We start from the raw sequence: 57,671 nt of genomic DNA, 5'->3' as shown, positions 1-57,671 counted from the left end.
TGCGCAGCTCGGGGCTCGGCGCGACGTCCTTGAACCACTCGTCGTAGGCCAAGTCACTCTTGGCGACGCCCCGGGGCCACATCCGATCCACCAGCACCCCAGTGCCATGGATGGTGTCCTCGCCCTTTACTACGTCGTGAACCTTCGCCGTCTTAAACATTGATGCCCTTCACGCGGCGGCCGAGCTCGCGGGAAATTTCGCGGTCTTGGTCGCGACGCTTAATATCCTCTCGCTTGTCGTAGTCCTGCTTACCTTGGGCCAGCGCGAGCGAAAGCTTCGCGTAGCCATTCTTGAGGTAGACCTTGAGCGGGACCAAGGTCTTATTGCCGTTGCGCACCTGCCCGTAGAGCTTGTCGATCTCGCGGCGGTGCAGCAAAAGCTTGCGGGTGCGCCGCGGGCTGTGGTTCGTCCACGAGCCCATGGAATATTCCGGAATGTGCAGGTTGCGCAGGTATACCTCGCCATCGTCGATGGTGGCGAAGGCATCATTGAGCGAGATTTTTCCCTCCCGCAGGGATTTGATCTCGGTGCCGAGCAGGACGATGCCACACTCGATTTCCTCGAGGATCTTGTAGTCATGCCGGGCCCGGCGGTTGGTAGCGAGCGTTGCTTCGCCGGATGCCGCCTTCTTGTTTTTCTTGCCCTTCTTAGCCATAGTTATGCCAGTGTAGTGCCCTTTTGACTGGCCCGGCAAACAGACTATTTGCGCACATAGGACCGCAGGGTGATATGGGCCGTGATGGCGGTAACCACCAGCGCCAGGAGGCCAACGAGAGGCAGGGCAATCCAGAGGTCGCCGGACTTCATAGGAGCCAGCAGCTGGGATTCATAAAGTCCCTGCAGGGACGGGTCTACCACTTGGGATTTGCCCAGAAAAATCCCGGCGCCACCCAAGACCACGCCGATGAGCGAGGCCAGGACTGCTTCCATGACGAATGGAGCCTGCGTCATCCACCGGCTCGCGCCCACCATGCGCATGATTTCCGTTTCGCGGGTGCGGTGGAACGCGGCGATCTGCACCATATTGGCCACCAAGAAGATGGCCGCCACGGACATCACGATGGCCAGCACGAAGGTGGCATTGCGGATAGAATCCAGGTTGCTTGCGGCATCGCGCACTTCTTGCTGCTGGTCGACGACATCCTCTACCGCCGGATTATCCCGAATCGCATCGATCGCAGAAGCGTCTTCTGGATCCTTCAGGCGCACGTGGAACGCTGCCGGCAGCGCATCAGGCGAGGTTTGTTCCACCATGACGGGATCGGTGTCTTGGAAAAGCTCCTTGAACCGCTCATAGGATTCCGCGCGGTTGCGGTATTCCACGGACTCGACGGAATCATCCGCGTCGAGCTGGCCCTGGAGATCCGCGCAGGCCGGGGTTAAGCAGTCCGGGTCACCAGCGGAAATATCCTCATTGAGCTGCACCATGACCTCGACGCGGTCGAGATAGATTTCCTTGGTGTCCTTGGTCAGGTTGGTCACCATGATGCCGGCGACGACGAGGCCTACCGCAATGGCGGTGGTAATAATCATGGCGATGGTCATGGTCAGGTTGCGGCCAAGACCCTTGGTAGCCTCGCGGAAAATAAAACCTAGCTTCATGCTTCCCCCTCGTACATCGCCTCGTGCTCATCGCGCACGAGGACTCCGTTGCGCAGCTCCAGGACACGCTTGCGGGCCTTGTTGACGGCGCGGGCGTTGTGGGTGGACATGACCACGGTGGTGCCACGGCGGTTGATGCCCAGCAGCAAGTCCATGATCTCGTCGGCGGTGGAGGGATCGAGGTTGCCCGTGGGTTCGTCGGCAAGCAGCAGCTTCGGCCGATTGACCACCGCGCGCGCGATGGCCACGCGCTGCTGCTCGCCACCGGAAAGCTCGTGCGGATACGCATCGCGGCGATCCTCTAGGCCCACCAGATCCAAGACCTGCGGGACCGAGGTGGAGATGCGGTACTTGCTCTTGCCAATAACCTCCAGCGCAAAGGCCACGTTTTGATATACCGTCAACTTGGGAAGCAGGCGGAAGTCCTGGAAGACATAGCCAATGGACTGGCGCAGCGCGTTGATCTGCTTGCCGGAAAGCTCATTGACGTGGAAATCATCGAAATAAATATCACCCTTGGTCACGTTGCTATAGCGCACCATGAGCTCCAGGAAGGTGGACTTACCGGAGCCGGACGGGCCGATGAGGAAGGCGAATTCGCCATCCGCAATCTCGAAGGACACCCCATCGAGCGCTGGGCGAGACTCGGCGGAGTAAGCCTTAGTCACGTTGTCGAATCTAATCACGCGAATCACTGTAGCAACTAAAGTTGACACCACGCTGTGAACTGTATTTAAGTAATGTGGTCTAAGACACTAATTTGTTCCGACCGATCGACAGGAAGTGCCGATACAATGGCCGAAACCGAAACTAAAGAAAAACCACGTTCTGCAAGCGGCTTCCTGGGCACTGTAGAAAAGATTGGCAATAAGCTGCCGGATCCATTCTGGCTCTTCGTCATCCTCGCAGCCATAGTCGCTGTGACCTCGTGGCTGGGGCACCTCATTGGCATGACCGCTGAGGACCCCAAGACCGGCGAGACCATCGAAGTAGAATCCCTGCTGACCACCGAGAATATCTCACGCATGGTTACTGATGCAGTGGAGAACTTCACCAGCTTCCCGCCGCTCGGCGTCATCCTTGCCGTGATGCTCGGCGTGGCCGTGGCGGAGCAGTCTGGCCTGCTTTCCGCGTTGGTGCGCGCGATGGTGACCAAGGTCAGCGCCAAGATGCTGACCTTCGTGGTGGCACTGGCCGGCGTGACCGGCTCCGTGGCCTCTGATGCCATTTACGTCATCCTGATCCCGCTGGGCGCAATGGCCTTCCACGCCGTGGGTCGCTCCCCCATCGTGGGCGCGATGGTGGCCTTTGCGGCATCGTCTGCCGGCTTTAATGCCTCGCTGATTCTGAATATCACCGACCTCCTGCTCGCGGGTATTTCCACCCCGGCCGCGCAGTTTGTGGCCCCAGAATATGAGGTCAGCCCACTGGCCAATATCTTCTTTGTCATCCCTTCTGCCGTGGTGCTCTCCCTCATCATTACCGCGGTCACGGAATTCCTCATGGTGAAAAAGGCTCGCGAATTGGTGGACCATGACCACATCAATTACGAAGAAGTCTCTTTTTCCAAAGCCGCCGGCGGCTCGTCCAACGAGGACGGGGAAGAGGAAGAATACGACTTCACCGATGATGAAGAGGCGATGCGCATCAAGCCCAACGAGCAGCGCGGTCTGATTGCTTCCGGCATCGCGCTCCTGCTCTTCCTTGCCGCCTTCTTTGCCCTGCTCTTTATCCCCGACTCCCCGCTGGCGAGCCAAGGGGATAGCTTCATGGAGTCGCCACTCATTAGCGCGATCGCGGTGCCGATCGCCTTGGCATTTTTGGTATGCGGCATCGTCTACGGCCTAGCAGCAGGCACCGTGAAGTCTTTTGCTGATGTACCGGAGTTTATGGCCAAGGGCATCGAGACCCTCGTTCCGATGCTGGTCCTCTTCTTCGCGGTGGCACAGTTCCTGGCCTGGTTCGAGTGGTCAAACTTGGGCGTGTGGACCGCGATTAAGGGCTCCGAGCTGCTCCAACACTGGTCCCTGCCGCCGCTAGTGATGTTTGCGGCACTGGTGGCCATGGTCGCACTGCTCAACCTCTTCATCACCTCCGGTTCCGCCCAGTGGGCCCTGATGGCCCCGGTCATCGTACCGATGATGATGTACGTGGGCGTCTCGCCTGAGGTCTCCCAGATGCTCTTCCGTATCGGTGACTCCCCGACAAATATCATCACCCCAATGTCGCCTTACTTCGCCTTGGCGTTGACCTTCCTGCAGCGCTATTACAAGCCAGCAGGCGTGGGTACTTTGATGTCACTGGCGCTGCCCTACTCACTGTGCATGCTGGTGGGCTGGTTCGCCTTCTTCGTCATTTGGTACCTCATCGGCATCCCGCTGGGACCGGGCGCGCCGATGGACTACGCGGGTTAGGTCCATAGAGATCAGGCCGAACTGAGGATTTTCTCCCCTCAGTTCGGCCTTTTTGCGTTCAATTCAGCCCGATCAGTATGGACCTAATCTTGGTCTTCTTGTTGCTGCATACGCCAGCGGATGCCGGATTCAAGGAAGCCATCGATATCGCCATCGAGCACCTTGGAGGGATCGCCCACCTCAAAATTGGTGCGTAAGTCTTTGACCATCTGATACGGGTGCAGCACGTAGGAGCGCATCTGATTGCCCCAAGAGGCGTTGCCACCGGCGCCCAACGCATCGAGCTCAGCTTGTTCCTCTTGGCGCTTGCGTTCCAGTAGCTTTGCCTGCAGCACGCGCATGGCCGAGGCCTTATTTTGAATCTGCGACTTTTCGTTCTGGCAGGTCACCACAATGCCGGTGGGAATGTGGGTCAGGCGCACCGCCGAGTCGGTGGTATTGACAGACTGGCCGCCCGGACCAGAAGAACGATAGACATCGACGCGCACCTCTGAATCCGGCACCTCAATCGAGTCAGTCTGCTCCACCACCGGAAGCACCTCTACCTCGGCGAAGGAGGTCTGGCGCCGCCCTTGGTTATCAAAGGGCGAGATGCGCACCAGGCGGTGCGCTCCCTGCTCCACGGAGAGCTGACCGTACATGTATTCACCGTGGACGACAAAGGTCGCGGACTTGATACCGGCCTCCTCCGCATAGGAGATGTCATAGACATCAACCTTGTGGCCGTGCTTTTCCGCCCAGCGCGTGTACATGCGCATGAGCATTTCGGCCCAGTCGGCCGCGTCCACACCGCCGGCACCGGAGCGGATATTGATAACCGCCTCACGCGGGTCATACTCACCAGAAAGCATGGTGGTGACCTCCAGCGATTCGATGGCAGACTCCAAGGAATCGAGCTCATCATCCGCCAGGGAGGTATCGCCCTCTTCTTCCGCGAGTTCGTACATCACGGGCATGTCCTCTAAGCGCCCGCGCAGCGATTCCAACTTGCGGACCTTGGCCTGCGCTGCGGAAAGCTCGGAGGTGATCTGTTGCGCGTGGGCGGGGTCATCCCACAGGGATGGGTCGCCGGCTTGGGCCTCTAGTTCCCGAATGCGGGCAGCCAAAGCCTCCGGGTCCATGACCTTCTCGATGGTGGTCAGGGTGGTTTCCAATTGCTTGAGCCGTGCTGTTACTTCGGGACGCATAGGCCCCAATCCTACCCACCCGGCCGGCATAATTAGCCATCGGCCGCGTTTAGGGTGACAATGGTGGGCATGGATCAAAAGCCGAGCTTGCAGGAGATGATCGACGCGGTCATCAAGACCTTCATTGTCGCGCACGCGGATGACGGGGATGCGCACCTTGCGCAGGCCCTTGTCTATAACGCCGGCCGCCTGGCCTGGCGCTTGCGCGAGATGGGCGTCGACGTAGAGCAAAAGACTTCTATCTCGGACGTTGTTACGGATGCGGACCGGGCGGCCGAGCGCTTCGTTGCGGGCGTGCTCGAGGCCGTGCGTCCGGAAGACGGCATCCTCGGCGAAGAGGGTGCGGCCCGCGAGTCCCAGTCCGGCCGCACCTGGGTCATTGACCCGGTCGATGGCACCTACAATTTCTCTTCCGGCTCCGACTATTGGTGCTCTGCGCTCGCGCTTACCGACGCCACCGGGATCACCCTCGGCGCCGTCCACCGCCCCGCCATGGGCTATACCTGGTTCGGCGGCCGCGACTACCCCACTTCCCTCGACGGGAAAGAGGTGGCTCGTCTAGAGGAGAAGCCGGCCGAGCAGATTTCACTATCCACGTATCTGCACCCAACCTCGCTGGTGGATGCGGATATCCGCGGGGCATGGCAGCGCGTGGCGGAAAACTTTGCTACAGTCCGTATGCTCGGTGCCGGTTCTGTTGACCTGTCCTCCGTGGCCGATGGCACATGGGGCGCATGGATGCAGCATTCGGTGGCGGATTGGGATTGGTTCCCCGGCAAAGCCCTCGTGGAGGCGGCCGGCGGTGCTGCCCGCAAGGTAGAGGCCGGCGGCGTCGAATGGTGCTTGGCCGGCAATAAACAGGTAGTGGATCAGATGGAGGATTGGCTCCGTGGGTAAGTTCAAAGAAGACTTGGGTCTCGCGCTCGAGCTGGCGGGCCATGCCGATGTGGTGACCATGCATCGTTTCGAGGCCGCCGATCTTTCTGTCAAGGAAAAGCCGGATATGTCTCCTGTATCGGATGCAGATCTCACCTGTGAGAAGCAGATCCGCGAATCTCTCAAGCGCTCCCGCCCGCGCGATGAAGTGCTAGGCGAGGAATACGGCGGCGAAGCCTGCTACAAGGGCCGCCAGTGGGTCATCGATCCCATCGATGGCACCAAGAACTTCGTACGGGGCGTGCCTGTCTGGGCCACGCTCATTTCCCTCTTGGAAGACGGCGAGCCGGTAGTATCTGTCGTTTCCGCCCCTGCCCTGCGCCGCCGCTGGTACGCGGCCAAAGGTGCCGGTGCTTTCCGCGTATTCGGCGGTGAGCCGAAGCGCTTGGGCGTTTCCCACGTGGAAAAACTCGCCGATTCTTCTCTGGCAATGAGCTCGCTGACCGGATGGGCCGAACGCGGCCTGCGTGATAAATTCCTCGAGCTGACCGATAAGACGTGGCGCCTGCGCGGCTACGGTGATTTCTGGTCCTATTGCCTTGTGGCCGAAGGCGCAGTAGACATCGCCGCCGAGCCGGAGGTTTCCCTGTGGGACCTCGCCGCGCCCTCCCTCATCGTGACCGAGGCCGGCGGTACTTTCACTGACCTTGAAGGAAACCCCGGACCGCATGGCGGATCCGGCGTAGCCTCCAACGGACTGCTTCATAAACACGCCCTCGCCGCGCTACAGGGCTAGGGTCTTCTCCGCAGCTGGAGCAGCACCGGACCGCGGCGCTTCACCGCTGCTCCAGAACATCCCCCTGCCTGCGCGCAACTGCCGCAGCCGCCGGTGGGGCACATGGTAAGCGATTCCCGCACCAACTCTGCACTGCGCTCAAGGTGGGCAAGGATGATTTCAACGGTCCCCTGCCCTAACCCAGTTGCTTTCGCAATCTCGGCCGGGCTGGAATTTCCCTGTGTAATGGCCTCTTTTACCTGCTCCGTGGGGCTCATAGGAAGACCTTGAGGACTTGAAAGACAGCTACCGCCAAGATCCAGGCGGTGGCGAGCTGTAGGGCGAAGCCGATGAGTGTCCACTTCCAACCTATTTCTCGCCGCTGCGCGGCTACCGTGGCCACGCACGGGGTATAGGCCAACAGGAATACCATGTACGCCCATACTGCCGCGAGCCCGTGCCCGCCAGAGGCCGCATCAAAATCAGCGCGGATATGGCTGGCCAAGGGGGATTCTGCTTGCTCTTCCGGTGCATCGTCAGTGACGTCTTCGACCGCGTAGGTCTGTGCCCACGTAGAAATGAGGGTTTCCTTGGCCACAAATCCGGTAACCAAAGGGCCGGTTAGAGACCAAGAATCAAAGCCTGCCGGGGCAAAGACGGGAGACATTGCCTGAGCAACAGCCCCATAGGCGGAATCCTGTGGCGGCACTGCCTCTTCGTTAAAGGAGTGCCCGCCGGTGACCGAAATGGACATGAGCAGCCAGATGACTACCACCGTGGCCACGATGATGCCGCCTGCGGTATGCAAGAAGCCCTTGAGGCGCACCCACATTACTGAGATGGTGAGTCTAAACGTGGGCAGCTGATAGGCCAGAAGGTCAATAACGAGGGCTTCGGCAGGCATGGCTCGCCACACCTTGCGGCGCAGCGCGAGCCCCACTATCACCACCAGCGCTATGGAGAGCACGTACATGACAAAGACCGCGGAACCGGCATGAGCAGGGAAAAAGACCTGGGCCAGCATCATAAATACGATAAGGCGCGCCGAACAGGAGGTGAAGGGAATAAGCAGGCAGGTGAGAATGCGATGGCGGACGTCGCCAAGCACGCGCGTAGCCGAGATTGCCGGAACATTGCAGCCATAGCCCACCACGATAGGTATAAAGGCCTTGCCTGGCAGGCCAATGGTGCGCATGACGCGGTCCGTAACCACGGCCGCGCGAGCCATATAACCGGAATCCTCCAGCACAGCCAGGCACAGGAACATCAGGGCAAGAAGCGGCGCGAAAGTGAGCACCATGCCCACCCCGCCGATAAGGCCATCGACTACTAAGCCCGAGACCAACCAGTGTTCCGGCAGGACGCTGCGCGCGCCATCGGAGACCGGACCGGTGATAAATGCTTCCAATCCGTCCTGTAGTGGACCCGCGACAGTAGTGGTGATGAAGAAGACGGCCCACATCACCGCTAGAAATAGAATCGGACCGAGCACTGGGTGCAATACCACGCGGTCTATGCGCTGGCTGAGCGGTTCGCCGGCGTCCGTTCGCGAAACGGCAGCCTTTTCCGCCGCATCCAAATCCGCAAAGCGCTGGTCTAAGTCGGCATTGGGCCGGATGGTTCGCGGCTCGGTACGCATTGCGCGGGCAACGGCGCCTTCGAGCGCATCTAAGTTTTCGCGCCGCCGACCGTTCACGCTCACCACTGACATGCCCACCGCGCGTGAAAGCGCGGCCGCATCAATGCTTACGCCCTGCTGCTTGGCGATGTCTTCCTTGGTCACCCCAATCACTACCCGGTACGGGTGCTCCGCGATCTGGAAGGCCAGGTTCAGTCCGCGCGCCGGCGCAGTGGCATCCACGAGCACTACCACCACATCTGGGCGCTCACACGGCGGGGCCTCCACGAGCATATCCCGGGTAAATTCCTCGTCTGGGCTCATTGGATCCAATGAATACGCACCGGGGAGATCAATGATGTCAAAGGCCTCTGGCTGCGCATCCCACAAGCCACGGCTTATCTCAACGGAAGTGCCCGGCCAATTTCAGGTTTGCACCTTCGCTCCAGTGAGCGCATTGAACAAGGTTGATTTACCGGAATTTGGAGCCCCAACCAATGCGAGGACCGGCGTTCCTTCCTTCGCAATACGCATGGAGGAGGTGGAGTGACAGCTCGGCGCAGCGGTTTTCCGTGCCATTATGCTGCCACCGGGATGACTTCGAGCTGACGTAGTGTAGCCGCATCCACTGCATAGCGGGCGGTGCCTACGGTAACTAAGCGGGCGCCGCCGGCTACCTTGCGGCCAATCTGTACGCGCGCACCCGGGCGGAAACCTAATTCCCGCAAACGCAGTGCCAGCGCCGGCTGCTCGTCGATGGCATGCTGCAAGCAGCACTCAGGAAGTTCCACCAAAGCGTCCACCGGCGCCTGATCGGCGCGCAGGCACTCGGATTTTTCACATCTCGGTTGGCGCCGGGTACGGGATAATAGGGACAGCTGCAACATCGCGCGGTTACCTCGGTTCTTTTAGGCCGGCTTCTGCCGTGTGATTAGCCACACCTAAGTAGCTACTAGATAAGGCTAACCTTAGTCCGCGCAAGCATTTCACACAAGAGCCGATTAGTTGTGATTATCAGCACCGGCCAGCGACGCAAAAAGCCCGCTCCCCAAGGCGGGGAGCGGGCGAATGGCTCAGTACAACTAGTCTTCAGGCAGCGTGAAACCGGCACCTACGCCATCGCGGCGGTTTATATCCGCCAAAACCGCATCCATATTGGTGGCAGCGGTCGGGTTATGAACCGGCCCCTGCAATGGGGTACGGCACGGGAAATTCACCGGCAGGAATCCACCGGAAATGGAACCAATGAGTCGGCCATTGACAAGCAACGGCGCACCAGAATCACCCATCATGGCGCAAACTTGGTTTACCTGAATCTTCTTTGCCTGCTGATAGGTAATGCCGCAGGTCTTGCCGGTGGCAACCCCCTGCTTGCACACCTGCTGGCCCGGCTTGACGCCACCGCCTAGTTCATTGACGGTTACGCCATTGTAGGAACGGGACACCGTAGCCTTGGAGCCGAACTCAATGACGGCGTAGTCCAAGTCCTCGTTCTTAGACACCACGGTGCCCGTCGGGCCGATTTGCTCCGAATCAGCGGAGGTAACTGGGTCACCCACATTGCCGCAGTGGCCAGCGGTCAGCCCCACCTTGCGACCGCCACTATCGTTGCCCGCCGCGGTCAGAGTACACATCGTCGTGTCATTGACGTAGAGCGGGGTACCTGGACCATAGAGGGACTCACCCTGATTCATGGCTGCAACAGACTCTTCTGGAATGCGTGGGGCATCAAACATGGAACCCGGCACACGGTGTAGGACGTAATCAGCCTGTGGCTTTCCCGCGGCTACCTTGGAAAATCCATCATTTTTCCACTTATAGTTCGGATTGGTGCCCTTCGGCTTAAACTCCGGCTGGGTAGCCTGCTCCGCTAGGCCGATGGGATTCGGATTAGTCAGCGGCTCCGCGTACTGCGCATGCTGCTGTGCCACGTCCTGTGCATTGCGTACAGAAGCATCTACAGCATCGGTAACATTTTTATCCACCTGCGGGGTCTGGATGCCGATCCCCGCTAGGTCATCGCGGACCTGGTTAATAATCCCTGCGGAGTCAAAATCCGGTTGGGGCATTTCCTGGGCGCCTGCGGCCGGGGAACCCAGGAAAAACGCACCAGCGAAAGCCGAGCCCACCAGGACTTTCTTAAGGTGCGGAATGCGAAGCATCAAGGTACCTACTTTCAGTTGTCAACATCGTGCAAGCTCGATACTGGCACGAAAAGATTGTGGAAACAGCAAACTCTTGTGACTGTGTCCAAGCCGTTATATTTCTTCCAGAATTCGGGGGTGATCACCCCTCCCCTATCATGGAGAACATGCCCACACCGCTTTCTTATACCGATACCTCCGGCTTCCCCCAGCTGCATATGTCGCGGGTAATCGATGCTGACTTTGACACCGCCGCACACCGGCTTTTCCGCTGGTCAATACAACGCAGTGGTCTCTTCCGCGTGCACCCCACCCATGATGTTGTTGAGCCCGGCGCGGAGGTCACCCTCGGCTTGGGGCCATTGAATTTTCGCTGCCGGGTTGTCGATGTCTTCCACGAAGACGGCCGCTGCGGGTTCACCTACGGCACCCTCCCTGGACACCTCGAGCGCGGCGAGGAGACCTTCACCCTTGAGCGTCTGCGCGATGGTCGCACGGTATTGCTTATCGACGCCGCCTCAGAGCCCTTCCTCCCCTTCCTGCGCCCCCTTGTGGACGTGCCGAGGCGCCTGCTTATCAGCAGGCTATATCTCCACGCGCTGGACTAAGCGGTAACAATAGCTGTAGCCACCTTGCCTTTAAGCTGTCCGTTCCACCTTTTTGTGGTGCTCACCAGGAATTGAACATCAGGTCATACTGGGAGCGGCAGCGCCTTAGGACAGCCGTGGGTTCGTTGACAAGCAGCACCTGTGGGTCCCTTAGTAAAGGTGCAGCTTTTCTACCCCATCAAATAAGGAGGACCTCTCTGCCTCTGCGGCATCCACAATGGATCGGACGAATGCCGAGTGTATTCCGATCAAAAAAGCCGCCTCCTCATAAGGAGACGGCCCTTTAATCCGAAGCAAACGTGGATTTAATTCTTGCGTTTATCCTCGATGGATTCGCGAGCATCACGAACGGCGCCCTTGACGCGATCGAAGAAGCCGCCCTTCTTCGTGGTCTCTTCTTGGTATTCGTGAGCCTTGTCTTCCACGAATCCCTTCGCTCGCTGGAAGGCATCACCTACGGCGCTACCTGCCTCCGATGCTTTCCCCTTCAGCTGGTCCAAACGCTCATTGCCAACCTCGCCGGTGACGTCATCTGCTTCGTTGCGGTCATCGCCAGACATCTCTGGATCTACATCCAGATCATTGACGGAGGTAGGGGTCTCGCCCGAGGCTTCCAGATCAATGTTTGGCTGCTGTGGGGCAGAACCAATGTGTTCTTCCTTTGCCTCACCTACGATGTGCTGGCTCGGTGCATAGTCCGCGTTGTTCTCATCCAGCGCTTCCTGCAGGTCCGGCTGCTGTGGGGCGGAACCAATGTGCTCTTCCTTTGCCTCACCTACGATGTGCTGGCTAGGCGCGTAATCCGCGTTATTCTCATCCAGCGCTTCCTGCAGGTCCGGCTGCTCTGCGGCCTTGCCAACATGTTCTTCCTCCGCACCAGCGACAACGTGGTTCTGCGGCTCATACTTGCTTGCGGTGGGCTCATCTTCGTCCGCAGATGGCTTACCGACCGGCTTGGACAGGCCGGCAGCGCCTGCGGCGCCCGCAGCAGCTGCACCAGCAGCGACACCCGCAGCCGCCCCGGAGGACTTGTCAGACTTAGCAGCTGAAGACACAGAATCCTCAGAAGCTAAGTACTTGTATTCGTTACGGTCCAAGTCGACCTCGTGGCCTAGTTCGTTCGCCATTGCTACTTACTCCTTTAAATAGATTTATCTTCTTCCTTCTAGGGTTCCAGAAAATTCAGGAGCGTGCACGGAAATGGGTATGGGAAAGCGTCGACCGGTGGAGGGATCAGTCATCTCTAAACACTCAACATGGAAGGTTTCGCGTACGAGTTCAGCGGTCATCACCTCCTCGGTGGCCCCTTCGGCCACAATGCGCCCCTCACGCATGGCTACGATTCTATCGGCGTAACGCGCGGCATGGACCATATCGTGGACCACCATGACCACTGTGGCCCCGGTGCCATTGAGGTCTCGAATCAGATCCAAGATGGACAATTGGTGCGCGGGGTCGAGGTAAGTAGTCGGCTCATCAAGCAAGGTAATTGGTGTTTCTTGGGCCAAAGTCATAGCGAGGAAGACACGCTGGCGCTGACCGCCGGAAAGGTCTGCCGCGGGGACGTCGAGAAGCTCGCTCACCCCAGCACGCGAGGCAGCTCGCTCAACCGCTGCATGATCTCCTGCCCGCATCGTCGCTAGCGCCCCTGTATAGGGATAGCGGCCGTAGCCGATGACGTCGCGCACTAGTACCCCTTCCGGAGCCGCGGGGTGTTGTGGCAGGAAAGAAACTTCACGGGCAAAGGCACGCGAGGAATACTCACTAATTTTTTGGTCCGCGAGGTACACCACGCCCGCGCTGGGCGTGAGTTGGCGGCCCAAGGTTTTGAGAAGCGTCGACTTGCCGCAGCCATTCGGCCCGATCAGAGCCGTTACTTGACCGCTAGATAAGTGCAGATTTACATCTTTGACCACATCGGGGCCACCGTAGCCCACGGTTAATCCGCTACACGTCAGTGTCATGTCTAGCCTCCGTTTCGCACTCGGGTCAGCCGAGTCAATAGGAAAATGAAATAAGGTGCGCCAATCAGCGCGATGAGCGCGCCAACGGGGATTTCCGTGGGAGCGAAGGCCCAGCGACCGAACGTATCGCATACAGTCAAAAGGACCGCGCCGCCTAGGGCCGCCACGGGCATTTGCCGGCGCAGGTTTGCACCAACAATCAAACGGGCAGCATGTGGGACGATGAGCCCGGCGAAACCCAAGACACCAGCCGCGGCGACTCCCGCGGCGCCGAGGATAACGGCCAGGGCTACTGCTATTAGGCGCCACGCCTTGGTGCTCACTCCGATGCCGGCCATGGTGGAATCATCCAGCGCGAGCATATCCAGGTGTTTTGCTACCACCATCGCGATGGTTAGGGCGAGAAGGATAAAGGGGGCAACAATAGTGGCGTCGCCAAGCGAGCGGGCGTAAAGCGAACCTTTCAGCCATGTCATGGCCGCTCCTGCTTCTGGCGCGGCGCGCACCAAGAGCAGTTCAGTGATGGCACCCAGCCCAAAAGATACCGCCACCCCGGTAAGGGGCAGGCGCACCGGATCGCTTGCCCCGCGTCCGGCGAGAAGGAGAACCAACCCAGTTCCAGCCAATGCACCGATAAAGGCGATCAAGGTCAGCAGGTGGGCCGGCAGGGCGCCTGCTCCCATGAGTACCGAAACGGCCGCGAGTCCGCCGCCGGAGGTAATACCCACCGTATCTGGTGCGGCCAAAGGATTGCGTAGCGCGGACTGCAATAGACAGCCAGAAACGGCCATGGCAATACCCGCGCAGATTCCCACCAAGATCCGCGGGGCGCGGTACTTCCAGATGAGCGGCTCTCCGGTAACGAAGGCGGTTATCACCTCGCCCGGCGGTTTCATCACCGCACCGACGCCCATGCCGATGATTGCGCTCAACGCCAACGCCAGGATGAGTCCTACTAGCACCCCAACAAATCTCTTATGCCGCATGCTTCCTCCTCCCCAGCGCATGGACGGACCACAACACTAATGGCATGCCAGCCAAAGAAGTCACGATGCCCACTGGGGTCTCGGCCGGCACCCAGATTGCCTGGCCAACCGAATCGGCCACCAAAAGCACCGCTGCTCCAATAATTCCAGCCACGCACAGCCCCATGCGGTGGTGGGGGCCGCACACCCGCCACGCTACGGCCGCGGCCATCAACCCCAAGAAGCCAATCGGCCCAGTTGCAGCTACGGCCGGAGCAATAAGCACTACCGCCGCCACAATGGCCGCCAACCGAATGCGCTCCGGCTTCGCGCCTACAGCACCGGCCACGGCATCGCCTGCTACGAGCAAGTCCAGCGTTTTTGCACCGACTAAGGTCAAGGGAACCACGACCAGCACAGCGACCAGCGCGGGCATAATATCGCTTAGGCGTACACCGGCAAGCCGGCCAGAGAGCCATGACATCACCGTCGCCAGTTGAGCTTCATCTATCACCAGAAAAATGGAGGTCAAGGCGCTACACAGCGCGGAAACGGCAACGCCCACGAGTACCATGCGCTGGATCGCACCGCTCTTGCCGACGCCCACCGTCACCCCCACAGCAATCCCCGCACCCAGCAGCGCACCGGGCAGCTGGTCAACGCTCGAGGTTTCGCTCCCAAAAAACATTGCGGTTGCGACTGCGCCGAGCGCCGCACCGGAGTTCACACCAGTGATGGACGGATCGGCGAGCGGATTCGCGGTTGCCGTGCGCAGCAATAACCCACCTACACCTAGTGCAATACCGACCACCGTGGTAGCAAGGAGACGGTCAAAAGCCACGCTATGCAGCTCTTCTTCTAACCACGGGGTATCAACTGGCACCTGAACATGGCGGAGCCGCCACCACCACACAAAGGCAGCGGCAGCGGTTGCAAGGACCAAGCAGACGCTGGCTTTAGTTCGAGGTGCCACTACTTTTCAGCGGCGATAATGTCATCGAGCATATGCTCGGCGGAAAGTGGCCCGCGAGCGCGCGACCAGATATCTTGGTCTACCTCTACGATGTCACCGCTGCCCTTGGCATAGGGCGTCTTTTTAAACGCTTCGACGTCCTTGTACATAAAGACTCGGTCAGCCTTCATTCCAGGGAGCTTATCGCCGGTCAGTTCCGCTACATCAGTCTTAGATTCGATAGAAGACTTCTCGCCTTCGAAGGCATAGTCATAGCCCACTTTACTCAGTAGCGACTGGGGGAAAGAAGGGTTGACCCAGGTATAGAGCATCTCGCTGGACCAGCCAGCCACGACCGCACGACTCCCCGGCTTTACCGTGTCCTTGGTCTGAGCAATCTTGTCCTCGATGCGCTGACGGACATCTTTAGCCTTTTCCTCTTTGCCGAGTTTGGCCGCGATCTCATCCATCGAGTCCAGCACGTCCGAGTAAGTTTCATCTGGGTAGGATTCCGTCTGCGCAATCTCTTCCAGCTGTGGCATGATATCAGCTTGACGGGTAGGGCTAGCCAGGATTAGGTCCGGCTCCAAGGACTGGATCACCTCTAGGTTCGGCTGCTTGGCCTGGCCCACAGAGGTCGCCTGCCCCAGCTGCCCTTTCAAAGTGGTCGGTGCCTCCGACTTACCGATTTCCACGATTCCCACTGGGTCCACATCGAGGGCCTTGAGAATTTCCTCGTAGCGCCAATCAAGCGCCACAACTCGCTCGATCTTCTTTTTTCCGTTTCCTTCAGAAGAAGAATCAGAAGAACACGCGGCAAGGCCCACGCCTAGGGCTAAGGTGGCTACGAGTGCGATAACCGCACGCGTTTTAGTGAAGTCTCTCTTTTGCATAGGCTTACCTTAGCTTTATAAGGGTTTACTGTCTAGAGCCTGATTGCTTCCCTCTCCATGACAGACCATGCAGCCACAGGATGAGTTCCATGAGGGATAGCGGTGAGGAGCGGAAACCGAAATCCGCTCTAGCCACGATCATCTACAGCCTCTGCGAACGAACTCCAAACTGCGGTCTTTGGTGTTCATCTTTCGAATGCTCTAGCCCTTGAGCACAGCGCGGGAAACGATGACGGGGGCGTCGCTGAAAGGATCGTCCCAGATTTCTACATCGATACCGTAGGCTGCGGCTAAAATATCCTTCCGCAGTGCTTCCTTGGGAGTCCCCTGGGCTATGACCTCGCCGTTGTCCATAACCGCCCTGGTGTCGGAGTACTGACCAGCCAACATGTGGTCGTGCAGCACAACAACGACTGCCTTGCCAGCGCGGGCTTGCTTGCGAACGAGCTCCAAAACACTACTCGCGTGGGCGGGTTCGAGGAAGGTCGTAGGCTCGTCGAGCAGCGGCACCGGCGCGCCCTCAGCCAGAGCCAGTGCAAGCCGTGCCCATTGCCGCTGGCCGCCGAAGAAAACGAAAATGGCCCTCATCGGCGAATGGGGAGCAGTTCATCAATCTAGAGGGGCTAACTGTAATTGGCCTTACAGCGGTTCCATATCTATAGGCTATGCGAAGTTTCCATAGCCAGAAATTGTGCTCACCCATAAGAACGCTGATACGACGAAAGCTGCGGCGAATGTGAAGGCAAAAGCACGCCATGATCGGTCGCTAAGCCGATCCTTTTTCAACATGTAGACAAACATGGCTAATACACCCAACGCCACCAATGAAGGTAGAGGTAGCCCATAGAAGACGAAAGGTATTGGAAGCCATGTGGACAGGAGCACTCCGCCATAAAGGGTTCCGACGCCCAAGACAATTCCAAGAAGTATTCCCGGAATGATCGTTCTTTCTTTCACAACAAATTCCTTACCAATCAGTTTATCTTGATCAGGCCACCGTTTTTAGCCTGCGCATGACATTCATGGGCCTGACCCCCGGAAAGTAGACACGCCGGGGGTCAGGCCCCCCAGTTTTCTATCTCCAAAGTAAACAGAACCAAACCGCTTTTGAGTGGCAGCTAGATAATCGGTGATTGTGAATTGTAGAGCCAGGCCACGATGTGGTTTTCGGCTTGTCTCGCGGACGGCAGTTTGTCGAGATGGCGGTCTCCGTTATGGTTCGTGAGAAGAAGCGGGAAGTAGTTTCCCTTGGCATTGAACTTGACCTGGAGGGTCTCGCCGTGCGAATTCTGGTACGTAACGAAGCCAGCGGACGGAGTTTCCGACAAGTGAGTCAGCCACTTGGGTACGGCTTTGGCAGAGGCGTAACGTTGCTCGCCCAATACGGTAGACGAGGTGGAGATGTCAGTGGTTTCGTCGCCTTCCAAGATCGGAATGCCCAAATGCGGGACCGAAATGGCGATGCCCTGGTGGAGGCCGAGCTCTGAAAGTTTTCGGGCGTCGCTCGAGAGATTTTCCGTGGGGATGTCGATTTTGGCTAGGCCGGGAGCTGGTGGTTCAACCTGCGCCAACTGCGCAATTCCGTCGAGTGCCGCCATAGACTGAGGTGTATCTTCGAGGGCGGTGATGGCCAAGTTGAGAGACTCGCGCTGCGACGTACTCGCCGTGTACAACTCGAGCGAGTCGGACTGATTCACTGAATCCAGCAGGATTCCGAGTATTTCGCCTTGGTAGGCGTAGATGGCCTCATCGATGGCGGTGGTGTCATGAATATTGCTCAACAGATGGTGGAGGTGCTCGGCGGCATCCGAGTCCATGGATTGGTCGTAAACTCTCGCATACAGTCGCCCGATGAGCAGCAGTGCGGAATCGCTATGCATAGTCTTTGGCTCCGTAAAAGTCGAAGGGGTACGGATGGCTGGTCTTCCCGGCGAGGGGGTTTCGATCCTTTGGAGCGGAAAGCCATCCGGTGATGGCGCTGAGCACTTCGGCAGGCAGGCGCACTTCTTCCCCTTCTGCTGCAGCGAACCTGTAGCTGAGGGCGCCGGTTTTGTCAGCGTTTCCGTCAAGTCGCTCGGCCAGCTCGAATATTGTCAGCGCAGTGATATCTGCAACGAATCTGATTGCGTCATCAGATGACAGGGGCCCTGTTTCCTGGATTCGCGTGTGAAGCTGTTCAATGGTTGGCGTGACGACGTCTTCGAGGTTCGATTGAAATTGCGTCAGCTGTTCGTTGGTGGGCTGCATTAACACTCTTATAACACTCCAGGGTTCCACGGGATATTTGTAGGTTGAGACAAGCCTTGTTGCTTGAGCTTCTCGATACCATAATCGGTTAGTGCTTCCGCTTCAGATTGGCTGAATCCGACCGAGGTGTGTGCCTCTACCTCGATGGCTCTCACGTCGTTCCAAGTATAGGTATCGACGTCAGGATCGAAATTCTTGGCAAAATCATCATATCCGCGTCATTGTGCTGCAGTGATCTCTTTGTGAAGCGCAGATCCGGTTGCGGGATTGCGCGGTTCAGGATTTTGAGCCTAGTGCACCAAATGGCGCTTTCAGCATAAAACGAGAAAGACCCCTACCAGCGTTTCCACTGGTAGGGGCTTGGAAGTTGGTAGCGGGGGCAGGATTCGAACCTACGACCTCTGGGTTCTCACCCTCAAGTTCGAGCCACCTGCAGTTATTACCCTTTTACCTGCTGATTAGAGAGGTATAAGCATACTGGGCCTTACTGCGCCTTACCGCAGATTACCGACTCTTAAGTCCCGTTTTGAGTCCCACTTTCTTCACCGAGATTCAAGGCTCCCCGCATAGCGTCGACATCAGTCCAATCCGTGTAGTTGCGCGTGTTCACGTCGACGTCATGCCCGAAGTAGGCTGCACGCACCTGGGCGGGCACCCCTCGCGCGATGGCCCGGTTATTGAGCACCGTGCGCCAGTCATGGGATCTCATTAAAGCGATGTGGTCGTCCTGGACCTGCGCGCCGACATCTTTAAACAGAACCGCTGACGCTTTCACGGCGTTGTCGGTGCGCCAGTGCGCCTGCTTGTCTCCTGGCGAAGGGATCAGTGGGTCGGTCGTTCCTAGTCCGTCGAGCCGGTTTAACCAAAACTTTTCGACACGCTTGTCCAGGAACGGGATAGAACGGCCTCTGTGCGTTTTGGATTGATCAGATGTAATGCTGATCGCGATTTGCCCATTAGCGACTTTTACAGATTGTCTCGTCGCCGCCAGCGCCTCTGAGATGCGAAGTCCCGTCCCCGCTTGTAGTAGTGCCAGCGCAACCACGTTGCCATGTTTTGCGATGGAGCTTGCTCGTCTGTCCGTACCCGGTGGTAACGGTCTGGCCGTATCGCGTGCAATGAGATGGTCTACAACGGCGTCGTATTGTGCGTTCGTCAGGGCGTGACCACCTTGCGGTTTATTGCCCTTCTTGACCTCGCCGAGGTCGATACTGATTCCGCGTAACGGGTTGTGGTCGATAACGCCCTCGCGGATGAGTTGATCCAGAATATACTTGCTCACGACAGTACGGGCCTGCCGTGCGGATTCCGACCCGTTTGCGGTGGCGATGGCCTGCAATGCGCGTTCGAGAGTTCGGAATTTCACAGCCTCGCCAATGGCATGTTTTCCAAGCTGTGCTTCGGCCTGTTTCAATGCGAGCTCATACCGGGCGCGCGTGTTCGGCCGCAGCCGTGCCGCCTGGATGGCCGGCTTAGAAACGTCGGTAATGAACGCCGAGAAGTTCTTACTCTTATCCCAATTGGTCGACGTCGAGTTGAGCTTGCTGTCCCGCTTCTCGACGGCAATTCGCCGGAATTCCCCCTTTGTCCTTGCCCGGATTGTCGGGCGGTAAGTCGTTCCGTCCCATAGTCGGACGGTGATTTTCGCTTCGTATGGACCACGCGGCGGCAAAGCATCAACGACGCGATCGATGGAATCTTCCCCAGGGCTTAGTTTCGTTCTGGCGGCACGTATTTGCTTGGACATACACACCACTATAGACCCACTTTTGTAATAGGTACGAATTTGTTATCATTGCTGGTATGGATCCTTCAGAACGTCCTGCAAAATGGTCTACCGACGACGTCGCGCGTAGACGCCAGGAAGTGCTGCGCACGTTGGTTGACGATAACCACACGCTTTATGTTGACGCTCTCGATTTGTTCACTCCCCCACTTTCCCGCGAGGAGGTGACACAGCTCTTGCTTACCGCCCTTGAAACTTACGGTGAAATCCGCGCCGTAGCTCGTGAACTAAGGTATCTGGACGCCATTGTGAAGAACGATACGAAAGGCCGTCAGAAGCGACACCCGCGTCTGCACGATGCGCGCAAACACCTCCTGGCACGACTCGAGCTCCTGGAGAACGAAGCCGATCAAACGTTGCCGTTCACCTTTTACCGGCCTAGCACCGGACGACGCTTCGCCGCAGGTGAAGGACTGACGATGGATCTTATCGACCCTGTACCGGACAGTGTCGTGGCTACGATGTTTCCGCCGATCTTTGATTTGTCCTCACAAGTAGGGTAAAATGTAATCAGCCGTACTTGAGACGGTTGGCCACCGAGGCACCGGGCAGAATAAAAGCCCAAGGTTTGCAACTCGGATATGCAGGCCCCCAAAGCGGATAACCGCTAGGCCGGGGCCCTTTCAGCATGTCTGGAGCAAACCTTGAAAGGTGTTTCTAATTTAAAACTGGTCGATCATGCCGAGCCTATTGCGGTTAAAAGTTCGGTAGCGGCATCCCTGATCGGGATTGCCCCTCAAACTCTCAACAACTGGCGTGTTCAGGGCAAAGGGCCCAGATACGCCAGCGTGGGTGCCAACCTCGTCGTCTACAGAATCGCCGATATTGAGGCGTGGCTAGATGGGCGTGTTGTCGGTGGTGAGAGGCCATGACGACAGCGAACGAGTCGTGGAGCATAGAGATCTCCCCCAAGGACGCGCCCGACACGGTGCGTCATGAGCATGAACTCATCGAGCTTGACGTGAATGGCACCGAGTGGCAATCACGCCTCGTCGACACTGCCGTCGACGTTCCTGGGCGTTCTGACCCGTCGTACTTCACCGTTTTGGTACGTCGTGAACCTCGATCTGTGGCTAAGGTCTCGGAGACCTTGGCCACGATTTCAGGCAGTTCTACGGACGTTCCTGCTGGTCAAGACCCTAAAGTCGTTTCAGGCCAAAATCCCCTAGGGGAGAGACAGAATGGCCGGGCCGGAGCGCCCGGTCGTCGTGGCTCCGCAGCAGCGGTGGATGCCGATGCGGTTGCAGGGGTTAATGATGGCGACTCAGAGTGTGTCGCTGACCCGTCTCGTGCCGGTGACGGTCCTGTGGAGTTTGGAGCGCTTCCGACGGTGCGGTCTATGGGTACTGGTCGCATGGCGCATGTGGTCGGCTTTGATACCGAGTTCACCTACGCCGAAGGCGACGTCACTAAGCGCACCATCGATAGTTACCAGTTCGCGTGCACCGATCCACTCAACGATGACGTTCTTGTGGAGGTTGTCGTGTTGCCGCTGGCAGGTGATCGCATCTATTTGGAGGATGCGCTGTATGTGGTTACCCTTGCTGCGGGTCTACATGTGTTGGCGCGTGGCAAGGGTCCGCAGATTGATCCTCGCGGCGTTCTAGTTCGTGATGTGCGTTGTGATGACGCTGATGACCGGTTTGATTATATCGCCACCCGCGATGCAGTGTTCAAGAGGTCGATCCCTCTGGTGTTGGCGTGCCATTTTGCGAACGCCGATTTGACCGCATTTCGCAGGCCCCCGGTTCAACGTAGTGGTGGTGGGAAGTACAACGACGTGCTGCACCGTGTGACATCGGCTTCGGGCGGTTTGGTTTCTTTGCAGCCTGCCCGGTTCATGCGCAAATCTGGTAAGGGTTCTAATAGCTACCGTTGGCTGCCGTTTTCGTTGCTGGTGCGTGACACGATGTGTCAGTCGGCTCCGGGGCAGAAGAGTCTTGAAGTCCTCGGTGACGTATGTGGTGTGCCGAAGCTCGATGTGGGCGTTGCCATCGAGGACATGACCGCTATGCGCGGTGACGATCTGCTGACGTTCCTCGAATATGGGGTAAACGACGCTGTCATCGTGGTCGAGTATCTGGCAATGTTGTGGGGTCTTAACGTTGTGCCTCCTGTCACTCTGTCTGGTGCCGGTGCGAGCGCTGTTCGTGACGGCATCATGCAGTACATGGGTGCTTCCTCTAAGAGAGACTTCCTCATACAGTTCCGTGGATTGGTGGCTAAGACTGATCCGAGTGCATCCGAGGAGCATGACGACCTGTCGTACTACGCCAGTCGCGAGCTTGTGCCTGTCGATGGAGATGCCAACCAGTCTCACACTGCGTTCAAGATGTCGTTCCACGGCGGTTGGAACAGCTGCTTGTCACCGGGTTATCACCCATATCCAACGTTCGACCATGACATCCAGTCTGCGTACCCGTCCGCAATGGCATCGGTGATCGATGTTGATTACGAGACCGGCTGCATCGAGGAGGTCTTGAAAGACCGGGAACTCACGCTCGATGATTTCCCCCTTGGGCCTATTACACCTGTCGTCGCCTATGTCAGTTGGGACTTTCCACCCGATGTGAAAGTCCCTTGTCTGCCAACGGTTGAGGGTGATTGCGTGTTGTATCCACGTACATCGCACGGTGCAGGTGCCGCGCAGGGTGACGATGTTGGTGAGTACGCGGGCTTTCACGGTGCTTGGTGTGCTGGGCCTGAGCTGTATCTCGCATTGATGTTGGGGGCGGCGGTGCGAGTGCAAATCGGTTATCGCATGAGGTTGCTCAATAATGCTGACGGTTCTCCGTCGATGTCACTGCGCTTCGCCCTTAAGCAGATGGTTGCTGATCGTGCGACTGCGAAGAAGGCGTTCGGCAAAGGGTCTCCTGAGGAGTTGATGGTGAAGGTTGCCACGAATTCCGTGTACGGAAAGTTGGCTCAGGACGTCTCGGAGCGCAACGGCTGGGACGCATGGGCCGAGCAGATGGAGTCCATCGGTGGGTCATCTGTGACTTCTCCCTATCACGCGTCTATGACGACATCGCTTGTCCGCGCGCTTCTTCTGGCGATGGCCAACACGATTCCGATCTTGTCGGTCACGACCGACGGCTTCATCACCTCGGTTGAGGAGATCGAGCACTTCGATTGCTTTGGCATCGCCGACGTGTTTCGGGACGCGCGCCAGGCTCTTGTCGGTGATCCGACTGTCTGGGAAATCAAGCACCACCAAGATGACCTCGTGAATCTTTCTACGCGCGGCAATGTCTCCCTACATGACCACGGAGTTTTAGCTAAGGCCGGGTTGAAGGTGCCAGAGGGGATTGAACGAGGGACTATCGATGAGCGTCGTTGGTTCCGTGACGTGGCTCTGACGCGCGAGGGCAAAATACCGAACCCGTACACGTCTTTCCCTCCCTTCCGTGAATTGTCGAGGTCTGTGAATCGGGTGGACTTCCACCCCGTGGACCTCACGCCTGCGGTGTCCGCCTTGGACTTCGACCTCAAGCGGGAACCGTTACGGGACTCGCTTCGGGTGGACATCATTGACGGTAACGAGATGGCTGGGTTTGAAACTCGTGCCTGGGATTCGATTGATGACTACAAGCGTGCTCGTGGGATTGCTGGTCACATGCAGTTGGTTCGGTATGGGACAACCGGTGATGACCGGCCTACCGGATGTCTGCGCACGGGTCGCGATTGGGATACATGGTTTAGGCGATTTGAGTCTGCTCGGGGTCGTCGTATCCGTACTGCTGACGGTGCCCTACTCACTGAACTCGTTGCCGCGCATAAGGCCGGTCTCGTCGTCGTTGACCGTTTGGCTGTTCGTGTTTCCGTGGCTCAGAAGGTGGATTGGTTGTCCTCTCTGGGGATGGGTGAGTTTACCCGAGCGCAGTGGGATCACATGAGCAAGAAGGATCGGCGTTCGACGGTGCTACGCGATGCCGATATGGATGCTGTTCGTGCCTTTGCCGATGAGCTGAATCGCGGTGATGGCTATGTCTAGCACCCCTCCCCCTGGTCGGTTTGGTATGAAGCTTTCTCGCGGCCCTCCTATAGGCACTTTTATCGTCACAGAGACGCTAACCATGCAAGCAACAGCACCCCAGCTAAGTCTTGAACCATCGGGTGCTTAGACCGAGTTCCCGATGGCACCAATACACCGCAACCCAAGATAAGGAGGAACATATGGAGCCACAATCGCCCCGAGCACCACGGATGCCGAGCGCCCCACGAGCGCCGCGCAGTGGAGCTAAAACAGGCGCGGAAATGGAGGAGAGCAGGTACGCAGCGGAGGAGTCTGCGAAGGGGCTTATCGCCGGTTTGGTTGGTCTAGACCGCGCCGATATTATCCGTCGTTCCAACCGAGTCCAGGAGATTCTGGACGATTTTGCCCAGCACGCCCCAAAAGAAGAAGTGTCTTTGGAGCAGCTTAAAGCGGAGGGAGAAAAGGTTGACGCTGAGCTTGATCAGCTAGAGCAAACCCTCGATGAGCGCGCTCAGTCGCGGCGGAAAAAGCAGAATCAAGGTGGCTACCCACCGCAGCCGCCGCGGGAAAAGAAGCCTCGTGTCCCTCGGGTCAAAAACCCGCGATTCACCCCACTTTTCCAGAATGAACCAGAAGAAAAAGACACCAGTAAAGGATGGGAACCAGAACTATGATTACGAAGTCTCAGACCGCTTCGTCGGTAAAAAAGATTGAAGCTCTCCGCCAGGAGCGGGAGCAAAAAGAAGCCGAAGAAGCCAAGAAGGTTGAGGAGTTTAAGCGTCAATTAGGCGAAGTTCTCTACGCCTGCGCTTATGAGCCTTCAAGCAAGTGGTCCAAATTTCGCGGCGGTTCCGTAAGGGAACTGTTCGCAGAAATCGGTATACGGGAGGCCCCCTCCCGTGAAGCGTCCGAGGGACACGAGGGCGCACCTCGCGGCGGAACGCAGGAGCCGATAAAGGCTCCGCAGTCGATTCCGAGGACTCCACAGAGTCAGCAGAATCCCGCCGCAGGCCCGGAGCACGCGGGCCAGAATGGCCCGCAAGCGTAGGGCCAGAGGGTCGAGGGAGAGAATCTCCCTCGCCAGCGCCACGAGGCACCGGAGGTGCCCGAGTGGCTTGCTGGCCGCCTGTTTGTGAGGGCCGTCTTTGACGGTGGCGAGTACGCCTGAATCTGCGCAGCAGATTCAGGGGGCCGACACCGGAGAAGCGTGACCCTTACAAACAGGCTGTGGCCCCGGCTGCGACAAGCAGTTGGGGCCACCCTGCCACAGTAAGCCTGATAAGTAGGAGGTGGATATGCGAGACAAGTTCTCGACATATTCGCGCACCACCGTGCGCCTCGATAAGGATTTAGACCGATTTGTCGAGGAGGTCGCACGGGTCGTAGGGGTGCAAAAGGCCGTCGTGTTCCGGGAAGCTCTCTATGTCCTCGCAGAGGAGGAGAGTGTGCTGACGCAAAAGCGCTTGGCCCCGGACACGCTGCGCCGCCTTGACGAGATGAACGACCAACTGCGGCGGATTGGCGTCAATCTAAACCAGTTGGCTCGCCGCGCGAATATCGACGGCGTGGCCCCCGTGTCTGAGGCTGTAGAGACGATTGGCTCCGAGGTTTCTTCTCTTCGTAAAGAGGTGAAGGACTTTGTCCACAATCAAGATTAACTACAGCCAGGACATCCGCGCGGCAACGGTCTATGCCGTCTATGGAACGGCAGACAATGCCCGCAAGGGTGAGGTGCGAGCTGATGCTTTATGCACGGTTCAACCTAACGCTGAATCTTTTTCGCCACAGGCTACAGCTGGCCGTTGGTCGGGTGTGGACTTCATGGAAGCCAGTGTGGAAGAAATGGAGCGTTATGCTCCGGCTCAGCGCACTGACGAAGCAATTATTTATATCCAATCGTGGGCTAAAGACGAGCTGGATAAGGATGACCCGGCTGATGTAGCTCGGGCTAATGCGACTGGCTCAGAGCTGGCGATGCGGCTGACGCAGGGCACGGGAGTTCCGTTTACCGTAGCTACGCACACCGACAGTAAAAGCGGCTGTGTCCATAACCATATCGTCTTTGCCAACCACGATACGCAGACGAAGAAGGCTGCGCCTCGGGATATGCGCAACTGGTACAAGCTGCGCAATATCAACGATGAGCTGATGCGCGATTTGGGGATGCGTGTCTTGGAGCGGGAGCCGGAAATATCGCTGCTTCCTGCTGAGCGCAGGGCACGCAAGGAGGGCAAGTCCACAGACTCGACGGGCCTGGGCGTGGATGAGCTGACCGCAGCCACGTGGGCGGATTTCGCCCGCAAGCGCATGGATGAGCTGTGCGCGGATGAACGGGTGGCCGATGCTGACGACCCACTGGTGAAGGCAGTAGAGGTTGCTGGCGAATACAACCTGTCTCTAAAAGTGCAGCCCAACTCAAAAACCGAGGGTGAGTCGCTAACCGTGGCCCTGGTCGACGATGACGGAGAGGATGCCTACTTCACGAACACCACGAAGGCCGGGCGTACTCGAAAGCGTAAGGCAGCTAAAGCTGGCTCAAAATTGGGCCGCAGCTACTCGCTAGAGGGCGTGACCGAGCGCGTTAACGAGGCTCAATCAGCCCATATTGCGCGGCAGCTTGCAGCACTTCAAGCTAATGCAACCGATGATGACGACCTGGAGGCGAAATACGGCTCCAGCCTTCTCGATGACGAGGAGGAAGAAAACTATTACACCCAGGAGGTATTAAATCATGGTCTCAGTGACCGAGATGACGGAGCTAGCCCAAGCAGCGGCGAAAGGCAAGATGGAAAACGTCTTGAAGGTTCTCAGCCCGCGCCTGAACAAGGCGGAGAAGTCTATCAAGACGCTGCAGGAGAAACTGAAGAGTCTGCCGGAGAATACAGGGGATATTCTCAGTTCTCTGCCCAGCGACTTCTCGACGAGGTTGACGCAAGCGGAAAGCGAATTAAGGAACGTAAAAGGCAATCTCGCCGCAAACAAGAACTACGTGAGCAGCAGTCACTTCCAGATAGCGATGGTGGACGTGCAGCAGATGATCCTGGGTCTGATAAAGAACATCGAGGATCTGCCCAACGGCCTGGAGGGGGTAAAAGGGTACCTAATCGAGATAAGCGAGCAGATGTCGCGTCTGACAAGGATGCAACAGCTGGTACTCAAAGCAGCCGAAAGCCCCATCCATCTCGACAAGGATTCCAGCCAAGCAGTAGCCCAGAGCCTGAACGCTCAGATGACTTCCAGCCTGACTTCTAGCCTGGAACCGCTGGTAGAAGTAGCTGTATCTGAGGCAATGTCGAAAGAGTCTAAGAGCCTGCACGAGGCAGCAGAAGCATCTAAGAAGGCTCGCAGTGCCTTGCTCCATGAGAAGGAGTCCAACGAAAAACTGCTGGAGGAGATACGCGCAGAACGCAAGCAGTATAACGACGATATGGAAAAGTCGAACACGAACTTTATTAAGGCTTGCCAGTCTGCCTCGTGGATTGCAGCCAGTGTTCTCTTCGTTGCTATCGCACTCGTTGCTGTCGGAGCCTTGGGGAAGGGGCTGCTAAGTATGCTCGGCATACCCGACGGCGTGTCTGCCTTGTGGGGTCACGTCCAGGAGGCCAACGGCATCGGCCCAACACTGGGCTGGTTGGCGTTAACACTTATCGTCATAGGGGTTCTTATAGCGCTTATGACCTGGATGCTGTCCCAGGCTGCGCCGGGTATTGCTCACTTGGTCGAGGAATATCGTCGCAATCACCCGAGGAAAGAAACGAACCACTAGTGCACCGTAAAAAGTAAAAAGCCCCACAACACAGCGTAGCGGTTAACCGCTACGTTTCTTTTATGCTCTCTCTGGTGCTGTTGCAAAGTTGGGGCAGTAGGAAGGGCGACGTGAAATAGACACAGCCATGGGTGTCTTCTCCGGTTGTCATTTCCCCCGTGGCATCATTCTGTGGGCAGTAGGTGGTATTGCCGCTACGGGGTGAGCTACCGCGCTCTGGAGGAAATGATGACTTCAGCGGGGCGTGCCGGTCGATGACACCACGATCTACCGCTGGGTTCAGAAATACGCCCCTGATCTGGACAAGCAAACACGGTGGTACCGGCAGGTACCTGACTGGCAGGCCAGTTCCTGGCGGGTGGATGAGACCTATATCCGGGTCGGCGGCAGGTGGTGCTACCTCTATCGGGCGATCGCCGCCGGTGGTCAGACCCTGGACTTTTACCTCTCTCCGAACCGAAACGTGGCCGCAGCGAAGCGTTTCCTAGCCAAGGCCGTCAGATCCAATGTGTCAGCCGGGTATCCCAGAGTGATCAACGGCGATAAAGCACCCTCCCTAGCCAGGGCAATCGTCGAGTTGAAGTCAGAGGGAATCTGCCCGCCCACAGTGGAACACCGGGACCTGACCCCTTTTTGGTGGACACCTGATATCTAGCCCAGTCGGGCTGGGAAGAAAGGTAATCTACCATCATGTCCAGGTACTCCGAATAGTCCAGACGCGATGCTGTGGCTGTCTATGAGAACAATGAGGACCTCTCGCTGAACGCAGCATCAGCAGAGCTCGGTATCAACCGTGCCTCGCTGCATTCTTGGGTCAAAAAGTACGGCACCGGAAAGCGTGCGTGCATTAAAGCCGTGCATGATAAAGCCCAGGCGGCGTATGATTCCGAACGGATCCGCCAGTGAGACAAAAGAAAACGCAAAGCTGCGCGAAGAACGCGACATCCTACGCAAGGCCGCGAAATATTTTGCCGAAGAGACACGCTGGTAATCCGCTTCCAGTTTGTCTATGACCACCGAACCGAATACTCGGTCAAGCGGATGTGCCACGTGTTAAAGCTCAATCGCTCCTCGTTTTATAAATGGGTGCAAACCCGCGAAAAACGCAGGTTAAAGATGTGTTCCGATGCTCTTATTGGTGCACGAATCAAGACCACTTTTGATGATGAGCACGGGCTTTATGGTGCAAAACGCATTGCTGCAAGCCTCAACGGCGATACGGATTTCGGCCCGATCAATCACAAGAAGGTCGCACGCATCATAAAAGCCAGGGGGCTTCAAAGGCTTTACCAAGCGCCGCCGATGTGTCACTACCAAGCGTAAGCCTGGTCACCGCGTCATGCCAGATCTAGTAGGCCGCAAATTCACCGCTGACAGGCCAAACCACGTCTATGTTGGCGACATTACATACCTGCCCTGTAAGGGTGGCAAAAACATGTACCTTGCCACGGTCATCGACGTCTACTCTTGCAAACTCGTCGGACATGCACTCGCGGATCACATGCGGGTATCGCTGGTTATCGAGGCTTTGTCTCATGCCAGAAAGGCCCGCGGAAGCCTTAAAGGGGCAATTTTCCATTCCGATCATGGCAGCGTGTACACCTCACAGGCATTTAGGGACCACTGCGCCCAACTTGGTGTGCGCCAGTTAATGGGATCGGTAGGAACGAGTGCGGATAAAGCCCTAGCAGAATCATTTAACGCCACCTTAAAGCGTGAAGTCCTGCGTGATAGGAAAGTCTTCGACAATCCCATTATCTGCCGCCAGGAAATCTTCCGGTGGTGCATGCGCTACAACACGCGCAGACGACACTCTTGGTGCGGCCTTCTAGCCCCCGATGACTTCGAAACACTCACATCAGCTACACTGACCCAAGCAGCATAGCTACCCCCCGACGTGTCCACTTTCCGGGGGCCAGGCCCGCCCACACGGTCCTTGGCATCCTGGTCAAATTTCCTTGGTATGTTCGAAGATTTTCCCATCTACTCAAGCGAAACAAAAACCTGGGACACTTCAATTGATGCTCTTATCCTGAAAGTCGAGGCATGTTTTGAAGAGGGTTTTAGACGTTTTGGTCCTTTTGTCGCAATGACATGACAGTTAAAAGACAAGCCATGATCACAAGAATCACTGAAACGAGACCGGAATACGATGCAACTCCGTTGTTTTTCTCGATGACTAGTGAACTTATTGCGGTGCCTACAGTTACTCCCATGGTGATAACACCTGTGTGCATGCTAGTTACCATGTTTCCTGTGCCACCAACCTCCGCTACTCTCGCTACAAGTGCTGGGTTCATAGTTACGCCAAGAAGGCCGACTGCAAGAACTGCTACTACGGTAGTAAGTTTTACCTCAGACAAGAAGTAAATCGACAGCATTGAAATAAGCACTACCGTATGCCCTACGAAGAGGATAGTTGTAGCAGCCTTTTGAGCTATGGCTCCTACCGCAAAATTGCCAATTAAAGTACACAATCCATAGGCTAGAAGTAGGAGACTCGTTGTATTGGCCGAAAAGCCTGATTCCTCCTGAAGGACAGGCGTGAAAAATGAAAAACCTGCATATACGGCGCCAATTGTGAGTAAGCTAACGCCATACCTAACCCAGAGGGACCGCTTCCTAAGCTGTTTCCTGTCTTCCGCATCTTCTTCGTGGTTTGCTGGGCTTAGGGATGGCAGGGTGACCCAGACTATTCCGCTTACGATTGCAGCTACTATGCCGAGGACTATGAAACTCCACCGCCACCCAACTGACTCGGCGATGGCATGGCTCATTGGCATTCCAATTATTCCCCCAATCATAAGACCATTGAGGACAAAGGCTATATCTTTGGGTATTTCTTCTGCTCGAGAAGCAGTTCTGGCAGCGAAGGACAGGGCGAGACCAAAGACAGCCCCCGATAGCGATCCTGTTAGGAAACGAAAGAGGGTTAGCCACAGTATGGATGAGTGGGCAATTGTCAGCATTTCCAAGAGGCTGTACAACAACATTGCTGACACTAGGGCTATTTTGGGGGGCGTTTTGCGGAGCACAAATACGATCGCAGGACCGCCTAATGCCATTCCTAATGCGTAAAAAGTAACTAAAATGCCCACTTTTCCAACGTTTACATTGATATCTTGGGCAACGTATGGCATCATACCTGCGGTTTGCAGTTCGCTAGTTACAACAACGAGCACGCAGAGCATTAACGTAAATACGTTCTTATTTTTCATAGAATTCCTCTTGGAAGGATCTGAATCGTCTTGGGTTTAGTTCCGTTTCTTTTACTACCCCGTATTGACGGGCTGGGTGCGATGGTACTCGATTTCTACTTTCTGCGCGGTGGCGTAGTCCAATGCTTCGTGAAGACGCTTGGTGTTCTACCAAGGCACCCACTGCAAGGTCGCCAACTCAACTTCCCCCACTGACGTCCACGGGCCTTGGGGGTAGTAAAAGAAGCGGAACTAAACCCAGGACGCTTCATTGAGGAACTACGTCGCTGCCATCGTTAGAGCCATATAGTGGTGTTTTTGAAATAGTAAGAGGCACCAGCGTATCCGCCATATCGCTAACCGTTTTTAACTCTTCCTGGGCAAATGGAGCCTGTTGCATTTCCACCGTCGCGTCATCTATATAGAGAATTCTTCCAGTCAAATACATGGCGAGATCAGGATGCAGGTAAGAGAAAAGAAGCAACTTCGTACAACTCAGCCTACGGTCTAGCGTTTTGTAGATCGAGGATACTTGGCTGTGGCCCATGATTATCGCGGCGATCAACGCGAGAAGTGGTGTGGGAATACAACGATGGTGGGGATGATATGGCGTGGGGGTCTCTAAATCGCGCGATACGTGCGTCTACTCGACTGTCAAAAACTTTGGCTATTGGTGCTTCGCGAAGCGATTTAGTACCAGAAATGAAGCCACCGGATATGTGCACCAGTGATTAGCCTAGTCGCCCAGACTACACACTGACGCCTTAATCAAGAGGTGACGGCATTTATCATATGGATATTCCGTTGAATTTCTGGATGACAATCAAGCACAAATAGATCCCAGAGGGAACCCTCTGCCATCGCTCGACACATTAACGGCTTCTACTTGACTGGTAAATTCCCTAGGGACTGTCTCTTCGCCCAAAGCTAGGTCATACCATAGCCTAGACATGTTAGACCCTTCACTGGCGGGCTCGTCAACGTCTTTAGCTACACATGAAAGGCTATACAAACCCCATTCATCTTCATCAAATGGGTAAGTGCCGAAGTCTCGCATATCCCTACGGAAATCTTGCATCATGACTTCGCGAATTACTTCATCTCCTCCATGTGTAATTTCGTCAGTTACATAGAGTATCTGCGTGATCTCTCGAGCCTTATCCACTCTTTTTAAATACTGTTTATGGAATTGTTCAAGGTCAGACTCTCGAGCGAGGAAGTAAGTTGTAAAAAGAAGAGTTTCGCCCAACATATTAAATCGGATCACCGTCTACAGTGAAAGCTCCAGAATTTGTATACCTAGGCTGAGGGTAGCAGTGCCTTTTATGTCCCACAACCGCGCGAAGGGTAACGCTTAGGGGCGTGTCGGGCGGCATCACTTCCACACCGACTTAAGTGACAAAATGCCATCGCTAAAGTCCCAATTTGAGTCCCAGGACGTGCGCCTTAAGAGAAATAACTAAAGCCCCTACCGGCGTTTCCACTGGTAGGGGCTTGGAAGTTGGTAGCGGGGGCAGGATTCGAACCTACGACCTCTGGGTTATGAGCCCAGCGAGCTACCGAGCTGCTCCACCCCGCGTCGAGATGACTTCCATCATCTGCGCTTGAACAGTGCGTTAACACAAAGTGTATTCGCTCTGTCCCGGCGACTCATGTAACTATACATAGGGAAAGGCACCTACCCAAATCCGCTGGGCAGGTGCCTAATCCATCGCGATTATAAGCCGAAACTACTTGTCCGCCTTCTGATAAGACTCCACAGCCTTATCGAGCTCATCTAGGGCGCGGCCGTATTCCTCGAAGGAGCCATCGCGCGCATCTTCAAGCCCCTTCAGGGCCTTATTGATGTCATCGATGGCACCCGCCTCGTCGGAAGAAGACGGAGCGGAAGCCGGGGCCGAAGGCTTATCGTCCTTAGACTCGTTCTTCTTCTCCTCATCCTTGGCGCCGTCCTTGTCCTCGGAATCGCCGTCAACTTCCTCGATGTTCTGGGCAGACTTGGCGTCGATTCCCACCTGCTCGAGGGCATCGCCGATGGTCGGGGCATAGCCCACGCGGCCCTTATAGGACACGAGCACGCGCAACAGCTTCGGGAAGGCAGAAGCCTGGTCCTTGCGCTGCGAGTAAATCGGCTCGAGGTACAGGATTTCGCCGCCACCTACCGGCAGGGCTAGCAGGTTGCCGTTGTGCAGGTCGTTGGTGCCCTCCCATAGGGTGCGGTCGCGGGCAACCTGGTCGGAGGACATCATCGCATCCTGTGCCTGCTTCGGGCCCTGGGTCTGTGTATTGGTGGGCAGTACGCGCACGGTGATATCGCCGTAGTTTTCCGGGTCGGAGGATACGGCCATGTGCGCAGACAAGAACTCGCGGTTGAGGCCACGGTAAGACGTGGTCAGCTGGAAGGTCGGCTTGCCGGTCTCCGGGTCAGCGGCCATCACGTAGTACGGCGGCTGATTGAGCTGGCGAGATTCCTCCGCGGTGGGATCATTCGGCACGGACCAGAAGGCATCGTTATTGAAGAAGACATTCGGGTCATCCACGTGGTAGCGAGCTAACAGGTCACGCTGCACCTTGAACATATCCTCCGGATAGCGGAAGTGCTCGCGCAGCTCATCGGAGATCTCTGCCTCAGGCTTAACGACGTCCGGGAACACACCCTCCCAAGCCTTGAGCACCGGGTCATTCTTGTCGAACTCGTACAGGTCCACAGTGCCGTCATAGGCATCGACGGTGGCCTTGACCGAGTTGCGGATATAGCCGACCTTGTCATTGACCAAGCGCTGGGTGGTGCCATCAGGGTTGAGGGTGTCCTGGGTGGCGTCGGAAAGCGAGGCACGCTGGGAGTAAGGCAAGGATTCCAGGGTGGTATAGCCATCCACAATCCACTTCAGGCGGCCATCAACCACGGCCGGGTAGGTAGCGGAATCGGTGGTCAACCACGGTGCAACCTTTTCCACGCGCTCGCGCGGATCGCGGTCATACAGTAGCTTCGACTCGCTGCCGACGCGATCCGAGAGCAGGAAGTTCAGCTCGCGGTATTTGGCGGCGTACATGGTGCGGTCAAAGATATTGCCAATGCCAACGCCGCCCTTGCCGTCATAGGTGTAGGTGGAGCTATCGGTGTCATACTCGACCGGGTTATCGCCAGTCTTGCCGGTAATCGCATAATCCATGCCGTCGGCCGCGCCGGCAATAACCGGACCGTAGTAGATGCGCGGCTGGTCTACTTTAATGCCAAGGGACTTCTCTGCGTCCTGGGTCTCGCCTTCGCCCTCGGACTCACCGGCCTGGGTCTGTAGGTCAGACACGGTAAAGATGGGGAAGCCACCGCGGGCAGAACCTGCATCGCGGGCCACCTCGTCGACCTTATTGGCCTGGGCTGCCACGAAGCCGTTGCCGTGGGTGTAGACGGTGTGGCGGTTAATCCAGTCCGACTGGTTCTCCCGCAGCTCATTCGGATCCAACTCACGAGCGGCGACGACGAAGTCGCGCTTCTTGCCGTCGATCTCGTAGCGGTCCATCGACAACGTCTCTGGGAAGCCGTAGAAGTTCTTCAACTGCTGCATCTGAGTGAAGGTAGGAGAAAGGATCTCCGGATCCAGCAGGCGGAGGTTATTGATGGTGGCGTTATCGGAGGCCACCTTGTCATCTGAGACATCATCCCCGCCCCAGTTGTCTTCATAGGTGACGTGTTCCTCCGTGAGCCCATAGGCATAGCGCGTGGCCTCGATATTGCGGGCGATGGATTCTTCTTCCTTTGCCTGGCGGTTGGGCTGTACGGAGAAGCGTTCCATCAGCAGCGGCCATGCCTGGCCAATGACCAGCGAGGACAGCAGCATCAGCACCACGGCCAGGCCGGGGATGCGCAGGTCCTTGATGACAACGGCCATAAACAAGGCCACTGCCACGAAGACGCCAATGATCATCAAGATGATCTTCGCCGGTAGGTAGGCGTGAATATCGGTATAAGAACCACCGGTAAAGAGATCATGCTGGGTATTAAGCAGCTCATAGCGCTCCAACCAGTAGCCAATGACCTGGGCTACCATCCACAAGCCGGCGGTTACCGCCAGCTGCAGGCGGGCTGGGCGGGAAATGGATCCGCGCACACCGGCGGCCTTATTGCCAATCCGGATGCCGCCCAGCACGTAGTGGCCGAAAAGCGCGATGAGGAAGGCCAGGATCAACAAGATGGACAGGGTGCTAACCACCATCTTTAGAACTGGCAACGTGAAGGCATAAAAACCTAGGTCGTGGTGGAACTGGGCGTCTTGTTCGCCGAATTCCTGGCCATTGAGGAAGAGCAGGACCGTGCGCCAATTGGACTGGCCGATGAAACCGGCGATGATGCCCACGATGGCGGGGATGACCTTGAAGAAGACACCCATGGACTTCTCAATGGACTTGCGGTACTGATACACCGGCGAGTTCAGGTCTCCCAAGTCGAGCGAATCCGGGCGCCCGCGCCAGGCAAAGTAGCCGGCGGCCCACACCACTGCAGCGGCCACAAGACCGAAGATGATAAAGAGGACTATCCGCGCAATAATCGCGGTGGTGAAGACGTTCCGGTATTCAATCGCACCAAACCACCTCCAATCCGTGTACATGCCCACGAGCATGGGGCCGAAGAACAAGAGGACGGCAATGATGGCCGCAATGATTGTCGCGACCCGCGGGGGCCGCTTCAACGGGGCGGCTGGTGTGGATGACCCTAAGGACAACGCCAGCTCCAATCAACTAGTGCGAATTTAAAACCTGTAGACTTCTTCCAGCTTAAGGAAGCGATACACAGATAACGAATAAGGATGTTCATGAGTTCCCCCGAATTATCACAGCCAGCTTTAAACCGCGCGATGACCGAAGCCGTGGAATTCGTCCACGCCGAAGGCTGGGACGCTCGGCCCACCATCTTCGCGCTGGTTCCCACCCACTTGGTAGCCGATCAGCTTGCCGCGCTCGATGAAGAGGACGCGGCGCCGCTTACCCTCATCGTGCAGGATAATGTGCCCGAAAACATTGAGCCTGGTTCTGAGCAGCTGGCCGATTATGTCTCCCGCCTAGCCTGGCCGCGGGAGGTTGCCGGCGTCATCTTGGCCCAAGAGATTAAGTTCCGCGATACCTCCAGCGAGGACCCCTCCCCTCGCCCGGCGCGCCTTTATTCCGGTGCGCTGCGAGAGGAAGGCATCGAAACCACGTTGCTGCAGCTGCGCCCCACCGAGGAGGAGTTGGAAGCGGCCGGACCGTTCGCGGAAGATGACATCCAGCTGCGCGGCGGCCCCCAGGTAGCTCCGGGGGTCATTGCGGCCTTGCGCTATGGGCTGAACCAAGACCCGGATGAGCTAGATTAGACTGAAGTGACAATTCTCGCCTGCGACTAAGGAGCATTTTCCTACCGTGCGACGCATTACTCTCACTCGCCTGACCGCCACCCGCGCCACCGCAGCAGCACTACTGCTGGGAGTAGGCGTGGGCACTGCCGGTTGTTCCGCGGATGATGCCGCGCCTGCGGATGCCCCCGTAGAAACCACCACTGCCGGCGCCGAATCCGCTACCTCCGAAGCGGATGTCACTGCGGAAACCAGCACCGCATCTAGCTCTAAGTCCGCCGCTGAGTCCAGCGTCGAGTCGAGTGCGGCGGCAAGTTCGGAGGCGGCGTCAGAAAGCAAGGAGCCTGGTAGCCAAAAGATGGAAAAGTCTGTGTCCAAGGCCTATGACATCTTCGCACCCGTGGCACCACAGGAGCTCTTCGCGCAGTTCGACCGCTGCGATTCCACGGGCGGGGATGACTCTTATAACTGCTCTGGGCCGAAGGTAGGCCAGTTCCAGTTCTTCCGCTCGCACTCCAAGGCAAAGCAGACCACGCAGGTGCTTACCGAGCTGCGCAGCTCGCAGGTCATTGAAGATAGCGGTGACCGCGTTGTGGGCTGGTCCACGCTGGGCACCACCGCTGTTATTACCGTGGTGGACAATAAAGAAGGCATGGTTATGCAGCAGATGATCTCCTCCGACCAGGAAGACCCGGAAGAGAAGATCAAGGAGCTGGGCCTAGCTAAGTAGGCCGACTACTGGCAGGTTTTAATATCCTTGCCGTCCGCGAAGTTCTTCATCGTGGACACTGCCTCATCCAAGGTGGAAACTTCCGCGATGGGCATATCGCCGTGGTCGCTCGCGGCGGCCTCGGAGCAATTATCCTTCGGCGCGAGGAAGAGCTCCGCTCCGGCCTCGTGCGCCGCAGCGATTTTATGTTGGATGCCGCCAATGGGGCCTACTTTGCCATCTTCCTGAATTGTGCCCGTACCGGCCACGAACTTGCCGCCGGTGAGATCTTCCTCGTTGAGCTTATCGATGACCGCCAGGGTAAACATCATGCCAGCGGAGGGACCGCCAATATCCTGCAGGTTGTATTTGACCTTTATATCGTCCTGCGGGACCGAGAGCATGGCGATGCCCAGCATTGCCTGTCCCTTTTTGTGAGGGTTCTCCCCTAGCTCTATTTCTTCTTCTTGCTCCTTGCCGCCCCGCTTGACTGTCAGCGTGACCTTATCGCCAGGGCTTTTCTGCTTGATGACGTCTTGGACCTCGCCCGGCTCCGAGACCTCCTTGCCGTCTACTGCGGTAATGACATCGTCCTTCTTCAGCGTGCCCTGCGCCGCGCCCTCATCCAAAACTTCCGCGATGGTGATCTTTACCGGCAGGTGCAGGTAATCCATGGCCGCCACGGTGGCTGCAGACTCGGACTGGGTAAAGGCCTGCTTATTGGACTCTTCTACCTCTTTATCGCTCATGTTCTGCGGAATGACGGTATCGATGGGCACGATGGTGTCATCGGTCATCATCCAGCGGCCTAGCGCCTGCGCGAGGGTCATATTGGTCCGCACGGAGACCGTGGTCATGTTGAGGTGGCCGTCGGTGTCATAGGTTTTCGGCGCCTTAACATCTACCACCTGGGTGCCGTCGACCTCACCCAATGTGTCCACCGTGGGTCCTGGACCCTCGGCGGCATAAGGCACGGTCAAAGACACATCGGTGCCGGGGATATGGTCAAGCGATACCAACGCACCGGTGAGGACGACGGGGATGGCACCCCAGGCGATGGTGCGGACGCGACGGCTAGCAGGAGAATTCACGGATCAATACCCTACAACCTTTGCCGTAGTGTTCGCTGTCAGCGTAGCGGGGATCATGGAAAGTAGCCGGATGGTGCCGGTAGATTAGGACGCATGAGCAACGGATTCGGTTTTTCTTTCCCCAATAACGATGACGACGATAATGACGGACGTCGTGACCAGAACCCGTTCGGCGCATTCGGCGGCGCTAATGGTGGCGGCCTGGGTGACATGCTGAACCAGTTCGGTCAGATGCTGTCCGGCATGGGCTCTTCCATGAACTCGCCGGAAAACTCCGGCCCCGTTAATTACGACATGGCTAAGCGCATCGCCCTGCAGCAGATCTCGCAGTCCAAGGCGGTAAGCGCGGATGATACCAAGGCCGTGGAGGAATCCGTCCGCTTGGCGGAGCTCTGGCTTGATGACGCCACTTATTTGCCCACCGCCTCCGGCACGGCCAAGGCTTGGGATTCCAAGCAGTGGTTGGAAGAGACCATGCCGGCGTGGCAGCGCATGGTCACCCCAGTGGCAGAGCACATGAATGATGCTCAGCTGGACTCCATGCCGGAAGAGGCCCGCGAGATGATGGGCCCCATGACCAAGATGATGAACCAGATGTCTGGCATGAACTTTGGCATGCAGCTCGGCCACGCCTTGGGCGATTTGGCCTCCCAGGCGCTGACCGGCTCCGATTTCGGCCTGCCCATCGCCCCAGCCAATACCGTGGCACTGTTGCCACAGACCATCCAGAAGGTCGCCCGCGAGATTAATGTTCCTGGCCAGGAGGTGCTAGTTTATATTGCCGCCCGCGAGGCTGCCCGCCAGCGCCTGTTCAAGCACGTGCCCTGGCTGGTAGAGCGCATCGTCTCCTCCGTGGAGGAATATGCCATCGGCCTGGTTATTGATACCTCCCACCTGGAGGAAGTCACCCGCGAACTCAACCTCGAGTCCGGCGATCCACAGGCAATCCAGGATGCAATGAGCAAGTTGCAGGGCATGGACCTCTCCCCGCGCATTACGTCCAAGAACACTGCGGCTGCATCCCGCCTCGAGACTCTGTTGGCACTGGTGGAAGGCTGGGCCGAGCACGTCGTTACTGAGGCACTGGGCGAGCGCATCCCGTCGACCTCGAAGCTGACCCAGGCATGGGCTCACCGCCGCAGCACCGGCGGTTCCGCCGAGAACGCCTTTAGCAAGGTGGTCGGCATCGAACTTAATGCCCCGAAGGTCTCTGAGGCCGCTGAGCTATGGCGCCGCGCCACCGTCGCCGTAGGCGCGGAAAAGCGCGATAAGGCCTGGGATCACCCAGACTTCCTGCCTACTGCGGAGCACCTTGATAACCCGGCTGCCTTTATCGACTCCCTGCTGGACGAAGGCCCGGATGAAGGCTTTGAAGAAGAGTTTGCCAAGCTAGAGGAAATGCTGAAGAACGGCGAGGATACCTCTGCGGCGCAGGGCGACGAGTCCAAGGAGTCCGAGAAGCCGGAAGACCAAGACGACAAGAAGGAGAAGGGCAACGAGGACGAGGAGAACTAGCAGCCCCAGCGCTGATAGGCCTCAAGATAGCCCTTCGCCCGCTCAGCGTGGGGTGCCCTGTCCGCCCACTGCCAAAAATCCCGCCCGTGGCGTGGGATGAAGGTGTGGGTGAGCTCGTGAATGATTACTGAATCCAGCACATAGTCCGGCACGTGTTGCAGCCGGTCGCTCAGCCGAATATCCGCGGTGGAGGTAGTACAGCTACCCCACCGCGTATTTTGATTGCTCACCCACCGAATAGAACCGATGGTCGCGCGGCCATCTAAATACGCCGCGTTGAGCCGCCGCGCACGTTCTTCGAGCTGGGCGTCCGTGCGGCGGCCACTGCCCTGCTTCTTTTCCACCCGCGCCAACATGTCTGCGACTGCATCGCGCTCATCGCGCGCGGACATCCACGCGGGAATGCGTACCTCGAGCACCCCGGACACCATGCGCGCCTGCACGGTTTTCTTCCGCTTGGCAGAGCGAATGACTTTGACCTCTGGGGGCTGCGGTGCGGTAGGTTGCGTGCTCGACATGACAGGTGATTGTACCTGTGGTGCAATGGAGACCACATACTTCGGGGGAAGGGGTTAAAGGCGTGGGGATTTCTGCCACCCAGGTGGTCTTAGCACCCGGCAGCGCAGTGTTTTGCCGCGAAGAAACGGTGATCCAATTCGGCATGGATGCCACCCGCGTTGGGGTTGCGGAAACAGGAAGCGCGCTCACCGTCGCGACGGCTTTCAACACCGCCCGCGAACCAGTGTCCCCAGAAGAACTGTCTGACCGGTTGCGTGCCGCAGGGCTTGAGGAAGCGGCGGCGCTGAGCCTGATTGAAGACGCGCTGGACTATGGCATCCTCTGGCCGCACAGGGAGGCCGCCGAAAAGACGGACACCATTGTCCTCATGGGAGAATCCACCTTGGCACACAACCTTCGCGCGCGCCTTGAGGAGGATGGCTTCCAGGTGCGCATCCCGCTGGAGGAAGACAATGCCTTTTCCTATATCCACGACCTCGACGGCATGTATCCGGTACTCGCCGTGGACCAGCTGCACTGCCCGCTGGATTGCGCGAATGCACTCGCGGGCACAGCAACCACGTGGATTCCGGTGTCTTTGCTGGACAACCGTGGCGTCATCGGGCCAGTACGGCTGCGGGGCCAAGGCCCCTGCCCCTTGTGTGCGCACTTGGCGCGCGTGGATATGGACCCGCTTTGGAATATCATCAGCACCCAGCTCACCCGCGTGCGCCGCACGCCAGAAGCCGCGGTGCGCGATGCGGTTGCGGCGCATACGCAGGTGATCATCCGGCGGCTGAGGGGGCGGCCGCTGCCGCCAGGCGCGCCAACCGCTAAGCCGCGCCCCGGCCAGCAATGGGAGGTCGATATCTACGGACACCACCAGCAGCGCACCGTCATTGCGCATCCACGCTGTCCGGTGTGCTTCGGCGGCAAGACCAACCTTGCTAGCTACGAACCGAACGAATGACCTCTAATACCTGGGCGCCGTAGCGCTCCAGCTTGCTAGGTCCTACGCCGGAGATGGAGAGCAATTCTGCTTCATCGGAGGGCAATTCCTCCGAAATCGCCTGCAGGGTGGCATCAGAAAAGATGACATAAGCCGGTACCTTTTCCTCACGCGCTACCTGGGAGCGCCACGAGCGCAACGCGGCAAAGACCTCTTCATCGCCGCCGCCCTCGCAATCTTCATGGCGGCCAATGACCTTTTCCGCCGGTGTGCCCAGCGGACCAGAGCACACGCGGCAGCGCTTCGGGCGGCGGGAGCGAGAACTACCGCCGGAGGCATCTTCGGCCGCCGGGACGATGCCATCGAGGAAGCGGGTGCGCTCGCGCGAAGCCCGCGAGCCGGTAGTCTTCGCCAGCGCCCACGACAGCGCGAGGTGCTCACGTGAGCGAGTGATGCCCACATAGAAAAGGCGGCGCTCCTCTTCTACCTGTTCATCGCCAGCCTTAATGGCGTGGTTGATGGGCAAAAGCTTTTCCGTTAGCCCCACGAGGAATACCGCATCCCATTCCAAGCCCTTGGCGGCGTGCACGGTAGCCAGCGTCACGCCTTCCATAGCTGGGGCCTGCTTATCGGTGGAGCGCCGGCGCAACTCCCCCAGCACCCCGTTGAGATCGATGCCAGGAGTTGATTCCACAATCTTTTCAATGAGCCCTACCAGTGCGTTGAGGGACTGCCAGCGCTCGCGGGCCTGGGCGCCCTGCGGCTCGGTGGAGCTCAAACCCAGCTCGACAAACGCGGCCCGGGCAATAGCCACCGGGTCATCCGGCAGGTCCTCGCGGCGGGTCGCAGCGATAAGCACGCGGATAGCCTCCAGGATTTCCGGGCGGCGGAAAAAGCCCTCGCCGCCGCGGACTTGGTAGACCACTCCGGCGTCGGCAAGCGCCTGCTCAAACTGCTCCGACTGGGCATTGATGCGGTACAGGATGGCAATCTCGGAGGCCGGCACACCCTGATCCAGCAGAGTAAGGACCTGGCCGGCCACCTCCTGGGCCTCAATCTCTTCGGACTCATAGGCCTTGAAGGTGGGCTCTGGGCCGGGCTCGCGCATGCCCTGCAGCTCCAAGCGCGTGCCCGCCGCGCGGCCGGTGGCCTTGCCGATGACCCGGTTGGCCAGGTCCGTTACCTGCGGCGTAGAGCGGTAGTCGCGCTGCAGCTTGACCACGGTGCCATCCGGGTACGTGCGGGAGAAATTGAGCAGATAGTCCGGGGAGGCGCCGTTGAAGGAATAGATGGTCTGGTTAGCATCGCCCACCACAGTAAGGTCATCGCGCTCGCCCAACCAAGCATTGAGCACCCGCTGTTGCAGCGGAGTAACATCCTGGTACTCGTCGACGACAAAGGTGCGATATTGCTCCCGGAAAGTCTCTGCAATCGCCGGCACATTCTCGATGGCACCTGCGATGTGCATGAGGAGGTCATCGAAGTCCAAGTGCATCATGTCCGGCGTGGCCTTGGCCTGCTCATAGCGGCGGAAGGCCTCTGCCACCTTGGCCGGATCGGCCGGCGCACTGCGGTCCGTATTGGCGATCACGGACTCATAATCCTCGGCGCTGACCAGCGCGGACTTAGCCCACTCGATTTCCGCCAAGACGTCTCGAATCATGTCCTTGGAATTATCCAGCCCCACCGAGCGCACCGCGCGGGCAACCAGCGGGAATTTATTATCCAGCAGCTGCCACGGAAGATCTCCTGCTACCTGCGGCCAGAAGTACTTCAACTGGCGGCGCGCCGCCGCGTGGAAGGTCTGCGCCTGCACGCCGGCCACGCCCATGGTGCGCAGGCGGTCGCGCATTTCTCCGGCCGCTCGCGCCGTGAAGGTCACCGCAAGCACGCGCTGCGGGCTCACAAAACCCTGGTCCACCAAGTTGGCAATGCGATAGGTAATAGTGCGGGTCTTGCCCGTACCCGCGCCGGCCAAGATGCACACGGGCCCGCGCGGCGCCGTGGCCGCGCGCAGCTGATCTTCATCCAGCAGGGACAAATCCGGCTTAGTCACCGTGGTACCACTCCATAATCATCGTGTGTGCAATTGAACCCGGACGTGGAAGCTTAAGCTCAGGCAGCTCGGCGCGCTCCACCCACCGGATTTCTTCCAATTCCCCATCAGTATGGCAGGTGGGGTGGACATCAGCCGTGCTTGCACAAAAGCCCAGCATAAGAGAACCACTCGGTGGCCACGCCTGCGAGCCCCAATAGCGAATATCGTCCACCCTGCGCCCGGTTTCTTCCAGGGCCTCGCGTGCAAAAGCAGCCTCCGCGGTCTCGCCCGGCTCAACGTAGCCGGCGATCAGGGAGAAAAAGCTAGTGCGGCGACGATTGCGCGCCAGCAAAATCCGGTCGGTTCCGCTGAGGCGAATAAGCCCGATGACGGCAGGATCCAGGCGTGGGAAAACCATCCGGCGCTCGTCCACAGGATCGCGCCCCACGATTCCCGGTGCTGGGTAGTCCAGCTTGTAGCCGGTCCGCGGATCAAAGCGCTGCTCGCGCCGATTGCGGATCAGCGCAATGGCTTGCAAAATCACCGGCTGGTCCGCAAAGAACGTCGCGCTTTCTAGCCGGCCCAGCTCGCTAGCACCGTCCTCCGGATATGCGCACGCCTGCAGGGTACCTAGGTCCACTACTGCGTGCTTGCCGACGCCCCCGGGAACCTTCTCCACCAGCACCGGCTCCCCCGCTGCCGTAACCGGTACCTGGCCATGAGGGGTTACTGGGAGGAACATTCAATCCTCGTCATCATCGTCCATGACCTCGATGGGTTGCTCCATCTCATGCTTGATGTAGAGCAGGCGGTCGCCCGGCTTCAGCGCGGAGGCATCCGCAGTATCCACGCGGTGCAGCTCGTTATTGCGCAGGACGGCCAGCACGATATCTGCCAGGTGGCGGGGGTTGGAGCCCACCTCGAATTCGCGCACAGCGCGCTCGGCTACGGAGAAACCCTCGTTGGGTGAGAGCAGGTCTTCCATCATCTCCACCACCGTCGGGGTGACGGTGGCCAGGCCCAGCAGTCGACCAGCCGTCTCCGCAGAGGTGACCACGGAATCCGCACCGGATTGAAGCAAGAGGTGACGGTTCTCGGACTCGCGCACCGACGCCACGATCTTGGCCTTGGGCGCAAGCTCTCGCACGGAGAGGCAACACAGCACCGCGGTATCGTCCGAAGATGGGGTAACGACGATGGAGCTGGCATTCTCTACCCCAGCGATCTTCAGCACGTCCTGCTTGGTGCCGGAACCAAAGATGGTGACCAATCCGTGGTGCTCGGCGTGAGCGAGGGACGCACGGTTGGTATCGATGACCACGATCTGGGAGGACGGAACATCATCGGCCAGCAGCGCGGCCACGGCTCCGGCGCCCTTGGTGCCATATCCGATAACGACGGTGTGGTTACGCAATTGCTTTCTCCAGTTCTGGATTTGGAAAGTACGGCGGGCCTTATCCGTCAACACGGACAAGGTCGCGCCGACCAATAAAACAAGGAAGATCAGGCGGGCAGGGGTAATAAGCACTAAGTTAATGAACCTGGCCTGCGGGGACACGGGCACGATATCGCCGTAACCCACGGTGGTCAGCGACACCGCCGCATAGTAGGCGGAGTCCAATAACGACATGTCCTCGCTATACCCACCGCCGTCCACATAGACCACGATGGTCACGAAGACAACGATGCCAAAAGCCCACAGCACACGCTTGCCCAGCTGACGCCACGGGCTGGAATTTTCATCCCTCGGCACCGTAATGACATCAATGAGCGCGTGGTCCGGCTGCGAAGACAGCTCGACCTGCGGCAAGAAGCGACTTCTAAAGCGTGACTTCATTGCCTGCGCACGTTTTTTGGCCACTAGTCCAGCCTTCTTTTCTGGTCTCGAATGATTGCCCAAGAGATTGCGCGCTTACGCAACCGCCCACATACCTTAGCCCTTGTGGTGCTCAACTGACGATTCAAGGAGTTTCTTCAGCTCTTCCCCACGCGGAAGGCGGGCAGGCTCGAAGGTAAAGCCATCGTGCACATAATAAAATGCGGCACGAATCTTTTCCCCGCCGTGGATGCGGCGCCAGGCCTCTGCATACACCGCTAGCTGTATCTTGGCAGCATCCATGGCTTCTCCCTGGGGTGGGCGGCCGGTCTTCCAGTCCACCACCATCCAGGTGCCATCCTCCAAGCGGAATACCGCATCCATGCGCCCGCGCACCACGGACTCACCAATAGTGATTTCAAAAGGCGCCTCCACGTGCTCCGGCTGGCGCTCGGCCCACTCGGAGTTCAGGAAGGCCTGCTTAAGCTCTTCCAAATCGAAGTCCTCCGGTTCATCGATTCCCGGAAGTTCTTCCTCGCCCAATAGCGCCGGGCTGCCGAAGCGGCCCTCCAACCACGCGTGGAAGGCGGTACCGCGCTTGGCATAGGAATTCGGCTTAAACGGCACGGGGCGGCGCTGCCTGCGGGCAAACTGAAGCGGGTCTGCCCGCAGCGCAACCATGTCAGAGGCGGTCAGCTCGCTGGGTAGCTCAACGTCTACCACCGGCTGTTGCAGGGCCTTGTGCTCCTCAATGAGAGCGCCAGCTTCCTGCTCCCATAACTCAAAGGTTTCACCCCGGCTCAAATCTGGCAGTTCCTCCATTGCTGCAAGGACTAGGTCCGCACCGGCAACTGCTTCTGGGCTGGCCTGCAGCGCTGGGAACTGTGCGCTCTCCCCATGATCATCCTCGGACGGCTCGTCGGGGACGGACCACTCCACCACGTACGGCGGGAATCGCTCTTTCAGGCGCTCCAAATACTCATAAGGGCGCTTCTTCGAACTATTAGCTACCCTGTTGGTTCCCGACCCTGTCACCGTCAGGGTGGATTCGGTGCGTGTCAAAGCCACGTAGAAAAGGCGCGCCGATTCTTCAGCCTTAATAGCCCGATCCTCTGCTTCGAAGGCCTTGCAGGCCTTATTGAAATCCGACCGTTTCACCGCATCTTCTGGCAGCTCGATGTAGTCATCATCGCCTGGGACTTTATCCACGCTTCTTAGGAAGGTATCGGCTTGCGCTTTATAGCTCGAAGAATCTGCATGCACTACGCACACATGCTCCCATTCCAGGCCTTTTGCCTTATGCACGGTCATAATTTGCACGCGGTCGGTAGCGGCAGGAACCTCACCGAGTTCCAGACCGTCTTCCTTTTCTAGCGCTAGCGCGAAATAGTCCAGGAGCGCAAAGAGGGAATCACCATGGAAGCTAGCAACAATATCGGCAAATTTGTCCAAGTGCGTAGCACCACCTGCGCTACCTCGGGCAAGGACCTCGGTGCGGATATTAAACAATGCTTCAATATCGGCGAAGATATCCACCAGCGGTTTGGAAAGCGAATAGGTGCGCAGGTGGCGCAGCTTGGCGGATACTTCTTCCATGCGGGCAAGGCCCTCCGGGGTATAGCGGTTCCGCTCACCTAAATCCGCCAAAGCATCGGCCAAACCCACACGCCGATCCGGTTCCTCAGCGGTGACCTCTTCTAACTGCGCACGCAGATAGTCTTCCGGGTCCATTCTCGGCTCCCAGCGCAAGCGCTCTTCCCTCGCACCGGCCAGGTTGCGCTGACGGGAAGCGAGGGCTTGAATATCGCTTATGCCCAGGCCACAAATGGGGCCCGCCAGCACCCGCACCGCCGCAGGAAGATCTTCTGGACGCACGAGCATGGTGGCAATAGCCACGAGGTCCTGGATTTCTGGCTGCCACAAAAGGCCGCCCAGCCCGATGATTTCATTGGGTACGCCCGCTTTATCTAAAGCCGCCGCAATTGCTGCGGATTGTTTGTTCTTCCGCACCAGAACCGCTGCGCTGAAGATATCGCCTTCACGCTTTTCCCACTGTTTCCTAAGATGTTCGGCTACGAATTCGCGCTCGCGAGCTTCGCTGTCAAAGTAAGCCAGCTGAATCTCACCTTCGCCCTTGTGCGGTGCGGCTGAGAGCGCATCTACGGGGCGTTCACCTCCCTCGAATACCCCCTCAGCCACTAAGTTTGCCAAATCCAGCGCGCCAGAGGGGTTGCGCCAAGAGGTGGTCAACTGGTCCTTCGGAGCGGGTGTGCCCGGCGCGACCGGGAAGTCCTCCACGAAGGCAGTGAGGTTTTCAGAGGTCGCACCACGCCACCCGTAGATGGCCTGCATGGGATCACCCACAGCGGTAACGGATAGTCCTTCTTGCTCGCCACCAAAGAGGCTGCGCAGCAGCACACGCTGGGCATAGGAGGTGTCTTGGTACTCGTCTAGCATGACGACCTTATAGCGCTGGGATTGTTGCTTGCCCACCACAGGATGGTCGCGCGCTACGCGGGCAGCGACGGCCATCTGCTCGCCAAAGGTGATGACTTGTCGCTCAGTTTGTTCCTTGTGGAGGGCCTCCAGCAGCGGCACGTACTGCACGCGACGGTCCTGCGTGGCTAGGTATTTTAATAGGTCATTGCTGTACTCAGGTCCATTTTTTGGGGTCTTTTCCAGGTTATCGATATCCGCGCGGAAGTCTCGGGCGTGCTGCGCTATGTGTTCGGTGCCTTTCAGCCCATTATCGATATCTTGGCTGAATTTCAGCAGGGTCTCGGTAATCGTGGCTAGGGCGCGATCGTCTTCCAGCTGGCCGGTGTAATTGCGCACCACATCGTAGGCCAAGGAATAACGCTCGGCCTCGGTGATGATGCGTGCGGTGGGCTCCACCGGAACCAAGAGCCCGTATTCGCGAACGAGTTCTCCCGCATAGGAGTCATAGGTAGCTACCTTCGGCGCAATGTTTTCTAGCGCTTCTGTCACCTCACCGCCTGGTGGGATGAGGCCGGAATCGCGCAATTTAATCAGCTGCCGGCGGATACGTTGCTCCAGCTGTTGCGCCGCCTTACGGGTGAAGGTCAGGCCGAGAACCTGCTCCGGGCGCACATAGCCATTGGCCACCAGGTACACCACGCGCGAGGCCATAGTTTCTGTCTTGCCGGCACCAGCGCCGGCAACCACGAGTTTGGGGCTAAATGGGCCTTCGATGACGTGGGCTTGTTCCTCGGTAGGCGGAAAGTCCTTGCCCAAGGCTGCAGCGATCTGCTCTGGGGAGAAATTGCTCTTAGGCATCGGTGGTCATCCTTCCTTCTTCCTGCACGGGGCAGATGGAGCGAATTGGGCACTTATCGCAGTCTTTATTGGTGCGCGCAGTGATGCGCGGGCCGCGCATCTCCTGCACCAGCGGGGGCAGAAGTGCGGCGAATTCTTCCAGGGCTTCCGGCGATTTATCGCTTTGCCAAATCTCACCAATCTTTTTGGTGGTCGCACCCGGATACACCAGCACACCGCCCTGGCGCGGCATGCCTTCGCCGTCGTGAACCTGGTGGCCGTCAAATGCGCCATGGGCAAGCGCGAGCTGATAGGTCATCAGCTGCACATGGTCCTCGCCCTCTTTCTTAGCCGGCATGCTTCTACCCGTCTTGAGGTCCACCACCAAGTAATTTCCCTCTCCATCGCGAAGCAGGCGGTCCATATAGCCGCCGATGCGCACCTCCTCGCTGACGCGTACACCTACGGGGATTTCCACACCGGCAAGCTCTTGATTGACCTCGGATTGGCGCGCCCATTCCCGGGCGCGGTCCAACAGGGTGGAAAACTCATCGAGCTTGAAACGCAATTGCCACTGCGGTACATCCTGAATGCGCTCGAAAGCCTCCATCACCAATAGCTTGGCCTTTTCCGCATCCATTCCGCGGCCAACGGCTTCAAAGAAGGCGTGCGCCAAAGTACCGCGGAGCAGGTGCTCCTCGGTACTTGGGTCCTCGGCCACATTTCCTAGCACGGCCTTGAGCGGGCAGTTGAGTAATGCTTCCACCCGGGAGGGTGACAAACTGCCGCTGGTATGCAGCGGCAGTTCAGCTGCAACGGAGCGCGCAGACCACCACTGCTCCGGGTGGGCGCCAGGGATATCGGCTGCCGCTAGCCGAGCGAGCTGGCGCGCTGCTTGTTTGCGCTCAACCTCACCGGATTCCGGATTGGTAACTACGCGGCGCAATTGTGCGACAAAGGCCGGCACCGACAGCACCGCCACATCGAGGGGATCTACCTCGAGCCCATCGCGCAATGACACGGGTGCGGGTTCGGGCACATCGAGGCCCAGTTCGCGCGGGAGTTGGGTGCGGCGCAGCGCCTGCTTTGCTTGCCGACGCGCAGCCTGGCCAGGCACGTTCACACCACGGCCAGCGAATTCGCTAATGAAGCGCGAAGGCTCAGAGACCGTATCACCTTCCGGGTTTTCCACAGCGGCAATGAGCAGGCGCTGTCGGTGACGCGTGGTAGCGACATGGAAGAGGCGACGCTCCTCTGCCAAACGGGAGGCAACGTGGCTGACGGGGGTATCGGGATCAATATCGTGGTCGAGGAGATCGATGAGATCTTCTTGACCAAAGATGGAGCCGGTCTCCCCTAGCGAAGGCCAGCTTCCTTCCTGTGCGCCGGCCACGATGACGGTATCCCATTCGCGGCCCACGGCGCCGTGCGCAGTCAGGATCTCTACTGCCTGCGGAATAGCGGTGCGGCGGTCACGCACACCGGTGGGAAGTTCCTGTTCGGTGATATGCGTCAGGAAGGCGCGCAGCGAGGAATCAGGGCGGCGCTCGACGTAGTCGCCTGCGGCGTCAAAAAGCGCCATCATTGCATCCAAGTCGCGGTCAGCCTGCGAGCCGGTCGCACCACCGCGCAGCGCCGAAGCCTGCAGGCGGTTATCGAGTTCGGTTGCGCTCCACACAGCCCAGAGGACCTCCTCCACCGAGGCCCCGGAGGCGAGTGCGTCCCGGCCGGCGCTTAGAACCGCGCGTACACGCTCCAGAATGGAGTATTCGCGCTCAGTGAGTTGCCCATTAAAATCTGGAAGCTCGCCATAAAGAAGACCGCGAAGGCTATCGATGCCCCGGGTGGTGGAATCCCAGCGGCGCAGACCGCGGATAAGGCGGCGCAGGGTGACGGGATCGGCGCCACCCACGGGGCCGGTGAGTAATTCTTCCAACTCCGAGTTTGATAGGTCTTCCTCCAAGGCACGCAGGGCGAGCAGCACGGCGGAAACCAAACGCTGTTCGGCTAAGACGACGTCGGTAGGGCTAATGTGCACGGGCACGCCGGCGGCCAAAAGGGTGCGGCGCATCTGCCCGATATCACCGGTTGAACGAACGATGACGGCGATATCGCGCCAGGGCACGCCGTCTTCTAAGTGACGGCGCCGCACGGTATTGGCTACGACGTCACGCAGACTGCCGTCCGAATCCACAATGGAGATGCACGCCGGAGAGGGTGTGCGGTGAGGCTCGGTGAGCTCGATGTCGTGTTCAGCCGGGAAGTCCCGCAGGAAACGCGAGCTAGCACCGCGGAAGGCAAAGACGGATTGATCGGCATCGCCGCCTACCACCACGAGATCCGCCTGCGGGGCCATTTCGCGGATGAGCTTGCCCGCAGTGGGGTCAAGCAATTGCGCATCGTCGACAATAATGGTGTGGAAGGGGTGCTCGCGCAGAAGCTGGGGGCGCTGAAGAACCGCGGTAACCAATTCCGCAGCGGAATAGGAATGGGCGCGGGAAAGGAGCTGCACGCGTTCGTACTCGCGCAGGAATTCACCCGCCGCGGACCACATGGGGCGGCCGTGCTCGGCACCGAGGCGCTCTAGGTCGCCCGGGCCCAGGCCGCGTTCAATGGAGCGCAAAAGGAAATCGCGCAGCTGCCGGGCGAAGCCCACATATTCCAGCGCGGGCCGCATCTCCGCGGGCCACGAGCCATGCCCGTCTTCTGCTTGGCCCGTGAGCAGCTCGCGGATGACGGCGTCCTGCTCCGCACCGGTAATAAGGCGCAGCTCCTCCTCGGCCGCTGTGCGCAGCAACGCGAATGCTAGGGAGTGTACGGAACGCACCATGGAGGTCTGTGCGGCGTAATCCTCGAGCCGCTCAGAGAGCTCGCGGCGCAGCCGGGCGCCGGATTCCTTCGAGGGAGCGATAACCAGGATGCCGGAGGGATCCGCGCCGGTCTGCCGGGCTTTATCCAAGGCATGAATGACGGTATCGATAAGGAAGCTGGACACACCGGTCCCGGCGGCACCGGTTACCTTCCAGGCACCGGATTCGGGCAGGTCAACAGGCCAACTGCGGGTCGTGGCGGACTGGGTACGGGGAACGAGGCGCACCTGCGGGGACGGTGGAAGGACCACTCCCGCACGCGCGGTGGAATGGGGGTCGTAACTCACCGCTCCAGTATGGCAGATGCCCGCGACACCAGATGCTGCTCCACCCGCTCAATGTGCGAACGCGCGTTTGAACGTGACGCGGAGTGCAGGTCATTGACATGACGGCGATACGACACAGCGCGCAACAGCAATTCCGGCATACCGGGTACATGACTAAAACGCTGACAGATCCCATCATCGACCGCTTGGCCAATGAGCCCATCCACAATAACCAAAGCGGCCGTCCAGCCGGCTGGGCGCGGGGATTCACTCGGCACAATGTCCACAATGCCCGGCGGGTTAGCGCCGTGGTAAACCGTGGTGGTGAGAAGAGCGGTGTGGGCGGGGATAAGGGGGACGTCGGCAAGCAGGGCTGGGCGATAAGCCTCGCCCGTTTCCTCCCAGGCGGCGCGCTCGGCGCGAGCGAAGGCATCGCTGCGCTGCCCGTTGGGAATGGGCACCTCGGCCAGAGCCGTATCCAAGCGCAACGCCATCTGTGCGGTTTCATCAATGCGCCCGCGAACATGGCCCGGAATAAACTGGGTAGCCTTCCACCCTGCGGCCGTGTGCCGACCATCGCTAGACAGTACCGGCCGGGAAACGCGGGCCCCCTGCACGCTGAGGCGCTCGCGCACCTTAGCGGACCAAGCGGCAAACGGACCGGCCTGGGAATAGACCACGTCGCCCACCTTGATGCCGTTATCCCACACCGGGCCCAATTGATCGCCCGGCGCGCGGCGGGTACCAATGGCACCGGTTTCCGCGTGGAAGGCGCTTAAAACATGCTCTGGGGGAAGCGGCATCCTTAACTCCTATTCGGGTTGGTGGGGATCCTTATTATCCGGATTCGGATAAGGCCACGGGTTTGGTGAGCAGGTCACATCCTCATCAGGATAGACCTCGCTGGGCTTGCGATCGTGCAATTCTTTGTTGTTAAGGTCCAAGGTCTGTTGCATCATGACCGGCGCTAGCTTGCCTTGGCCGCCACACGGCTGGTGGGCCGCATAGCCAATGGCATGACCCAACTCATGGTTGATGACGTACTGGCGATAATTGCCCAAATCGCCTTCAAAAGGCGTGGCGCCGCGCACCCAGCGGGCCTCGTTGATAATGGTGGTGGACTCGCCCGTAATGGTGGTGTGGCAGGAGGTTTCCGTTTCAATCTTCTCGCCACAACGCTCTGCGGCGGTGCCGAGCGAAGTCAGCTGGATGCGGGTATCCGGTTCCGCATCAGCGGCCACGTGCTCGAACTCAAAGTCCTTCTGCGCGGTCCAGCCGCGCGGGTCAGACAAGGTGGCCTCCACCATGGCGGCAAAAGACTCATCGCCTCCATACGGTGCGGTGTTAAGGCCATCTTCTACCTCGATGGAATAGCGCACCTTTTGCTCGCCGGCCTTACCCGCAACGGCGCCAGGCTCGCCTACCTCGTGGAAGGTGCCCTTGCCCTGCTTGGTATAGGAGCCACCGGGCGGCATCTCGCTGATTTCCCGCTTCACCGCTGCAGCATCGGCAGGATCAGGGCCCATCTTCTCCGTACTCGTTGGGGCAGCCTCGATAGTGCCTTCCGCCTTTTCTTCAGAGGAAGAGGCGGTGGCGATATCGACGATGAACCAAATGGTCAGCGCGATCATGAGGGGGATAGCCACCACGCGCCACCAGCCATATTGACGCGCAAACCGGACCACCGCATTGGGGTGGTCCGGCGCATGGCCCTGGCTCCGGTGAGCGTGGCGAGTCTCCCTTTTTTCCATGGGGCCTTAGGTTACCCGTTGGTATTTAAAAAAGCTGAATCAGCAGCCCTATGCGCTCGCCTTAGGCGCCGGCGAATCCCACGGCGTGCTTCTTTGCAATGCCGACCTCGACGTAGACCACGCGGTCAGTGCGCACGAGGTATTTGCGGCCCTTGTCATCTTCCAATTCCAGGGTGGAGTTATCCGCCAGGGCACTGTTGATCTTCTGCGTCAGCTCGGCTTGGTCACCTGCAGCACTAATGACCAGCTCGCGAGCGGTATCTGCGAAGCCAAACTTGATATCCATGAAGATTCCTCCTCTAACTAGAGTTTTATTGTCAATGGCCCCACTATAACCATCCCGGCTACTATCAAGGTGTGTCTGACATAAAATCCCAGCCACCGAGCTTCGCGGAACTCGGCGTTGCGGCCGAAATCTGCGATGGTCTCGCCACTCGTGGCATCACGCGTACTTTTGCAATCCAGGAATTAACCCTGCCCATCGCGCTATCCGGCCAGGACTTGATAGGCCAAGCGCGCACCGGCATGGGCAAGACCTATGGCTTTGGCGTGCCGCTTTTGGACCGCGTTTTTGATGACGCCGATATCGACGAGCTCGATGGCACCCCGCGCGCCCTCGTGGTGGTCCCCACCCGTGAGCTTACCCAACAGGTCACCGAGGACCTGCAGGTGGCTGCCGCCCACCTGCCCGTGCGCTTAGCCTCCATTTACGGCGGCCGTCCCTACGAGGAGCAGATCAAAAAGCTCAACAAGGGCGTCGATGTCATCATTGGCACGCCTGGCCGATTGATCGATCTGCACGAACGCGGCGAACTGCAGCTAGATCGCGTGGCTATCTTGGTTCTCGATGAGGCCGACGAGATGCTGGATCTGGGCTTTTTACCCTCGGTGGAGGCTATCCTCACGGCACTCGATGGCAATGCCCACCAAACCATACTCTTTTCCGCCACGATGCCGGGCGCAATTTTGACGCTCGCCCGCCGGTTTATGGAAAAACCCATCCATATCCGCGCCGAATCCGGCGAGCAGGATTTCACCCATTCCTCCACTCGCAAGGTCACCTTCCAGGCCCACCGCATGGATAAGGTTGCCGTCGTCGCCCACGCCCTGCAGGCCGCCGGCCGCGGGCGCACCATCATCTTCGCTCGCACCAAGCGCGCGGCCGCCCAATTGGCCGATGACCTGGCCCGGCGCGGCTTCCACGTGGGCGCCGTCCACGGCGATCTAGGGCAAAAGTCGCGCGAGAAGTCGCTGCATGCCTTCCGCACCGGCCAGGTGGACATCTTGGTCGCTACCGATATTGCCGCCCGTGGCATCGACGTTGATGATGTCACCCACGTCATCAACTATCAGGTTCCGGATGATCCGATGACCTTTGTCCATCGCATCGGCCGCACGGGTCGCGCCGGCCATACGGGCACCGCTATCACCTTGGTGGGCTACGATGAGCTGGGCAAATGGCAGGTTATTAATGATGAGCTGGATTTGGGTGAGCCGAATCCGCCGCAGTGGTTCTCCACGTCCCCAGAGCTGGCCCAGGCTCTAGACATCCCCGCGGATATAGAAGAGACTGTCGGCCCTGAGACCAAGGTCGTGGGCCAGGTTCCTGTCCGCGAGAAATCCCCCACCCGTACCACCGCGCGCCGCGGCAGCTCCCGGCGCCGGCGAGGAGGCCGCCGATGACTAAAGCTCCCATTTTGCGCTCGACGCCCCCCGATTGGAGGGCTACCGGCATTATTGCCGTGGTCTGCGCCATCGCGGTCGGCGGGGCGGCTATTACCGCCAATATTAACCAGGCGCATCTCAGCCAAGCGGCCGTTCCTGGGGATAAGGATGCACCCGCGCTTGCCGACGTCCCCGAGGCCCTCCACGAGTCCTTCAACCTCCCCAATGAACCAGTACCCGGCCAATACCGGGCGGTTTCGGCGCACGGCCTGACCATCACGCACGCCGCTCACACTCTCACCGCCACCAACCCGGACGGCTCCGAGGCGTGGACTTATGAGCGCACAGACGCGGATCTGTGCTCGCTGTCTACTGCGTGGGGCAAAATCGTGGCGTCGTATAAAACCGGCGTGGGCTGCGGGGATACCGTGGCAATTGAGGCCGCAACTGGCGAGTATGACAGCACCCGCAGCGCCGTCAACTCGGAAGAGGTAGTACCCGTTTCCTCCAATGACCGGGTAGGAACGGTCTCCACCGACCGGATCGATCTGTGGCGTTCCGATATGGTGCGCACCGTGGAATACGGTGACGTGGAAGCAAAGCAGGAGCCGGACAAGCAACCGCATGAAGACTGCACCATTAGCTCCGCGCTTACCCGTACCGAGAATTTGGCACTGACCGAGTCCTGCCCCGATAAACCGGGCGCCACCTGGTTGCGCTTCCAAGACACCACCCCTGATGATTCCCGTGAGCCCGATATCGCTGCCGATGTGGACATAGCCACCGACGGCGCCCGGCTTATCGCCGTGGGGCAAAAGGCCGCCGCCGTCTACCGCCCAGGACCGAATCCCACGATCGAGTCCTATGACAATAAGGGCGAAAAGCTGGACTCTACTTCGGCAGAGCCCTCTCCAGACATTGACGCCGGCGCCTCCCCGTTCGCCCCGGCAACCGCGGATCTGCCGCACCATATGACCTGGTTTGATGGCTCCCGCCTTTATCTCTTTAAGCCGAGCGACCTCGCAGTGGATCACGTGGTAGAAGATGCCATCGGCACCCCCATCGCCGTCGACGAGCACATGTTGGTACCTACCCAAGAAGGCATTGCAGTCATGGATTGGTCCACCGCTAAGACACTGCGAACCATCCCGGTTGATCGCGGCAGCTACCACGGCCCCGTCTACCTCACCCTGGCGGGCGACACCATCGTGGAAACCCGCGGCGATCAGGTCGTGGGCCTAAGCGCCGATTAATACCCCTGCAACACGCGAAGGGCCGCGCATTCCGGTTTTCCCGGGGCGCGGCCCTTGTGTGTGGCAGCGAATTTAGAAGTTAGCTGCCGCCCACTCGGTGGAAGCGCGGACGAACATCAGCAAGAAGATGACTACTGCGGCGCTCGCCAAGGTCACCGCACCAAGTAGCGGCGATCCGCCGCTAAACATCTGGAAGGAGCTCGCTGCCAAGATGAGCTCGACCAGGATAATGGCTCCCCTACCCCAGCGCTTTCCTTTGACCATGGCCCAAGCACCGACGATGACAAAGCCAAAGACGATAAAGATAAATAACGCGGTGCCCAGCCCCACAAAGCTTCCGGAGCCCGAGTCCGACACCATGGAACCATTTTCTGCGCCGGTCACCTCGCGCACAATCAGGAAGATACCGAAGCAGATGACGGTGATGGACTGAACCACGGCGAGCGCTGCGGCCACGAGGACCGGCTGTGGCGCGCCCTGCTGGGCCTTCTCCTCACGCGCCGGCTGCGCGGAGGAAACATTTTGCTTTTTGTTTACCTGCTTTTTCTTCTGCTTAGACACAAACCCACAGTCTACTCACCGGTCGAGGCCATTTCCTTGTGCGCCACTCAGGTTTCGCGGGGGCAGGGGTTAGCCGGGTAGATTTGACGCTTCTTCAGTCACCGCACTCAATGTTTTTTGGACAATGCACCAGTTCAGCGCGTTTCTCACAGGCTTCTTTCAACTCATACGTCGACCTAAATGACCCCCACACTAGTTTCATTCACGTGAGGTTGACCACAATTTCGCCTCTACCCCTAGCGGAGTCTGAGTAAACATGTCATGATTCTGGGGTAGCAAAAAGAAAGAGGACGTAAACCTCTTCTTAACTTGAAGGAAACTTCAAGTAACCACAATGTGAACCATTGGCGGCGGCGACGCTGGCCCGACCTCGAGACCGGGCCCCACTGCACGCAGACCAGTTCACACAACCACCCACCCTGGCATTGGTTGCTTTTCATTTCTCATGAAAAGCACTTGTGCTTACTGCTGTCGAATTTTTGTTAGGAGATATCAATCATGGATTGGCGCCACGAAGCTGTTTGCCGCGACGAAGACCCCGAGCTGTTCTTCCCAGTAGGCAATTCTGGTCCTGCACTTACCCAAATCGCTAAGGCCAAGCTGGTCTGCAACCGTTGCCCCGTTGCCACTTCCTGCCTGAAGTGGGCACTGGAGTCCGGCCTGGACGCCGGCGTCTGGGGCGGCCTGTCTGAAGAGGAGCGCCGCGCCCTCAAGCGTCGCCGCAACCGCGGCCGTGGCCGCGCCCGCGTTTCTGCTTAATAAGCAGCCCCCAATTTTCGTTTCGGCGCCCTTAGCCGCTACAGTTGAATAAAGTTCAGATACCCTCAACGAAGGAGTGCGCAATGAGCAAGCGTGGTCGCAAGCGCAAGGATCGCCGCAAGAAGTCCGCTAATCACGGCAAGCGTCCTGGCGCATAACGCACAGCATTACTCAAAGCCCGGTTCCCTCGGTCACTTCGACCGTAGAACCGGGCTTTTGCTATGTCAGACGCAAACTTGAGTTCAGAGGGTCGTTGCAACACTTTCCCTTAGGAGGGTGTTGTTGTGTCTGAGATTATTGGCCCGTTTCATTCGTTGTCTGAATCGGATCGTCGTGGCTTAGTTGCCTTGGTTGGC

The 57,671-nt window shown here is 58.4% G+C and carries 49 protein-coding genes, 1 tRNA gene and 5 pseudogenes (1 of these 55 running past the window's edge); 20 read left to right on the top strand and 35 right to left on the bottom strand.

The annotated features are described in order from the left end of the window. The 4 genes in view from MHY13_RS08150 to ftsE are tightly spaced (at most 44 nt apart) and all read right to left on the bottom strand, a layout consistent with a single transcriptional unit that may run on beyond the window. Positions 1 to 160, bottom strand: partial view of a DUF488 domain-containing protein gene (locus tag MHY13_RS08150; RefSeq protein ID WP_239282795.1) — the beginning only. The gene continues 197 nt to the left of window position 1, outside the view; the window shows 160 of its 357 coding nt (coding positions 1-160); its start codon is at positions 158 to 160; the stop codon falls past the left edge of the window. After that, positions 153 to 656 carry an SsrA-binding protein SmpB gene (gene smpB / locus MHY13_RS08145; RefSeq protein WP_239282793.1) on the bottom strand — a complete coding sequence of 168 codons (504 nt, stop codon included), beginning with the start codon at positions 654 to 656 and terminating at the stop codon, positions 153 to 155. The genes MHY13_RS08150 and smpB overlap by 8 nt, the downstream gene beginning before the upstream one ends. Before the next feature lie 44 nt (positions 657 to 700). Then, on the bottom strand, positions 701 to 1,603 hold the full coding sequence (gene ftsX, locus MHY13_RS08140) for a permease-like cell division protein FtsX (protein WP_239282791.1): 903 nt from the start codon (positions 1,601 to 1,603) through the stop codon (positions 701 to 703). Then, positions 1,600 to 2,289 (bottom strand): cell division ATP-binding protein FtsE, encoded by a 690-nt coding sequence (gene ftsE / locus MHY13_RS08135; RefSeq protein ID WP_239282789.1) that lies wholly within the window; start codon positions 2,287 to 2,289, stop codon positions 1,600 to 1,602. The genes ftsX and ftsE overlap by 4 nt, the downstream gene beginning before the upstream one ends. A 108-nt stretch (positions 2,290 to 2,397) precedes the next feature. Between ftsE and MHY13_RS08130 the strand changes: the two genes are divergently transcribed. Further along, entirely contained in the window at positions 2,398 to 4,017 is a 1,620-nt protein-coding gene (locus MHY13_RS08130) for an AbgT family transporter (RefSeq protein WP_239282787.1), read from the top strand. A gap of 83 nt (positions 4,018 to 4,100) precedes the next feature. Here MHY13_RS08130 and prfB read toward each other — a convergent pair whose 3' ends face one another. Next, the gene (prfB, locus tag MHY13_RS08125) at positions 4,101 to 5,204 is read right to left on the bottom strand and encodes a peptide chain release factor 2 (protein WP_239282780.1); all 1,104 of its coding nucleotides are present in this window, start codon (positions 5,202 to 5,204) and stop codon (positions 4,101 to 4,103) included. A 60-nt stretch (positions 5,205 to 5,264) separates the two neighbouring features. Between prfB and MHY13_RS08120 the strand changes: the two genes are divergently transcribed. Next, positions 5,265 to 6,101: an inositol monophosphatase family protein gene (locus tag MHY13_RS08120; protein WP_005322319.1), complete on the top strand. Its 837-nt coding sequence runs from the start codon at positions 5,265 to 5,267 to the stop codon at positions 6,099 to 6,101. After that, positions 6,094 to 6,876, top strand: a complete 783-nt coding sequence (gene hisN, locus MHY13_RS08115; protein ID WP_239282775.1) for a histidinol-phosphatase — start codon at positions 6,094 to 6,096, stop codon at positions 6,874 to 6,876. The genes MHY13_RS08120 and hisN overlap by 8 nt, the downstream gene beginning before the upstream one ends. On the opposite strand, the gene MHY13_RS08110 is transcribed toward hisN, so the two are convergent. The 4 genes and pseudogenes from MHY13_RS08110 to MHY13_RS08095 all read right to left on the bottom strand — a co-directional run bounded on the left by MHY13_RS08110 (position 6,873) and on the right by MHY13_RS08095 (position 10,635). Continuing rightward, complete coding sequence (locus MHY13_RS08110) at positions 6,873 to 7,133, bottom strand: MarR family transcriptional regulator (RefSeq protein ID WP_239282773.1); 261 nt, start codon at positions 7,131 to 7,133, stop codon at positions 6,873 to 6,875. The genes hisN and MHY13_RS08110 overlap by 4 nt on opposite strands. Further along, a pseudogene (feoB, locus tag MHY13_RS08105) lies at positions 7,130 to 9,052 on the bottom strand (ferrous iron transport protein B). Before feoB ends, MHY13_RS08110 begins: the two are co-directional and overlap by 4 nt. After that, entirely contained in the window at positions 9,052 to 9,360 is a 309-nt protein-coding gene (locus tag MHY13_RS08100) for a FeoA family protein (protein ID WP_239282771.1), read from the bottom strand. The pseudogene feoB and the gene MHY13_RS08100 overlap by 1 nt, the downstream one beginning before the upstream one ends. Before the next feature lie 195 nt (positions 9,361 to 9,555). Further along, positions 9,556 to 10,635 (bottom strand): S1 family peptidase, encoded by a 1,080-nt coding sequence (locus MHY13_RS08095; protein ID WP_239282769.1) that lies wholly within the window; start codon positions 10,633 to 10,635, stop codon positions 9,556 to 9,558. A 149-nt stretch (positions 10,636 to 10,784) separates the two neighbouring features. Here MHY13_RS08095 and MHY13_RS08090 point away from each other — a divergent pair, with 149 nt between their 5' ends. Beyond that, positions 10,785 to 11,225, top strand: coding sequence for a DUF1990 family protein (locus MHY13_RS08090; RefSeq protein ID WP_239282767.1), 441 nt, complete (start codon positions 10,785 to 10,787; stop codon positions 11,223 to 11,225). A 305-nt stretch (positions 11,226 to 11,530) separates the two neighbouring features. On the opposite strand, the gene MHY13_RS08085 is transcribed toward MHY13_RS08090, so the two are convergent. The 10 genes and pseudogenes from MHY13_RS08085 to MHY13_RS08040 all read right to left on the bottom strand — a co-directional run bounded on the left by MHY13_RS08085 (position 11,531) and on the right by MHY13_RS08040 (position 19,993). Next, on the bottom strand, positions 11,531 to 12,352 hold the full coding sequence (locus MHY13_RS08085) for a kinesin (protein ID WP_239282765.1): 822 nt from the start codon (positions 12,350 to 12,352) through the stop codon (positions 11,531 to 11,533). 24 nt (positions 12,353 to 12,376) lie between these two features. Beyond that, positions 12,377 to 13,189, bottom strand: a complete 813-nt coding sequence (locus tag MHY13_RS08080) for an ABC transporter ATP-binding protein (RefSeq protein ID WP_239282763.1) — start codon at positions 13,187 to 13,189, stop codon at positions 12,377 to 12,379. 2 nt (positions 13,190 to 13,191) lie between these two features. Further along, positions 13,192 to 14,175, bottom strand: coding sequence for an iron ABC transporter permease (locus MHY13_RS08075; protein ID WP_239282761.1), 984 nt, complete (start codon positions 14,173 to 14,175; stop codon positions 13,192 to 13,194). Next, complete coding sequence (locus MHY13_RS08070) at positions 14,165 to 15,097, bottom strand: iron ABC transporter permease (RefSeq protein ID WP_239282759.1); 933 nt, start codon at positions 15,095 to 15,097, stop codon at positions 14,165 to 14,167. The genes MHY13_RS08075 and MHY13_RS08070 overlap by 11 nt, the downstream gene beginning before the upstream one ends. Positions 15,098 to 15,126: 29 nt before the next feature. After that, positions 15,127 to 15,999: an ABC transporter substrate-binding protein gene (locus MHY13_RS08065; RefSeq protein WP_239282757.1), complete on the bottom strand. Its 873-nt coding sequence runs from the start codon at positions 15,997 to 15,999 to the stop codon at positions 15,127 to 15,129. A gap of 201 nt (positions 16,000 to 16,200) precedes the next feature. Then, a pseudogene (locus tag MHY13_RS08060) lies at positions 16,201 to 16,563 on the bottom strand (ABC transporter ATP-binding protein); the annotation flags it as partial. Positions 16,564 to 16,662: 99 nt separating this feature from the next. Continuing rightward, on the bottom strand, positions 16,663 to 16,956 hold the full coding sequence (locus MHY13_RS08055; RefSeq protein ID WP_239282754.1) for a hypothetical protein: 294 nt from the start codon (positions 16,954 to 16,956) through the stop codon (positions 16,663 to 16,665). 161 nt (positions 16,957 to 17,117) lie between these two features. Next, positions 17,118 to 17,879: a hypothetical protein gene (locus tag MHY13_RS08050; RefSeq protein ID WP_239282752.1), complete on the bottom strand. Its 762-nt coding sequence runs from the start codon at positions 17,877 to 17,879 to the stop codon at positions 17,118 to 17,120. Further along, entirely contained in the window at positions 17,872 to 18,246 is a 375-nt protein-coding gene (locus MHY13_RS08045) for a hypothetical protein (protein WP_239282751.1), read from the bottom strand. Before MHY13_RS08045 ends, MHY13_RS08050 begins: the two co-directional genes overlap by 8 nt. A gap of 514 nt (positions 18,247 to 18,760) precedes the next feature. Continuing rightward, positions 18,761 to 19,993, bottom strand: coding sequence for a tyrosine-type recombinase/integrase (locus tag MHY13_RS08040; RefSeq protein WP_239282749.1), 1,233 nt, complete (start codon positions 19,991 to 19,993; stop codon positions 18,761 to 18,763). Between the two features lie 56 nt (positions 19,994 to 20,049). Here MHY13_RS08040 and MHY13_RS08035 point away from each other — a divergent pair, with 56 nt between their 5' ends. The 9 genes and pseudogenes from MHY13_RS08035 to MHY13_RS07995 all read left to right on the top strand — a co-directional run bounded on the left by MHY13_RS08035 (position 20,050) and on the right by MHY13_RS07995 (position 29,659). Further along, positions 20,050 to 20,535, top strand: a complete 486-nt coding sequence (locus MHY13_RS08035; RefSeq protein ID WP_144403109.1) for a hypothetical protein — start codon at positions 20,050 to 20,052, stop codon at positions 20,533 to 20,535. 365 nt (positions 20,536 to 20,900) lie between these two features. Next, positions 20,901 to 24,026: a hypothetical protein gene (locus MHY13_RS08030; protein WP_239282747.1), complete on the top strand. Its 3,126-nt coding sequence runs from the start codon at positions 20,901 to 20,903 to the stop codon at positions 24,024 to 24,026. A gap of 263 nt (positions 24,027 to 24,289) precedes the next feature. After that, positions 24,290 to 24,682 (top strand): hypothetical protein, encoded by a 393-nt coding sequence (locus MHY13_RS08025; protein ID WP_005322336.1) that lies wholly within the window; start codon positions 24,290 to 24,292, stop codon positions 24,680 to 24,682. Next, a complete protein-coding gene (locus tag MHY13_RS08020; RefSeq protein ID WP_204609870.1) occupies positions 24,679 to 25,056 on the top strand; it encodes a hypothetical protein in 378 nt (125 codons plus the stop codon). The genes MHY13_RS08025 and MHY13_RS08020 overlap by 4 nt, the downstream gene beginning before the upstream one ends. 247 nt (positions 25,057 to 25,303) lie before the next feature. Further along, the gene (locus MHY13_RS08015; protein ID WP_204609871.1) at positions 25,304 to 25,666 is read left to right on the top strand and encodes a MobC family plasmid mobilization relaxosome protein; all 363 of its coding nucleotides are present in this window, start codon (positions 25,304 to 25,306) and stop codon (positions 25,664 to 25,666) included. Beyond that, positions 25,647 to 27,260 (top strand): relaxase/mobilization nuclease domain-containing protein, encoded by a 1,614-nt coding sequence (locus MHY13_RS08010; RefSeq protein ID WP_239282745.1) that lies wholly within the window; start codon positions 25,647 to 25,649, stop codon positions 27,258 to 27,260. The genes MHY13_RS08015 and MHY13_RS08010 overlap by 20 nt, the downstream gene beginning before the upstream one ends. Before the next feature lie 37 nt (positions 27,261 to 27,297). Further along, positions 27,298 to 27,774, top strand: coding sequence for a hypothetical protein (locus MHY13_RS08005; protein ID WP_204611459.1), 477 nt, complete (start codon positions 27,298 to 27,300; stop codon positions 27,772 to 27,774). A 127-nt stretch (positions 27,775 to 27,901) separates the two neighbouring features. Then, positions 27,902 to 28,399: pseudogene (locus tag MHY13_RS08000) on the top strand (IS6 family transposase); the annotation flags it as partial. Between the two features lie 101 nt (positions 28,400 to 28,500). After that, positions 28,501 to 29,659 (top strand): annotated as a pseudogene (locus MHY13_RS07995) (IS3 family transposase). 178 nt (positions 29,660 to 29,837) lie between these two features. Here the strand turns inward: MHY13_RS07995 and MHY13_RS07990 are convergent. From MHY13_RS07990 to MHY13_RS07970, 5 genes and pseudogenes are all read right to left on the bottom strand, one after another. Continuing rightward, a complete protein-coding gene (locus MHY13_RS07990; RefSeq protein ID WP_060941904.1) occupies positions 29,838 to 30,992 on the bottom strand; it encodes an MFS transporter in 1,155 nt (384 codons plus the stop codon). Between the two features lie 54 nt (positions 30,993 to 31,046). Continuing rightward, positions 31,047 to 31,208 (bottom strand): annotated as a pseudogene (locus MHY13_RS07985) (IS3 family transposase); the annotation flags it as partial. Between the two features lie 586 nt (positions 31,209 to 31,794). Continuing rightward, positions 31,795 to 32,238 carry a hypothetical protein gene (locus tag MHY13_RS07980; protein ID WP_239282743.1) on the bottom strand — a complete coding sequence of 148 codons (444 nt, stop codon included), beginning with the start codon at positions 32,236 to 32,238 and terminating at the stop codon, positions 31,795 to 31,797. A gap of 235 nt (positions 32,239 to 32,473) precedes the next feature. Next, positions 32,474 to 32,550: transfer RNA gene (locus tag MHY13_RS07975), tRNA-Met, on the bottom strand. A gap of 151 nt (positions 32,551 to 32,701) precedes the next feature. After that, positions 32,702 to 35,659 carry a UPF0182 family protein gene (locus MHY13_RS07970; RefSeq protein ID WP_239282741.1) on the bottom strand — a complete coding sequence of 986 codons (2,958 nt, stop codon included), beginning with the start codon at positions 35,657 to 35,659 and terminating at the stop codon, positions 32,702 to 32,704. Positions 35,660 to 35,782: 123 nt separating this feature from the next. Here MHY13_RS07970 and MHY13_RS07965 point away from each other — a divergent pair, with 123 nt between their 5' ends. Both MHY13_RS07965 and MHY13_RS07960 read left to right on the top strand, forming a co-directional pair. After that, entirely contained in the window at positions 35,783 to 36,319 is a 537-nt protein-coding gene (locus tag MHY13_RS07965) for a PPA1309 family protein (protein WP_005322346.1), read from the top strand. Between the two features lie 46 nt (positions 36,320 to 36,365). After that, positions 36,366 to 37,028, top strand: coding sequence for a beta-N-acetylglucosaminidase (locus tag MHY13_RS07960; protein ID WP_239282739.1), 663 nt, complete (start codon positions 36,366 to 36,368; stop codon positions 37,026 to 37,028). A 5-nt stretch (positions 37,029 to 37,033) separates the two neighbouring features. Here the strand turns inward: MHY13_RS07960 and MHY13_RS07955 are convergent, their stop codons facing one another. After that, positions 37,034 to 38,098, bottom strand: coding sequence for a PDZ domain-containing protein (locus MHY13_RS07955; protein ID WP_239282737.1), 1,065 nt, complete (start codon positions 38,096 to 38,098; stop codon positions 37,034 to 37,036). 93 nt (positions 38,099 to 38,191) lie between these two features. Between MHY13_RS07955 and MHY13_RS07950 the strand changes: the two genes are divergently transcribed. Continuing rightward, positions 38,192 to 39,613 carry a zinc-dependent metalloprotease gene (locus MHY13_RS07950; RefSeq protein ID WP_239282735.1) on the top strand — a complete coding sequence of 474 codons (1,422 nt, stop codon included), beginning with the start codon at positions 38,192 to 38,194 and terminating at the stop codon, positions 39,611 to 39,613. Here the strand turns inward: MHY13_RS07950 and MHY13_RS07945 are convergent. After that, positions 39,610 to 40,131: a M48 family metallopeptidase gene (locus MHY13_RS07945; RefSeq protein ID WP_239273486.1), complete on the bottom strand. Its 522-nt coding sequence runs from the start codon at positions 40,129 to 40,131 to the stop codon at positions 39,610 to 39,612. The two genes, MHY13_RS07950 and MHY13_RS07945, sit on opposite strands and share 4 nt — an antisense overlap. Positions 40,132 to 40,193: 62 nt before the next feature. On the opposite strand from MHY13_RS07945, the gene MHY13_RS07940 reads away from it, so the two are divergent. Beyond that, positions 40,194 to 41,081, top strand: coding sequence for a hypothetical protein (locus tag MHY13_RS07940; RefSeq protein WP_239282733.1), 888 nt, complete (start codon positions 40,194 to 40,196; stop codon positions 41,079 to 41,081). Here MHY13_RS07940 and MHY13_RS07935 read toward each other — a convergent pair. From MHY13_RS07935 to MHY13_RS07900, 8 genes are all read right to left on the bottom strand, one after another. After that, a complete protein-coding gene (locus tag MHY13_RS07935) occupies positions 41,059 to 43,116 on the bottom strand; it encodes an ATP-dependent DNA helicase UvrD2 (protein WP_239282731.1) in 2,058 nt (685 codons plus the stop codon). The two genes, MHY13_RS07940 and MHY13_RS07935, sit on opposite strands and share 23 nt — an antisense overlap. Then, the gene (locus MHY13_RS07930) at positions 43,109 to 43,840 is read right to left on the bottom strand and encodes an NAD(+) diphosphatase (protein WP_239282729.1); all 732 of its coding nucleotides are present in this window, start codon (positions 43,838 to 43,840) and stop codon (positions 43,109 to 43,111) included. Before MHY13_RS07930 ends, MHY13_RS07935 begins: the two co-directional genes overlap by 8 nt. Continuing rightward, positions 43,841 to 44,935, bottom strand: a complete 1,095-nt coding sequence (locus MHY13_RS07925; protein ID WP_239282799.1) for a TrkA family potassium uptake protein — start codon at positions 44,933 to 44,935, stop codon at positions 43,841 to 43,843. Positions 44,936 to 45,031: 96 nt separating this feature from the next. Then, positions 45,032 to 48,211, bottom strand: coding sequence for an ATP-dependent helicase (locus MHY13_RS07920; RefSeq protein WP_239282727.1), 3,180 nt, complete (start codon positions 48,209 to 48,211; stop codon positions 45,032 to 45,034). Next, positions 48,204 to 51,311, bottom strand: a complete 3,108-nt coding sequence (locus MHY13_RS07915; RefSeq protein WP_239282797.1) for an ATP-dependent DNA helicase — start codon at positions 51,309 to 51,311, stop codon at positions 48,204 to 48,206. Before MHY13_RS07915 ends, MHY13_RS07920 begins: the two co-directional genes overlap by 8 nt. 32 nt (positions 51,312 to 51,343) lie before the next feature. After that, positions 51,344 to 52,129: a hypothetical protein gene (locus MHY13_RS07910; protein WP_239282725.1), complete on the bottom strand. Its 786-nt coding sequence runs from the start codon at positions 52,127 to 52,129 to the stop codon at positions 51,344 to 51,346. Between the two features lie 9 nt (positions 52,130 to 52,138). Then, entirely contained in the window at positions 52,139 to 53,077 is a 939-nt protein-coding gene (locus MHY13_RS07905; RefSeq protein WP_239282723.1) for a DUF3152 domain-containing protein, read from the bottom strand. Between the two features lie 61 nt (positions 53,078 to 53,138). Next, complete coding sequence (locus MHY13_RS07900) at positions 53,139 to 53,363, bottom strand: DUF3107 domain-containing protein (RefSeq protein WP_005322370.1); 225 nt, start codon at positions 53,361 to 53,363, stop codon at positions 53,139 to 53,141. Between the two features lie 71 nt (positions 53,364 to 53,434). On the opposite strand from MHY13_RS07900, the gene MHY13_RS07895 reads away from it, so the two are divergent. Together MHY13_RS07895 and MHY13_RS07890 are read left to right on the top strand one after the other, a co-directional pair. Beyond that, the gene (locus MHY13_RS07895) at positions 53,435 to 54,760 is read left to right on the top strand and encodes a DEAD/DEAH box helicase (RefSeq protein WP_239282721.1); all 1,326 of its coding nucleotides are present in this window, start codon (positions 53,435 to 53,437) and stop codon (positions 54,758 to 54,760) included. Next, entirely contained in the window at positions 54,757 to 55,995 is a 1,239-nt protein-coding gene (locus tag MHY13_RS07890; RefSeq protein WP_239282719.1) for a hypothetical protein, read from the top strand. The genes MHY13_RS07895 and MHY13_RS07890 overlap by 4 nt, the downstream gene beginning before the upstream one ends. A 72-nt stretch (positions 55,996 to 56,067) precedes the next feature. On the opposite strand, the gene MHY13_RS07885 is transcribed toward MHY13_RS07890, so the two are convergent. After that, the gene (locus MHY13_RS07885) at positions 56,068 to 56,556 is read right to left on the bottom strand and encodes a hypothetical protein (RefSeq protein WP_239282717.1); all 489 of its coding nucleotides are present in this window, start codon (positions 56,554 to 56,556) and stop codon (positions 56,068 to 56,070) included. 498 nt (positions 56,557 to 57,054) lie between these two features. Here MHY13_RS07885 and MHY13_RS07880 point away from each other — a divergent pair, with 498 nt between their 5' ends. Continuing rightward, the gene (locus MHY13_RS07880; protein ID WP_204609890.1) at positions 57,055 to 57,315 is read left to right on the top strand and encodes a WhiB family transcriptional regulator; all 261 of its coding nucleotides are present in this window, start codon (positions 57,055 to 57,057) and stop codon (positions 57,313 to 57,315) included. Positions 57,316 to 57,671: the final 356 nt, after the last annotated feature.

Source organism: Corynebacterium sp. ACRPE, from assembly GCF_022347435.1.
In the GTDB taxonomy this organism is placed as follows: Bacteria; Actinomycetota; Actinomycetes; order Mycobacteriales; family Mycobacteriaceae; genus Corynebacterium; species Corynebacterium tuberculostearicum_D.
The sequence above is the reverse complement of the archived record's forward strand: the minus strand, read 5'-3'. Positions and strand labels throughout refer to the sequence as shown.

Bases quoted from the DNA above. Each gene is read 5' to 3' on its own strand.
- smpB (WP_239282793.1), bottom strand. From the start codon at position 656: ATGGCTAAGAAGGGCAAGAAAAACAAGAAGGCGGCATCCGGCGAAGCA.
- ftsX (WP_239282791.1), bottom strand. From the start codon at position 1,603: ATGAAGCTAGGTTTTATTTTCCGCGAGGCTACCAAGGGTCTTGGCCGC.
- MHY13_RS08130 (WP_239282787.1), top strand. From the start codon at position 2,398: ATGGCCGAAACCGAAACTAAAGAAAAACCACGTTCTGCAAGCGGCTTC.
- prfB (WP_239282780.1), bottom strand. From the start codon at position 5,204: ATGCGTCCCGAAGTAACAGCACGGCTCAAGCAATTGGAAACCACCCTG.
- MHY13_RS08120 (WP_005322319.1), top strand. From the start codon at position 5,265: ATGGTGGGCATGGATCAAAAGCCGAGCTTGCAGGAGATGATCGACGCG.
- MHY13_RS08110 (WP_239282773.1), bottom strand. From the start codon at position 7,133: ATGAGCCCCACGGAGCAGGTAAAAGAGGCCATTACACAGGGAAATTCC.
- MHY13_RS08100 (WP_239282771.1), bottom strand. From the start codon at position 9,360: ATGTTGCAGCTGTCCCTATTATCCCGTACCCGGCGCCAACCGAGATGT.
- MHY13_RS08095 (WP_239282769.1), bottom strand. From the start codon at position 10,635: ATGCTTCGCATTCCGCACCTTAAGAAAGTCCTGGTGGGCTCGGCTTTC.
- MHY13_RS08090 (WP_239282767.1), top strand. From the start codon at position 10,785: ATGCCCACACCGCTTTCTTATACCGATACCTCCGGCTTCCCCCAGCTG.
- MHY13_RS08085 (WP_239282765.1), bottom strand. From the start codon at position 12,352: ATGGCGAACGAACTAGGCCACGAGGTCGACTTGGACCGTAACGAATAC.
- MHY13_RS08080 (WP_239282763.1), bottom strand. From the start codon at position 13,189: ATGACACTGACGTGTAGCGGATTAACCGTGGGCTACGGTGGCCCCGAT.
- MHY13_RS08075 (WP_239282761.1), bottom strand. From the start codon at position 14,175: ATGCGGCATAAGAGATTTGTTGGGGTGCTAGTAGGACTCATCCTGGCG.
- MHY13_RS08065 (WP_239282757.1), bottom strand. From the start codon at position 15,999: ATGCAAAAGAGAGACTTCACTAAAACGCGTGCGGTTATCGCACTCGTA.
- MHY13_RS08050 (WP_239282752.1), bottom strand. From the start codon at position 17,879: ATGCATAGCGATTCCGCACTGCTGCTCATCGGGCGACTGTATGCGAGA.
- MHY13_RS08045 (WP_239282751.1), bottom strand. From the start codon at position 18,246: ATGCAGCCCACCAACGAACAGCTGACGCAATTTCAATCGAACCTCGAA.
- MHY13_RS08040 (WP_239282749.1), bottom strand. From the start codon at position 19,993: ATGTCCAAGCAAATACGTGCCGCCAGAACGAAACTAAGCCCTGGGGAA.
- MHY13_RS08035 (WP_144403109.1), top strand. From the start codon at position 20,050: ATGGATCCTTCAGAACGTCCTGCAAAATGGTCTACCGACGACGTCGCG.
- MHY13_RS08030 (WP_239282747.1), top strand. From the start codon at position 20,901: ATGACGACAGCGAACGAGTCGTGGAGCATAGAGATCTCCCCCAAGGAC.
- MHY13_RS08025 (WP_005322336.1), top strand. From the start codon at position 24,290: ATGGAGGAGAGCAGGTACGCAGCGGAGGAGTCTGCGAAGGGGCTTATC.
- MHY13_RS08020 (WP_204609870.1), top strand. From the start codon at position 24,679: ATGATTACGAAGTCTCAGACCGCTTCGTCGGTAAAAAAGATTGAAGCT.
- MHY13_RS08015 (WP_204609871.1), top strand. From the start codon at position 25,304: ATGCGAGACAAGTTCTCGACATATTCGCGCACCACCGTGCGCCTCGAT.
- MHY13_RS08005 (WP_204611459.1), top strand. From the start codon at position 27,298: ATGTCGAAAGAGTCTAAGAGCCTGCACGAGGCAGCAGAAGCATCTAAG.
- MHY13_RS07990 (WP_060941904.1), bottom strand. From the start codon at position 30,992: ATGAAAAATAAGAACGTATTTACGTTAATGCTCTGCGTGCTCGTTGTT.
- MHY13_RS07965 (WP_005322346.1), top strand. From the start codon at position 35,783: ATGAGTTCCCCCGAATTATCACAGCCAGCTTTAAACCGCGCGATGACC.
- MHY13_RS07950 (WP_239282735.1), top strand. From the start codon at position 38,192: ATGAGCAACGGATTCGGTTTTTCTTTCCCCAATAACGATGACGACGAT.
- MHY13_RS07945 (WP_239273486.1), bottom strand. From the start codon at position 40,131: ATGTCGAGCACGCAACCTACCGCACCGCAGCCCCCAGAGGTCAAAGTC.
- MHY13_RS07930 (WP_239282729.1), bottom strand. From the start codon at position 43,840: ATGTTCCTCCCAGTAACCCCTCATGGCCAGGTACCGGTTACGGCAGCG.
- MHY13_RS07925 (WP_239282799.1), bottom strand. From the start codon at position 44,935: ATGAAGTCACGCTTTAGAAGTCGCTTCTTGCCGCAGGTCGAGCTGTCT.
- MHY13_RS07920 (WP_239282727.1), bottom strand. From the start codon at position 48,211: ATGCCTAAGAGCAATTTCTCCCCAGAGCAGATCGCTGCAGCCTTGGGC.
- MHY13_RS07910 (WP_239282725.1), bottom strand. From the start codon at position 52,129: ATGCCGCTTCCCCCAGAGCATGTTTTAAGCGCCTTCCACGCGGAAACC.
- MHY13_RS07905 (WP_239282723.1), bottom strand. From the start codon at position 53,077: ATGGAAAAAAGGGAGACTCGCCACGCTCACCGGAGCCAGGGCCATGCG.
- MHY13_RS07900 (WP_005322370.1), bottom strand. From the start codon at position 53,363: ATGGATATCAAGTTTGGCTTCGCAGATACCGCTCGCGAGCTGGTCATT.
- MHY13_RS07890 (WP_239282719.1), top strand. From the start codon at position 54,757: ATGACTAAAGCTCCCATTTTGCGCTCGACGCCCCCCGATTGGAGGGCT.
- MHY13_RS07880 (WP_204609890.1), top strand. From the start codon at position 57,055: ATGGATTGGCGCCACGAAGCTGTTTGCCGCGACGAAGACCCCGAGCTG.